General features: G+C 72.3%; 50 protein-coding genes, 1 tRNA gene and 1 riboswitch. Of the genes, 17 read left to right on the top strand and 34 right to left on the bottom strand.

Going from position 1 to position 56,336, the window contains the following annotated elements:
- The first annotated feature begins 83 nt into the window (after nucleotides 1–83).
- On the top strand, nucleotides 84–1,133 hold the full coding sequence (locus ACFOVU_RS05290; RefSeq protein ID WP_378530322.1) for an iron-siderophore ABC transporter substrate-binding protein: 1,050 nt from the start codon (nucleotides 84–86) through the stop codon (nucleotides 1,131–1,133).
- A gap of 19 nt (nucleotides 1,134–1,152) precedes the next feature.
- On the opposite strand, the gene ACFOVU_RS05295 is transcribed toward ACFOVU_RS05290, so the two are convergent.
- The 27 genes from ACFOVU_RS05295 to ACFOVU_RS05425 form a co-directional block, all read right to left on the bottom strand.
- Nucleotides 1,153–1,557 (bottom strand): hypothetical protein, encoded by a 405-nt coding sequence (locus ACFOVU_RS05295; RefSeq protein WP_378530323.1) that lies wholly within the window; start codon nucleotides 1,555–1,557, stop codon nucleotides 1,153–1,155.
- Between the two features lie 84 nt (nucleotides 1,558–1,641).
- A complete protein-coding gene (locus tag ACFOVU_RS05300; protein ID WP_378530325.1) occupies nucleotides 1,642–3,078 on the bottom strand; it encodes a hypothetical protein in 1,437 nt (478 codons plus the stop codon).
- Nucleotides 3,079–3,280: 202 nt separating this feature from the next.
- Nucleotides 3,281–4,075 (bottom strand): hypothetical protein, encoded by a 795-nt coding sequence (locus ACFOVU_RS05305; RefSeq protein ID WP_378530327.1) that lies wholly within the window; start codon nucleotides 4,073–4,075, stop codon nucleotides 3,281–3,283.
- Nucleotides 4,076–4,134: 59 nt separating this feature from the next.
- Nucleotides 4,135–4,620: a hypothetical protein gene (locus ACFOVU_RS05310; RefSeq protein ID WP_378530328.1), complete on the bottom strand. Its 486-nt coding sequence runs from the start codon at nucleotides 4,618–4,620 to the stop codon at nucleotides 4,135–4,137.
- A gap of 17 nt (nucleotides 4,621–4,637) precedes the next feature.
- Nucleotides 4,638–6,005 carry a C2 family cysteine protease gene (locus ACFOVU_RS05315; RefSeq protein WP_378530330.1) on the bottom strand — a complete coding sequence of 456 codons (1,368 nt, stop codon included), beginning with the start codon at nucleotides 6,003–6,005 and terminating at the stop codon, nucleotides 4,638–4,640.
- A gap of 115 nt (nucleotides 6,006–6,120) precedes the next feature.
- Nucleotides 6,121–6,951, bottom strand: a complete 831-nt coding sequence (locus ACFOVU_RS05320) for an HTTM domain-containing protein (RefSeq protein ID WP_378530332.1) — start codon at nucleotides 6,949–6,951, stop codon at nucleotides 6,121–6,123.
- Nucleotides 6,952–7,010: 59 nt separating this feature from the next.
- The gene (locus ACFOVU_RS05325) at nucleotides 7,011–7,397 is read right to left on the bottom strand and encodes a hypothetical protein (RefSeq protein ID WP_378530334.1); all 387 of its coding nucleotides are present in this window, start codon (nucleotides 7,395–7,397) and stop codon (nucleotides 7,011–7,013) included.
- On the bottom strand, nucleotides 7,397–7,996 hold the full coding sequence (locus ACFOVU_RS05330; protein ID WP_378530336.1) for an aggregation-promoting factor C-terminal-like domain-containing protein: 600 nt from the start codon (nucleotides 7,994–7,996) through the stop codon (nucleotides 7,397–7,399). The genes ACFOVU_RS05325 and ACFOVU_RS05330 overlap by 1 nt, the downstream gene beginning before the upstream one ends.
- A 48-nt stretch (nucleotides 7,997–8,044) precedes the next feature.
- Nucleotides 8,045–8,566: a hypothetical protein gene (locus ACFOVU_RS05335; protein ID WP_378530338.1), complete on the bottom strand. Its 522-nt coding sequence runs from the start codon at nucleotides 8,564–8,566 to the stop codon at nucleotides 8,045–8,047.
- A 10-nt stretch (nucleotides 8,567–8,576) separates the two neighbouring features.
- The gene (locus ACFOVU_RS05340) at nucleotides 8,577–9,626 is read right to left on the bottom strand and encodes an OmpA family protein (RefSeq protein ID WP_378530340.1); all 1,050 of its coding nucleotides are present in this window, start codon (nucleotides 9,624–9,626) and stop codon (nucleotides 8,577–8,579) included.
- A gap of 100 nt (nucleotides 9,627–9,726) precedes the next feature.
- Complete coding sequence (locus ACFOVU_RS05345; protein ID WP_378530342.1) at nucleotides 9,727–10,875, bottom strand: pilus assembly protein TadG-related protein; 1,149 nt, start codon at nucleotides 10,873–10,875, stop codon at nucleotides 9,727–9,729.
- Between the two features lie 113 nt (nucleotides 10,876–10,988).
- The gene (locus ACFOVU_RS05350) at nucleotides 10,989–11,225 is read right to left on the bottom strand and encodes a hypothetical protein (protein ID WP_378530344.1); all 237 of its coding nucleotides are present in this window, start codon (nucleotides 11,223–11,225) and stop codon (nucleotides 10,989–10,991) included.
- 148 nt (nucleotides 11,226–11,373) lie between these two features.
- A complete protein-coding gene (locus ACFOVU_RS05355) occupies nucleotides 11,374–12,069 on the bottom strand; it encodes a response regulator (protein ID WP_378530346.1) in 696 nt (231 codons plus the stop codon).
- 109 nt (nucleotides 12,070–12,178) lie between these two features.
- Complete coding sequence (locus tag ACFOVU_RS05360; protein WP_378530348.1) at nucleotides 12,179–13,423, bottom strand: sensor histidine kinase; 1,245 nt, start codon at nucleotides 13,421–13,423, stop codon at nucleotides 12,179–12,181.
- Nucleotides 13,416–14,327, bottom strand: a complete 912-nt coding sequence (locus ACFOVU_RS05365; protein ID WP_378530351.1) for a type II secretion system F family protein — start codon at nucleotides 14,325–14,327, stop codon at nucleotides 13,416–13,418. The genes ACFOVU_RS05360 and ACFOVU_RS05365 overlap by 8 nt, the downstream gene beginning before the upstream one ends.
- A 17-nt stretch (nucleotides 14,328–14,344) precedes the next feature.
- A complete protein-coding gene (locus ACFOVU_RS05370) occupies nucleotides 14,345–15,247 on the bottom strand; it encodes a type II secretion system F family protein (protein ID WP_378530353.1) in 903 nt (300 codons plus the stop codon).
- A 20-nt stretch (nucleotides 15,248–15,267) separates the two neighbouring features.
- Nucleotides 15,268–16,608 carry a CpaF family protein gene (locus tag ACFOVU_RS05375; protein WP_378530355.1) on the bottom strand — a complete coding sequence of 447 codons (1,341 nt, stop codon included), beginning with the start codon at nucleotides 16,606–16,608 and terminating at the stop codon, nucleotides 15,268–15,270.
- Nucleotides 16,609–16,663: 55 nt separating this feature from the next.
- Nucleotides 16,664–17,065: a TadE/TadG family type IV pilus assembly protein gene (locus tag ACFOVU_RS05380; RefSeq protein WP_378530357.1), complete on the bottom strand. Its 402-nt coding sequence runs from the start codon at nucleotides 17,063–17,065 to the stop codon at nucleotides 16,664–16,666.
- A gap of 10 nt (nucleotides 17,066–17,075) precedes the next feature.
- Nucleotides 17,076–18,725 carry an AAA family ATPase gene (locus tag ACFOVU_RS05385; protein WP_378530359.1) on the bottom strand — a complete coding sequence of 550 codons (1,650 nt, stop codon included), beginning with the start codon at nucleotides 18,723–18,725 and terminating at the stop codon, nucleotides 17,076–17,078.
- Nucleotides 18,725–19,495, bottom strand: a complete 771-nt coding sequence (gene cpaB / locus ACFOVU_RS05390; protein WP_378530361.1) for a Flp pilus assembly protein CpaB — start codon at nucleotides 19,493–19,495, stop codon at nucleotides 18,725–18,727. The genes ACFOVU_RS05385 and cpaB overlap by 1 nt, the downstream gene beginning before the upstream one ends.
- Nucleotides 19,496–19,606: 111 nt before the next feature.
- Nucleotides 19,607–20,746: a hypothetical protein gene (locus ACFOVU_RS05395; protein WP_378530363.1), complete on the bottom strand. Its 1,140-nt coding sequence runs from the start codon at nucleotides 20,744–20,746 to the stop codon at nucleotides 19,607–19,609.
- 642 nt (nucleotides 20,747–21,388) lie between these two features.
- A tRNA-His gene (locus ACFOVU_RS05400) sits at nucleotides 21,389–21,464 on the bottom strand.
- A gap of 79 nt (nucleotides 21,465–21,543) precedes the next feature.
- Nucleotides 21,544–22,182: an oligoribonuclease gene (gene orn / locus ACFOVU_RS05405; RefSeq protein WP_378530364.1), complete on the bottom strand. Its 639-nt coding sequence runs from the start codon at nucleotides 22,180–22,182 to the stop codon at nucleotides 21,544–21,546.
- 118 nt (nucleotides 22,183–22,300) lie between these two features.
- Nucleotides 22,301–24,010 carry a DUF2510 domain-containing protein gene (locus ACFOVU_RS05410; protein ID WP_378530365.1) on the bottom strand — a complete coding sequence of 570 codons (1,710 nt, stop codon included), beginning with the start codon at nucleotides 24,008–24,010 and terminating at the stop codon, nucleotides 22,301–22,303.
- A 99-nt stretch (nucleotides 24,011–24,109) separates the two neighbouring features.
- Nucleotides 24,110–24,772: a hypothetical protein gene (locus tag ACFOVU_RS05415; RefSeq protein WP_378530367.1), complete on the bottom strand. Its 663-nt coding sequence runs from the start codon at nucleotides 24,770–24,772 to the stop codon at nucleotides 24,110–24,112.
- A gap of 141 nt (nucleotides 24,773–24,913) precedes the next feature.
- On the bottom strand, nucleotides 24,914–26,683 hold the full coding sequence (locus ACFOVU_RS05420) for a substrate-binding domain-containing protein (RefSeq protein WP_378530368.1): 1,770 nt from the start codon (nucleotides 26,681–26,683) through the stop codon (nucleotides 24,914–24,916).
- A gap of 294 nt (nucleotides 26,684–26,977) precedes the next feature.
- Entirely contained in the window at nucleotides 26,978–28,696 is a 1,719-nt protein-coding gene (locus ACFOVU_RS05425) for a substrate-binding domain-containing protein (protein WP_378531182.1), read from the bottom strand.
- A 335-nt stretch (nucleotides 28,697–29,031) separates the two neighbouring features.
- Between ACFOVU_RS05425 and ACFOVU_RS05430 the strand changes: the two genes are divergently transcribed.
- The 3 genes from ACFOVU_RS05430 (at nucleotide 29,032) to ACFOVU_RS05440 (ending at nucleotide 31,493) form a co-directional block, all read left to right on the top strand.
- A complete protein-coding gene (locus ACFOVU_RS05430; protein WP_378530370.1) occupies nucleotides 29,032–29,553 on the top strand; it encodes a hypothetical protein in 522 nt (173 codons plus the stop codon).
- A 142-nt stretch (nucleotides 29,554–29,695) separates the two neighbouring features.
- Nucleotides 29,696–30,520 carry a TrmH family RNA methyltransferase gene (locus ACFOVU_RS05435; RefSeq protein WP_378530372.1) on the top strand — a complete coding sequence of 275 codons (825 nt, stop codon included), beginning with the start codon at nucleotides 29,696–29,698 and terminating at the stop codon, nucleotides 30,518–30,520.
- A gap of 67 nt (nucleotides 30,521–30,587) precedes the next feature.
- Entirely contained in the window at nucleotides 30,588–31,493 is a 906-nt protein-coding gene (locus tag ACFOVU_RS05440; protein WP_378530374.1) for a 2-hydroxyacid dehydrogenase, read from the top strand.
- On the opposite strand, the gene ACFOVU_RS05445 is transcribed toward ACFOVU_RS05440, so the two are convergent.
- On the bottom strand, nucleotides 31,423–32,730 hold the full coding sequence (locus ACFOVU_RS05445; protein WP_378530376.1) for an FAD-dependent oxidoreductase: 1,308 nt from the start codon (nucleotides 32,728–32,730) through the stop codon (nucleotides 31,423–31,425). The genes ACFOVU_RS05440 and ACFOVU_RS05445 overlap by 71 nt on opposite strands.
- 53 nt (nucleotides 32,731–32,783) lie before the next feature.
- On the opposite strand from ACFOVU_RS05445, the gene ACFOVU_RS05450 reads away from it, so the two are divergent.
- From ACFOVU_RS05450 to ACFOVU_RS05460, 3 genes are all read left to right on the top strand, one after another.
- Nucleotides 32,784–33,290, top strand: a complete 507-nt coding sequence (locus ACFOVU_RS05450) for a MarR family transcriptional regulator (protein WP_378530378.1) — start codon at nucleotides 32,784–32,786, stop codon at nucleotides 33,288–33,290.
- Between the two features lie 58 nt (nucleotides 33,291–33,348).
- Nucleotides 33,349–35,031 (top strand): bifunctional 3'-5' exonuclease/DNA polymerase, encoded by a 1,683-nt coding sequence (locus ACFOVU_RS05455; RefSeq protein WP_378530380.1) that lies wholly within the window; start codon nucleotides 33,349–33,351, stop codon nucleotides 35,029–35,031.
- Between the two features lie 126 nt (nucleotides 35,032–35,157).
- Nucleotides 35,158–36,321 (top strand): C40 family peptidase, encoded by a 1,164-nt coding sequence (locus tag ACFOVU_RS05460; RefSeq protein WP_378530382.1) that lies wholly within the window; start codon nucleotides 35,158–35,160, stop codon nucleotides 36,319–36,321.
- A gap of 380 nt (nucleotides 36,322–36,701) precedes the next feature.
- Here the strand turns inward: ACFOVU_RS05460 and ACFOVU_RS05465 are convergent, their stop codons facing one another.
- Entirely contained in the window at nucleotides 36,702–38,495 is a 1,794-nt protein-coding gene (locus tag ACFOVU_RS05465; protein WP_378530384.1) for a gamma-glutamyltransferase family protein, read from the bottom strand.
- 294 nt (nucleotides 38,496–38,789) lie between these two features.
- Here ACFOVU_RS05465 and ACFOVU_RS05470 point away from each other — a divergent pair, with 294 nt between their 5' ends.
- Both ACFOVU_RS05470 and fahA read left to right on the top strand, forming a co-directional pair.
- Nucleotides 38,790–39,683, top strand: a complete 894-nt coding sequence (locus ACFOVU_RS05470) for a hypothetical protein (RefSeq protein WP_378530386.1) — start codon at nucleotides 38,790–38,792, stop codon at nucleotides 39,681–39,683.
- A 90-nt stretch (nucleotides 39,684–39,773) separates the two neighbouring features.
- A complete protein-coding gene (gene fahA, locus ACFOVU_RS05475) occupies nucleotides 39,774–40,970 on the top strand; it encodes a fumarylacetoacetase (RefSeq protein WP_378530388.1) in 1,197 nt (398 codons plus the stop codon).
- Nucleotides 40,971–41,027: 57 nt separating this feature from the next.
- Here the strand turns inward: fahA and ACFOVU_RS05480 are convergent, their stop codons facing one another.
- Nucleotides 41,028–42,245 carry a hypothetical protein gene (locus ACFOVU_RS05480; protein WP_378530390.1) on the bottom strand — a complete coding sequence of 406 codons (1,218 nt, stop codon included), beginning with the start codon at nucleotides 42,243–42,245 and terminating at the stop codon, nucleotides 41,028–41,030.
- Nucleotides 42,246–42,509: 264 nt separating this feature from the next.
- Here ACFOVU_RS05480 and ACFOVU_RS05485 point away from each other — a divergent pair, with 264 nt between their 5' ends.
- Both ACFOVU_RS05485 and ACFOVU_RS05490 read left to right on the top strand, forming a co-directional pair.
- Complete coding sequence (locus ACFOVU_RS05485; RefSeq protein WP_378530392.1) at nucleotides 42,510–43,541, top strand: glycerophosphodiester phosphodiesterase; 1,032 nt, start codon at nucleotides 42,510–42,512, stop codon at nucleotides 43,539–43,541.
- 112 nt (nucleotides 43,542–43,653) lie between these two features.
- A complete protein-coding gene (locus tag ACFOVU_RS05490) occupies nucleotides 43,654–44,910 on the top strand; it encodes an alanine racemase (RefSeq protein ID WP_378530394.1) in 1,257 nt (418 codons plus the stop codon).
- 78 nt (nucleotides 44,911–44,988) lie between these two features.
- On the opposite strand, the gene ACFOVU_RS05495 is transcribed toward ACFOVU_RS05490, so the two are convergent.
- Both ACFOVU_RS05495 and ACFOVU_RS05500 read right to left on the bottom strand, forming a co-directional pair.
- Nucleotides 44,989–46,527 carry a beta-N-acetylhexosaminidase gene (locus ACFOVU_RS05495; protein WP_378531184.1) on the bottom strand — a complete coding sequence of 513 codons (1,539 nt, stop codon included), beginning with the start codon at nucleotides 46,525–46,527 and terminating at the stop codon, nucleotides 44,989–44,991.
- Nucleotides 46,528–46,760: 233 nt separating this feature from the next.
- On the bottom strand, nucleotides 46,761–47,660 hold the full coding sequence (locus ACFOVU_RS05500; protein WP_378530396.1) for an Lrp/AsnC family transcriptional regulator: 900 nt from the start codon (nucleotides 47,658–47,660) through the stop codon (nucleotides 46,761–46,763).
- Between the two features lie 630 nt (nucleotides 47,661–48,290).
- Between ACFOVU_RS05500 and ACFOVU_RS05505 the strand changes: the two genes are divergently transcribed.
- The 3 genes from ACFOVU_RS05505 (at nucleotide 48,291) to ACFOVU_RS05515 (ending at nucleotide 50,920) form a co-directional block, all read left to right on the top strand.
- Nucleotides 48,291–49,262, top strand: coding sequence for a DMT family transporter (locus ACFOVU_RS05505; protein ID WP_378530397.1), 972 nt, complete (start codon nucleotides 48,291–48,293; stop codon nucleotides 49,260–49,262).
- Nucleotides 49,204–50,520 (top strand): glycosyltransferase, encoded by a 1,317-nt coding sequence (locus ACFOVU_RS05510; RefSeq protein ID WP_378530398.1) that lies wholly within the window; start codon nucleotides 49,204–49,206, stop codon nucleotides 50,518–50,520. The genes ACFOVU_RS05505 and ACFOVU_RS05510 overlap by 59 nt, the downstream gene beginning before the upstream one ends.
- A 136-nt stretch (nucleotides 50,521–50,656) precedes the next feature.
- Nucleotides 50,657–50,920: a hypothetical protein gene (locus ACFOVU_RS05515; protein WP_378530400.1), complete on the top strand. Its 264-nt coding sequence runs from the start codon at nucleotides 50,657–50,659 to the stop codon at nucleotides 50,918–50,920.
- Between the two features lie 16 nt (nucleotides 50,921–50,936).
- Here ACFOVU_RS05515 and ACFOVU_RS05520 read toward each other — a convergent pair whose 3' ends face one another.
- The gene (locus ACFOVU_RS05520) at nucleotides 50,937–51,899 is read right to left on the bottom strand and encodes a LysR family transcriptional regulator (protein ID WP_378530403.1); all 963 of its coding nucleotides are present in this window, start codon (nucleotides 51,897–51,899) and stop codon (nucleotides 50,937–50,939) included.
- A 137-nt stretch (nucleotides 51,900–52,036) separates the two neighbouring features.
- Here ACFOVU_RS05520 and ACFOVU_RS05525 point away from each other — a divergent pair, with 137 nt between their 5' ends.
- Together ACFOVU_RS05525 and ACFOVU_RS05530 are read left to right on the top strand one after the other, a co-directional pair.
- Nucleotides 52,037–53,320: a pyridoxal phosphate-dependent aminotransferase gene (locus ACFOVU_RS05525; protein ID WP_378530404.1), complete on the top strand. Its 1,284-nt coding sequence runs from the start codon at nucleotides 52,037–52,039 to the stop codon at nucleotides 53,318–53,320.
- A gap of 304 nt (nucleotides 53,321–53,624) precedes the next feature.
- Entirely contained in the window at nucleotides 53,625–53,876 is a 252-nt protein-coding gene (locus tag ACFOVU_RS05530; RefSeq protein WP_378530406.1) for a DUF6457 domain-containing protein, read from the top strand.
- A 24-nt stretch (nucleotides 53,877–53,900) separates the two neighbouring features.
- On the opposite strand, the gene thiD is transcribed toward ACFOVU_RS05530, so the two are convergent.
- Nucleotides 53,901–54,722 carry a bifunctional hydroxymethylpyrimidine kinase/phosphomethylpyrimidine kinase gene (gene thiD / locus ACFOVU_RS05535; RefSeq protein ID WP_378530408.1) on the bottom strand — a complete coding sequence of 274 codons (822 nt, stop codon included), beginning with the start codon at nucleotides 54,720–54,722 and terminating at the stop codon, nucleotides 53,901–53,903.
- A riboswitch (TPP riboswitch) is annotated at nucleotides 54,711–54,802 on the bottom strand. (Overlaps the previous gene by 12 nt.)
- A 238-nt stretch (nucleotides 54,803–55,040) precedes the next feature.
- Here thiD and rocD point away from each other — a divergent pair.
- On the top strand, nucleotides 55,041–56,315 hold the full coding sequence (rocD, locus tag ACFOVU_RS05540; RefSeq protein ID WP_378530410.1) for an ornithine--oxo-acid transaminase: 1,275 nt from the start codon (nucleotides 55,041–55,043) through the stop codon (nucleotides 56,313–56,315).
- Nucleotides 56,316–56,336: the final 21 nt, after the last annotated feature.

Consider the following 56,336-nt stretch of genomic DNA (forward strand, 5'->3'; position numbering starts at 1 on the left):
GGGGCCGGGCCCGCCTTTCCCGGGACGACGGCATGAGGTTAGGCTCACCTATCATTCATGCCACCTCGGTGCCGGGAGCCCCCATGACCCCATCGACCCCTGTTCCCCCAGCGGGCCGCCTGCCCGCCGGGCCCCGATCCGGCCGCCCCGCCGCCCTCTGCGCCGTGCTCGCCGCGCTGTGTGCGGCCGCGGCCTGCGGCCCCGGCGGCGCCGCGCCGGCCGCCGAGGGCGGGACGCGCACGGTCGAGGCCGCCAACGGCACCGTCGAGGTCCCCGCCGACCCCCGGCGGGTGGCCGTCCTGTGGCGGCCCACCCTGGCCGCCGCCACCCTGCTGGGCGCCGATGTCGTGGCCGCGCCCGGCGACCCGGGCGCCCCCGGCGGCGGACTCGCGCCCTTCCTGCCCGCAGACCCTCCGGAGCCCGGCCCGGAGGTGGTGTCCGACTCCCCGGCCGAGAACGACATCGACATCGAACGCCTCGCCACCACCGAGCCCGATCTCATCATCGGGGTCCGCACCGGCAACGGACTCCAGGCCGAACTCCTGCCCCGGCTGGAGGCCATAGCCCCCACCGTCCTGCTGGACTGGGACGGGACCGCCTCCTGGCGCGACCACCTCACCGAGGTCGGCGCGGTCCTCGACCGCGGCGCCAGGGCCGAGGAGGCCGAAGCCGGCTACCGGGCCGCCGTCGACCAGGCCCGCGAGGAGATCGAAGCGGCGGCGGGCGACCCCGCCGGCATCGAGGTGTCCCTGGTCCGGCTCCAGGACGAGCGCGAGATCCGGCTGGAGACCCCGGCGTCCTTCCCCGGCCAGGTCATCGCCGACCTCGGGTTCGCCCGGCCCGCCACCCAGCGCACCGCACCCGACGGCACCGGCACCGACTACATCGCCGAGAGCTACGAGAACCTCGACCGCGCCGACGGCGACATCGTCTTCGTCCTCGCCGGCAGCGGGTACGCCGACGCCCCCGGCACGTTCACCGGGGGCGTCTGGGACGAGCTCGGCGCAGTGCGGCGCGAGCGCGTTTTCGCCGCCGACTACGACCAGTGGGGGGCGTCCAACCACTACGCCGCCCACCGCATCATCGACGACGTCACGGGGGCGGTCACCGGAGAGACCGCCCCCGCGGTGTAGCCGCGGGCCGGCCGGGCGCTCAGCGGCGCCCGGCCGCCGTCCGTGCCCCGCGGCCCAGCCGCACCAGCAAGAGCCAGGCGGCGGCTATTGCGACCAGCCCCGCCACGCACCGCGCGGCGACCACCTGACACGACGCATCGCCGAGCACTCCGGCGACCGTCACGCCGACGACCTGCACGGCGGGCAGCGCCAGCACCACGGCGGCCCCGGCCGGCGCCGCCACGCGGTGGGTGCCGTAGACGAGCCCGGCCAGGAGCACCATCGCGAAGGACACCAGCAGCTGGGGCCCCGAAGTCCAGGCCACCTGGCCGCCGGTGGACTCCAGCTGCTCAACGGTGGCCAGGCCGATCGACGCCAGCGGGGTGGCGACCACCCCGACCAGCCACACAGCGGCCGCCACGACCGGGGCGAGAACGGTCCTCATCGTGCGGTCACCTTCCCTCCCTCTGCGGCACGGCGGCCCCGGGCGGGGCCGCCCGGGACGATCCCGGGGGCCGTGTCATGTGCGCTACTCATCGTCCTGCTCCTGGGACAGGCAGTCCGGGAAGTCGATGAATTCGCGGCTGCCGTCGCGCGGCCGGTCCAGGATCTGCGCTTCGCGGGTGTGTCGCTCCTCCACACCCCAGTTGACGCTGGCGCCCAGTTGCAGCCCGAGCTTGATCTGAGCGTTGAAGGCCGTCTGGTCGCTGGTCACGTCCGCCTCGTACTGCCAGACGCGGCCGCGCTCGTAGAACAGGTGCTCCCAGTCGGGGGCGTCGGGGCCGGGCTCCTCGTTGATCTCACCGCCGGACCGGTCGTCCATCAGGGGGCCGCGCATGGAGTCGATCACATTGGCAGGGGGGAGCATCCCGCGCTCGGCCAGCAGCCGTTCACCGATCTCCCGCTCCTCTGGGGTGTCGAAGTCGATCTGCACCATCTGGACCACCCTGGTCCCCTCGCCGTCGGTGTCGCCGCCCCGGCCGCCGTTGATCTCGCGGTTCTCCAGCCGGCCGTCGGTACCCTCTGCGAACTGGCCCTGAACCGTGGTCATGTAGCGGATGTTGGCGAGCGACCCGTCCTCGTTGCGCGTGACGCGCTGCCCGCCGCTCCAACTGCCCGAGAGCTGTTCCCGCTGGGTGAAGGCGTAGCCCCCCAGACTGCCCGTCGCGGTGTAGGTGGTGGTCCACGAAGTCTGGGTGTTGTCCGGGTCGCCGAACCAGTGCGACACGTCCACCTTCCCGCCGTACGACAGGGAGCCGTCGACGCCCAGGTTGAGGTTGTTGCCCTCCAGGTTCTCGTCGTTCCGGCGCGGGCCGCGGTTCTCATTGGTCCACAGCCCGACCTCGGAGAGGAGGTTGGCCGTGACGTCGATCGTGCCGGTGCGGACCGTGGGGTCGCGGACCTCGGGCGGGTCGTAGACGCCCAGCCATTCGGCGAAGCCCAGGCCGATCTGCGACTCGGGGTTCATCTGCCGGTTGGTCTCCTCGGCGATGGAGGCCTCGACCTCCTCCTCGAACTCCTCGAACTCCGCCTGGTCCTCGAAGATGTAGGTCATGCCCGGGGCGAGCTTCGCCGAGACGCCGCCCTCGACGTCGGCGGCGAGCGCCGCCGCGTTCTCCTGGCCGAAGTCGAAGCCGACACCGCCGCGCACCCCGACCTCGGTCGACGGGACGAACGTGACGACCACTGAACCGTCGGACAGAGTCTCCTTCGAGTAGGTGTACTGCTGCCCGAACCGGAAGATCCCCAGGTCGAGCTGGTAGCCGGCGGTCTCCGAGCGGCCGTCGCGCACGCAGTAGGCGGGGGTGAGGTCGTAGGGGTACTCCTCTTCCTCATCGGCCTCCTGCTCGCCTTCGTCGCACTCCCCGCCGGTCAGCCGCTCGAGCCGGCACAAAGCCAGCTCGTACAGGTCGTTGGTCCGCCCGGGTAGGGCGATGGCCACCGCGGCCAGGATGACCGCCAGCATCAGGATCACCGCTGCGTACTCGGTGAACGAAGCTCCCCCGTCGCGCCCACCGTGTGGCCGGGGTCTCCGGACACGGTGCCGCCTGTTGGACGGGGGATGAATAACAGGGGACATGAACAGATCGTAGGGAAAACTCGGACATGGACGACAGAGGCCCCGGGCCCAACCCTGGGCCCAAACCCGGCCCCTGGGCCCAATCCGGTCAGCCGCAGGGGACGTCGGTGTACTCGAAGAGCGGGACGTCGTGCCAACTGGGGCCCTCGACGTAGCAGAGCCGGCCGGGGATGTAGTCCTGCGGCGGCCGCACCGTGTAGCCCCAGACCTCCTGCGGGGTCTCGTACTGGACGTAGCGGCCGTACGTGCCGTCGTCGTAGCTCTCCCCGCCGTCCTCCGGCGGGACCCCGGCGATGGTGACCGCGAACTCCGCTGTGGGCTCGCCGGCGCTCAGCTCGGCGACGACCTCGGAGTCCTCGGCGGTGAACGCGTCGAACGAGTCGGCGAACCCCTCGGCCTCCTCAGGGGGCAGCCCATTGGGGACGAGAACGGTGAAGTCCTGGGAGTGCACGGCGTAGCCGCCCTCGTCGTGCAGATAGGACGCCTCACCGCGGAAGGTGACGTCGTCGCCCTCGCGCTCCGCCGACGTGAACGTCACGGTCAGCCGGGGAGTCCATTCGACGCTGCCGGAGGAGCCGCCGCCGGGGCCCGGCTCGGCGGCGCCCGGGTCCATCGTGGCGAGCTCCACCGTGTCGTTGCCGATGGCGTGCGTGCGGACGCCGCCGACGACGAGGATCGGGTCGCCGTCGCGCTCGGCGTCGACCGGTCCACCGCGGTCGCCCCGGTCGGGCGGGCCCTCCGTGGCGCCGCCGGGGCTCGCCGTGGCCGACGGGGCGGGGGCCGCCCCGGCCCCGTCGGCGGGCGCCTCGTCGGCCGGCGCGGCGCATCCGCCCAGCAGCAGGACGAGCGGGAGCGCCACGGCGGCGGGCGTCTTCGGTGTCATCGTGCGACTCGCCTGTCTTCGGACGGGAGGACGGCTCCAGGGGCCGCCCCCTGCCGGGGTCAGTTTCCGGGCGGCGTGACGGTCAAGGTGACCGACCCGTTGCCTGTCCCCGGCGGGCCATCGCCGGTGGGTTCCCCCACCTCGTCGATGGCGATCGTGTAGCCGCCGTCGAGATCGACCGTGTCGCCCGCCGAACCGCGGCCCGTGATCTCTTCCTCGATGCCCGGTCCGTCGTTCACGCTGAAGACGGCCTCGCCGTCCCTCGCGCGCACGACGCCGATGGTCAGACCGGCGATGGTCCCCTGGGTGCCTTGGGCGATGGTCGTGGTCTCCGGCTCATCGCCCACGGGCGGCGACGGGTCGTAGGTCCGCAGCTCGGGAGTGGTGTTCGGGTCCAAGGCGGGCGGCTCCTGGGAGTCGGCGCCGCCGCCGCAAGCGGCCGCGGGCAGCAGGAGGGCGAGGAGGACCGCCGCGTACAGCGGACGGCGCCGGTGCCCGCCGCGCGGCCGGAACCGGCGCGGCGCCTTGTGTTCACGGGGTGGCATGCGCCGAGGTCCTTCCCTCACCCGAACGAGTTGGTCTCGACGGTTTCCAGGTGCTCCCGGAATTCTTCCATGGACAGCGTGGTGTGCCGATAGCCCCACGGGTTGTAGAGCCGCACGCGGCCGTTCTCGAACCCGGTCACCACATAGGAATGGTCGCCGATCAGAGTCTCCTTTTCGTACGGACCATCGTCCTCGTCGTCCTTCGTCTGAATGGTGATCGCCGTGCCGTTGGCGAGCCAGTCCTCGATCCGCCGCTGGTCGACATCGCCCGGGGAGTGGTGCTCGCTCTCGCTGCCGGTCAGGATCTGCATGGCGTCGCCGGGCCGGCCGTTCTCGATGTCCCCGAAGCCGCCCTCGCGCTGGGCATAGGCCTTCTCGAGGATCGCCGGCCACAGGACGTCGTCCTGCGGCTTGGCGAACAGGACCCCGCCGTCCTCCTTCAGGACGAGATCGGGGGTGACGGTGACGGATTGGCCGTTTCCGAAGATGACGGTGTAGGTGCCGTTGGGGTTCTCGCGGATCATGTCCCGGATGACCTCGGGGTTCTGCTCGGCGGTCGCGGCCAGCCCGGCCACCCACCAGCAGTCGCCCAGCGCGCCCTGGTGGACGTCCTCGGCGCTGATCTCGCCGTCCTCGGGCCAGAGCCGGCCGTCGGGCACCGTGCCCCAGGCGAGGTTGTCGATGTCGTATTCGATGTCGTCGTAGTCGGGCTCGATGTTGTCGGGGTCGATCGCCCGCACATGGCGCAGGGTGGCGAGGTCGACGCGGTCGAGGATGATGCCGCGGGCGCCGTCGGAGTCGAGCAGCTCGCGGATCTCACCGTCGGATAGCGTCCACAGCAGGGCGTTGAGTTCGCCGGCCGTCATGTCGGCCATGACGTCCTGCGGCTCGCCGTCACGGCACCACCACAGGCAGATGCCCTCGTTCAGGTACCCCCGGATCCGCTCGATGTCGGCTTCGGCGTCGGCGAAGTCCTGCGGGGACGGGTAGCCGGGGGGCGGGTCCGGGGGAGGGGACCCGGGGGCGCCGCCCGGGCCCTGTCCGGTGCCGTCGGCCGCGGGCTGGGAGCGGGTCGTGGTGTCGGATCGGGTATCGGAAGCGGCGTCGGTCCCGTCGGACCCGTCGGCCCCGCAGCCGTCCGCCGATTCGATGGCGGACTGCGAAACGTCACAGAGGGCCGCGTTGATGAAACCGGCGACCCGGTCGCCGATACCGGTGGTGAAGACGACGGCGGCGACCCCGGCGACCAGCAGGATGACGGCGCCGTACTCGGCGAACCCGGCCCCCCGATCACCGAGGGAGAGGCAGGGGCGCCGGCGGCGTCGCCCCGCCGCAACGGCGCGTCGGGGACCCGGGTCGGCCGATCGCGTAAAGGGAGTTCGCATGAGGGGAGCCGCACAGTCTCTGGCAGGGGCAAGGGGAGAAAGGGACGTCGGCGGGTGGCCGACCCGAGTGAGGCTAGACCGCCGGGGCCCGGGCGTCGTGAGCCCTAGGGCCCAATCAGTGCAGGTCGGATGCCATCGGACTGGGCCCGGAGGACGCGGGAGCCGCGGAACCCCGGACGTCGCTCCCGCCGGGCCGCCACGAGGCGAACAGGGGGTAGACGGCGACGGCGGCGACACCGAAGCACAGGAGTTCCAGCGGCGAACGCATCGTCAGGATGAAGACGGTGTGCAGGGCGGCGCCCCCGGCGAACGCATAAGGGCGGGTCGGAGCGAACCACAGGGCAACGGCGAGCGCCGTCTCGAAGACGACCGCTCCGAGGGCGATGGCGACCAGGACCGGTAGGGGGAGAAGGTCCAGCGGGAGCGGGAGGATCGCGCTGTCGACGCCGATCTGGAGCAGCAGGACCTCCCCGATCAGGAACGAGCCGTTGGCCTTCGCCAGCCCCGCGAAGAGGTACATGGCCGACAGCTGCGTGAGCATGAGCAGGACCGCGGCCCCGGGGACCCGCCCGGCCCTGCCGAGCACCCGGCCGCCGCCGGAGGCGGCCAGGAACGTCACCAGCAGCGTGATGAGCAGCAGGTGATTGCTGTAGGTGCGCTCATCGAGGAGCAGGCAGTACCAGCCGCACAGGGCGAGCAGACCGCCCGAGAAGTGGACCGCGATCCCGAAGACCACCAGCAGAGCGGCGACGGCCCACACCGAGGCGACGAGTAGCCAGGGCACCGCGGGCAGCGGCACGACGGGGAGGGGGACGGGCTCGCCCGCCAGGCGGATCAGATCGGGCAGGAACAGGCAGAGCTTGAGCAGCGCCACCGCGCCGAGGAGCATCCGCGCGATCCCCAACGCACGCGCGCTCACGGTCGAGTCGACGAGGGAGGCGACCAATGCGGATACGGCACCCACGGAGTCCCGGGATCGTTTTCCGGGGATCCGGTGCGGTGACGTCATCGTCCCGCGCATCGATGCACGTCGGTGGTGTCAGGGGCGCGGCGGACGTGGAACTCGACGATGCTCCGGTCCCCGCGGCACGCCGCGTCGAGGAGTGCGTCGTCCAGGGCCACGTCACCCCGGCCGGCGCGGATCGACCGCCGGGTGAACTCCGAAGCGGTGCCGTCGGCGTGTACTGCCGTGACATCCGGCCACGTGGGGACCGTGGAGTACATGTGCCACCCGAAGCGCGCGGGCCGGTCGGCCCCGGAGAGAAGCAGAAACGACGGCACGAGGACCTGCACGGCGACGACACAGGGCACGACCCACGCGGCCAGGCGCCCCTTACGGCCGGCGACCCGCGCAGGGCCGCCCGAGCGGTCCGGCCCGTCCGGGTCGCCCATCAGTACCAGTTGTCGCTGTAACCCGGGTTCTTCGGGTATGGATCCTGCCAGAACGCCCAGGCCGCACACGGCGACCCGTACCGGCCTTCGATGTAGTCGAGCCCCCACTCGATCTGCACTTCGGCACTCTCCAGATACCCGGGCGGAAAGCTGTGCGCAGAGGGATGCAACTGCGGAATCCCGGCGGCCCCACCACTCGGGTTCACCGCCCGGTGATTCCAGTTGCTCTCATGCGACCACAGCGTCTCCAGGCACTCCCACTCCCGCCCCGTGAACCCTCGGGCAGCCGCCAACTCCTGCCCGAGGGCCTTGTTCTCCTCGTTGTCCCCGTGACTACCGCCCATTCCGAAGCCGAAGTCGTACTCCTGCGGCTTCTCCGGCCGATCAGCCTCGGTCCAGGTCTCGCCATCACATTCGGGGCCCTCGACCAGGCACACCATCTCGCGGACGCCATCGTTGATGCGATCGCCGTAGTTGGCCTGAACGATGGCGAGGATGATCGTCGCCGCAAGTGACGTGATCGCGCCGACCTCGACGAACGACGACCCACGGTCGTCGTCCCGGTCAGGTCTGAACCGGAGGGGGCGGGACACGTTCACCTCGGATACCAACCTTCGGATCTCGTGATGATGGCGGGGGATGGGGGGTTATTCGATGGGGATGTCGGCGACAGGCTCGAAACCGGGGACCTCGACGTTGACCGATGTCGTGTCCTCGGAGATCAGGTAGGAGGCCCAGTAGGTGGCGCTGTCTCCGGAATCGAGATCGCGCGCCATTTCGGGCGAAGCGGTGTTGATGGCGCACATGCACTGGCCGGTGGAGTCGAACGCGGGGTTGTATCGAAAACCGTTCTCTTCGTCCACCAAGACGACGCCAGAATGCCCATATGCGGTGTACAGGTAGGTCGTGTTCTGGAAGTCCAGCAGGCCTACCCGGCCCTCGCCCTCATAGTGCACGGTGTAGGTGAGCGTGGCGTACCCGCCGGCCTCCGACACCTCCAGCTTGTTGACGTCGATGGTGGACTCGCCCCACCCTGATTCGGAGGCGTCGGCCGAAGCCACCACAGGGATCTCCTCAGCGGCGTAGGAGGAGGGGACCGCGAGGATCGAGATGAGGGCGATGGCGGACACCGCACTCGCGCCACCCGCTGAGAGAAATTTCTTCATCACGGTCGGATCCTTACTTCCCGAAAGTCACGGTCACGCGGCGGTTCTTCTCCCGGCCCTCGTCGGTTCCGTTGTCGGCGACCGGGTCGGAGGATCCATGGCCGGCCACTTCGAAGCTGACACCTTCCCGCGTCACCAGTTCTGCCAATCGGTCGCGAACCGATTCGGCCCTCTCCTCGGATAGCGGGTTGTTGATGGCGTCGCTCCCGCTGTTATCGGTATAGCCGTCGATCTTGATCTCTTCGCCGCTACTCGCGTCGATCTCGGCAGCTACCTGTTCCAATGCTTCGTCGGCATCCGGGGTCAGGTCGGATTCGTTGAGTTCGAAAAGGACATCGGACGACAGCAGAATGCTGGTCTCGTCTCCGCTTTCCTCGCGAGAGGTGGTGCCATCGATGTCATCTTGGAATCCGGAGAGGGGGAGGATACGAGGATCCTCCACTGTGGCGTTCGCGATGTTGTCGTCCGGATTCGAGGCGTCCGAAAGAGGAATATTCATGAAATCCGGGGTTGCCGGTGTGGCCACCGCGACACTGGTCACGTCATCGGGGGGTGCGGGGAAAGCGACCCAGATGTCAAGCGATTCGCCCGCGGGAATAATGGAATTATTCTCGTATCCGGAGCACAGGCATGTCGATCCATCGGTGTTCATAAGCGGGAAATAGCGTTCCCTGTTGGCGGTGTCGACGAGCGTGACGCCATCGGGCGTGCGGTATGTTCCGTCGGCCGCCACCAGCGCGTAATCGAATGTCACGCTGTCGTTCTCGCTGACGTTGGTGGCCGTCATCTCCAGCACGACGACGTCGTCGCTCTCACGCTCGAGAGTGTTGATATCGAGCTGGAGGTTCGAGCCGTAGGACGTGCTCGTTGAGAGGGAGGTGGCCAGGGGGCCGTCGTTTCCGGACGCGCCTGAGGGGCCGTCCTGATCCTGCTGCTGGTCAGAGTCCCCTGCATCGTCTCCACCGCCCGACACGCACGACGTCAGCAGGAAAGAGGCCGCGATCAGGGGGATGGCGATGCGAAGCGGCCTCCATGCAGTGGGGCTACCGCTGAGGATGAGCATGGGGTTGTTCGCCTTTCCGTCGCGAATCCTCGGGCCGTCCCACAGGGTAGCGGAGCGGCATCAGCCCGGCCAATGAGTGATCTGACTGCTGTGGACGTCGTCAGGAGTTAACGGATACGTGGATGTGGTCCATGTGGTTCACGGTGTTACCGCCGCGGTTCGGAACAAAGCGTCGGACATCCTGCCAGCGGCCGACCGGATCGCGTGAGGGGTTCCAGATGTGGTGGTCCCACATGATGTAGTAGATGTCGAGCTCTTCGTGATTGTCGATCATCCATTGTGCCGCCGCATCGGCGCCCGCTTTGAGATCGGCGCTGGGCAGGTTGCCGTTGGCCGAGACCATGTAGTCGCACGCGCGTCCGCGGGGATGCTCACCACCGTCTTCCATTTTGCGGTAGCAGCCGACGCCATAACGCTCGAAGACCGCCCCCCACTCGCCCATGATCGCTTCGTGAGTTTCGCACATCTGCCGGGTGATGTTCTGCCCCCCTACGGCGTCGCACGGGTATCGGCCACTGCCGGGGCCGCCGGCGATCTCGGTGAAAATCCACTGACCTTCGCGGTCGGTCAAGTGGACGTCGATCATCCCCTTGGCCTGGCCGTAACTCCAGATACGGCTGAAAGGCTCGCCGCTGTCCTTGGGGCTGCATTCGATCCAGCTGTCCACGACGACGGTCACCCCGCCGATCTCCACCGCTCTCTGGCCTCGACGACAGTCCGGGATCTCGACCTCGGCGATCGCCGCGGCATTGCCGGTCATGACCGGGATGGTCTCGTCGTTCTCCTCGGCCTCTTCCAGCTCCTCCTCATCCGGGCACTCACGGAAATTCCAATGGACGCTTTCATCGTCCTGCAATTCCCGCTGACAGTGGTTGCCCCTCACCTCGACGCGAACGATGTTTCCGAGGAGGCCCTGGTTGTCGTCGCTGGCCCGGATATCGGTGAGCTCCGCGTTGTTCTCCTGCGCGTAGGTCTCAGCCACCCCTCGCCCAGTCCTGGCTTGCCAGCCGACCCCCCAGGGGAGATTGCCGCCGGAGATGGCCTGTGCCGCACGGTGCTGGATGTCGCCGACGGCCGCGAGGGCGGCGGCATCGGCCGCGGACTGCGCGGAACTGCGCATGTCGTTGGCCTCGCCCAAGCGGATGAACAGGAGGCCCAAGGCGAGGAGGGAAAGCGTCAAGCCGACGAGCAGGAACAGGCTCGCCTGTCCCTGCTCGTCGGCTGTGTGCGACGTCGGTCTCGTTTTCATGGTGAAACGCTCATGGGGTCCCAGGGGGTCAGAAGGGGCGCTGCGGGGAAATCCTCCGCGCGCCCCTCCGTGGCGTCACTTTGACATTCGACGTTTCGCCGACCGAAGGATCATTACGGGGTCTCGGTGGGCTCCGGCTCCGGCTGGCCCGCGGTCTGAACGCTGGTGATGGCCTGGTCGATGAAGCCGTTGATCCGCGTGGGGATGCCCGTCTGGGTGAGGACGACGGCGGCGATCGCGGCGACCAGCAGGATCACAGCACCGTACTCGACGAAGTTACCGTTGTCGGACTTCGTGAACGCCTTGCGGTTGTTCACGGCGGCGCGAATCTTCTCGAACAGGCTCTGCATTTCTGCTCCTAAGGGGAGGTCGTTCAGCGGTGTCTTATGTGGGCTGATCGCCCCTTGCGACATTGATAAATCTATTGAAGGGAGTCGTCGGGCGCCTAGGGCCCGGGGACCCAACTTGTGTGAGTTCGGGCCCAGGTAGCCCGTGGGCTCATGCGTGGGCCCGCGGTGGGCCCGGCCGTGCGATATCGTCCGGACCGACGCCGTTCCACCGGGCGATCGCCGCCGCACGGCTCGTCACGCCGAGTTTCCGGAAGATGCGGTTGATGTGGTTCTTCACCGTCTTTTCGGTCAAATACAGCTCCGCGGCGATCCCTTTGTTGTCGAGCCCGCGGGCGACGGCCGCGAGGATCTCGCCCTCGCGTTCGGTCAGGCCGAGGGAGGGGACGGTCGCCGCGGTCTCCTGCTGGTCGGGAGCGGCCCGCAGGTCCATCAGGGCGACCGTGGCGGCCACGGGGGACAGAGGGGTTCCGGTGCCCCGGACGACGTCGTGGAGGGCACGGCTGAGTTCGTCGAGGGTGAAGTGGCCGTGCACCAGGTAGCCCGAGGCGCCGCGCCGAAGAGCGGTGCGGATGACGTCCGCGTCCTCGGTGTGGGTCAGCATGATGACCTTGGCCAGGCCCGACAGCTCCTCGACCGTGCTCACGCCGTCTCGGACCGGCATGCGCACATCGAGCAGCACGACGTCCGGGGCTAGCCGTCGGCTCTGTTCGAGGGCCTGCGCGCCATTGCCGGCCTCGCCCACGACCACGAGGTCGTCGGACGCCTCGAGGAGCGCCACGAGTCCGGCCCGGACGACCACATTGTCGTCCACGGCCAGGACACGGATGGGGGATGTCGTCGACACGGCGGTACCTCCTAGTGAGACGTCTGCGGCCGGGGCCGGCGGTGCTTCGGGGACGCGGGCATGGCTTCCGGGGCGGGCTGCGGGTTTCCGGCGGTGCGCGCAGGTGCCATCATCGCACCACCTCAGCGGGGTGGTCGTCGGCTTCCTCGACAGTGGGCACATGCAGGTGCAGGCGGGTTCCGCCGCCCGGCGTGGACTCGATGTCCAGGCTTCCGCCCGCGCGCTCCGCGCGCTCGGCCATCCCCAGGAGGCCGTAGTGGCCGTTGCCCTCGGCTTCGGCGGCGCGGACCTGGTCGGGGGGCGAATCGAACCCCTTGCCGTCATCCGCGATCGTCAGCGTGCAGTGCCCGGGCTCCGCCTGCACGGTCACGACCACGGACGTCGCGTCCGCGTGGCGCTCCACATTGGTCAGCGCCTCCTTGAGGATCGCGATGCTCTCCTGCCGTGCGGTCACGAGGAGCCGGACCTCGCCGTCCGGAACGCGGGCCTCGCCTGCGATCCCGCTTTCGGCGCTCCAGTGCCCGACGATGTCGACGACCGCCCGTCCGAAGGGGACGACCGCCGAGCCGTCGCGGAGATCGGAGATGAGCGCCCGTGCCTCGGCGGAGGCGATGTCGGCGGCATCGGCGATCTGCGCAGCGGTCGCCGCGGCCCGTTCCGGGTCCTTCGCCAGCCAGAGGGGGAGGGCCTGCGCGGCCATCGCGGCACCGCGCAGCGTCTTGGCGACGGAGTCGTGCATGTCCCGGGCCAGCCGGTCGCGCTCCTCGGCGGCGGCCGCGGCGCGTTCGGCCTGCCTCCGGGCCTCCTGCTCGCCGGCGAGTTCGGTGAAGATGTCGCGGACGCGGAGCCCGACGTAGCCGGCGATCGGGTACAGGAGCGGGTGGACGACGACCACCTGGAAGGTGAGGAGGTTGTCGGTGGCGCCATCGTGCACCTCGACATAGGACAGCACGGCCAGCGCGTAGCACAGGATCTGGAAGGCGGCCACGGCGATGACCCCGCGCAGCCCGAACAGGACGCCGCAGATGGTCGCGGTCAGCACGGTCGTCAGGAAGATCGCCCCGGAGGGGCCGTCGATCGCGAGGATCCCGGCGGCGACCGTGACATCAAGGGTTATCAGCAGCGGGTGGTTCACCAGGTACGGGACGAACCGCTCCCAGTAGCGGGCCGCCATCCCCGACAGCAGGGCGAAGGCGACGACGCCGACGGCCGTGGTCAGGAGCAGCTCGTCACCGGTGAGGAGCAGCAGCGCGATGGCGGTCAGCATCAGCCGCAGCTGGAGGAGCAGGCGCACCAGCGCCGCAAGCCGCGGCAGGGTCGCCGCGGCCGCACTTCCGAGCGCCGGTTCACCCACCGAAGACGCTGCCGAAGTCCATCGAACCGCCCAGGAGCAGCCCGCCGCCGATCAACAGCAGGAGACCGGGCAGCATCGTGGCCGCAGTGACGCCGGTGACCCTCGGGTTGAGCTTCTGCGCCTTGCGGCGGAGGTATTGGGCGTCGTCACGGCGCATGTCCTGGCTGATGGAAACCAGCGCGTCGGCAAGAGGGGCGCCGAGCTCCTCCGCCTGCTGGAGGGCGGTGACGAAGCGCCCGAGGGAGTCGTTGTTGTTGCGCGCCCGCAGCGCCTGGAAGGCCTCGCGACGGCTGGTGCCGAGGTCCATCTGCTGCAAGGTCAGCCGGAACTCGTCGGCGAGGACGCCGGGCATCGAGTCGCAGACCCGCGACAGCGCCTGCCGGAAGGACAGCCCGGCCCCCACGGTGACCGCCATGACGTCGAGGAAGTCCGGCAGCTGCCGCTGGATCTGGTCCTGGCGCTCATTCGCGTCGGTGCGCAGCGAAAGGTCGGTCATCGCCACGAACGCCAGGGAGACGAAGGCGAGCAGGGTCTGATCGCTGAACAGCAGGTACAGGGCGAGGCCGCCGTAGAGGATGATCTCGCCGGCCTTGCGGTACAGGTACCGCTCGACGGTGAGCCCCTCAGGACGCCCCGCTGCGTCGATGCGCTTCTGGATGCCCTGCTGCCGCTCCTGGCTCACCATCCCCTGGGCCAAGGGGAGGAGCGGACGCCCGAGCAGCTCGGTGATGCGGTGCAGGATGAAGGTGTCGTCGTCGGTCCGCCGCTCCTTCTTGACGACCGTGACGATGTCGGCGGCGACCTGGGTCTTCGACCGCATGAGCAGGAATCCCCACGCGAACATCATGACGCACGCGGCGCCGGCCAGTCCGATGAGGAGGATGAGGGGGAGGTTGAGAGACATGCGCAGCGCTCCGGGGATCAGAAGTCGATCTTGGTCATGCGGCGCACCGCGACGAACCCGATGACGAAGAGGGAGAGGCCGATACCGAGCACCGCCAGCCCCGCCGTGCTTTCGGTCATGGTGCGGACGGTTCCCGGCTGGAGCATGTTGAGCATGAACAGGGAGCCGATGCCCATGGCGAGCAGCGCCCACGAGGTGGCGGTGGTCTCGCCCAGGATGGTGATCATCTCGCGACGGGTCTCCTTGCGGCTCTCCAGGGTCGAGGAGATGCTGCGCAGCGCGGTGACGAGGGCACCGCCGGAGCGGGACGCGACCAACAGGGTGCTGATCAGTACCCCGATCTCCCGTGACGGCATCCGGTCGCGGAGGTCGGCGATGGCCTCTTCGAAGGGCTGGCCGACCTGCATCGACCGCGCCGCGATGCGGAGTTCGGCCCCCGCCGGGTCGTCGAGTTCATCGGCCGCCATGTCGATGGCGGTGGGCAGCGCCAGCCCCGCCTGGGTGGCGTTGGACAGCACCCGGGCCAGCTCCGGCAGCTGCGCGGTGAACGCGTCGCGGCGGCGCTCCTCCTGCCGCTTGAGGTAGGCGAAGAACCCCACTACCACGCCGGCGGCGGCGAGCACGCCGAGGATGGGCGCGAGCGACTGCCAGACGAACACGACGGCCACGATCGCACTGCCGGTCATCGCCAGGACGAACACCGAGGGACGGACGTTCACCCCGGCGGTGGCCAGCCGGCGTTCGATGGTGCGGCCCAGCTCGGTGCGGCGCAGCCGTGCATCGAGCCGCGCCGTGGGCGTACTGGCCCGGCGCTCGACCTCGGCGAGCGCGCTACGCGATGCCAGCATGCGCCGCTGCGCGGCGCCGTCGGCGAAGGCGTAGATGCCCATGACCGCGATGACGAGGGTCACCGCAGTCATCAGGAGGATGATCGGGACGTTCACGGCGTTGCTCCCAGGGCGGTGGGGGACGTTCGTGCGGTCGATGGGGCGAGGAAGGCGTGCGGGACGGCCTCGCCGGCGTTGGTGATGCGCTGCGCGACGTGGGGCGGCAGCGGGAAGCGGTGGAACTCGCCGTGGACGATCCCCTGGGCGTCGAGCGGCCGGGCATCGAAGCGCAGGACCGGGTCCAGGCGGAACTCCTCGCGGCGGTTGGAGGCCACGAGCCCGACCTCGCCGACGCGGCGGCTGCCGTCGGCGTAGCGCGACAGGTGCACGATGACGTCCACGGCGGCGTTGATCTGGTCCTGGATCGCCTCGAAGGGGATCTTCACCTCGCTCATGGAGGCCAGGGTGAGCAGCCGGTGGACGGCGTCGTCGGCGGAGTTGGCGTGCACGGTGGCCAGCGAGCCGTCGTGGCCGGTGTTCATCGCCTGGAGCATGTCGAGGGTCTCGGCGCCGCGGACCTCACCGACGATGATGCGGTCGGGGCGCATCCGCAGCGAGTTGCGGACGAGGTCGCGGATCGTCACCTGGCCGGCGCCCTCCATGTTGGGCGGGCGCGACTCCAGGCGGATCACGTGCTCCTGCTGGAGCTGGAGTTCGGCGGAGTCCTCGATGGTGACGATGCGCTCGTGGCTGGGAGCGAAGGCGGAGAGCGCGTTGAGGAAGGTGGTCTTCCCGCTGCCGGTGCCCCCGGCGATGATGACGTTGAAGCGGGCGCGCACGAGCGCGGCGAGCAGGGAGCCGGTGGCTTCGTCGAGGCTCCCCTTGGCCACCAGCTGGGAGATCGTGAACGGCTTGGGGAACCGCCGGATGGTGACGATGGGCCCCGACAGGGACAGGGGCGGGATGATCACGTTGACGCGCTCGCCCGAGGGGAGCCGCGCGTCGACCATGGGGCTGGATTCGTCGACGCGGCGGTTCACCTGGGCGACGATCCGGTCGATGGTCTGGAGCAGCTGTGTCTCGCTGGCGAAGGTGGTGTCGATGCGCTCGACCCGGCCCCGCCGCTCGACGTAGACGTTGTCGGGACCGTTGACCATGATCTCGGTGACGGATTCGTCGGCGAGCAGGGGTTCGAGCACGCCCAGCCCCAGGGCTTCGTCGACCACGCGGCGGATCATCGCGCTGCGTTCGCGGTCGGAGAGCACCGGCCCCTCGCGGGACAGGATGTGGCCGACGACCTTCTCCAGCCGGATGCGGCGCTGCTGCATGCTCAGGATCGCGAGGTCGTCGAGGTTGATCTCGGTCAGCAGCCGCTGCCGCCAATGGGAGACGCTGCCGCGATCCGAGCCCTGCTCGGTCAGGTGGTCGTCGTCGAGACGGTCTCTCAAACCCATTGTGGTGCGACTCCAGGATGAGAACGAGGGGCGCTGCGCGCCCGGCGGTGCGGTTTCAGACGTTGGGCATGTCCACGCGCCGGGACACGGTGAGGTCCAGGCCGGTGGCGTCGAAGACGATCGGGAGGTGGATGGAGACCACGGCGTAGTACCCGCGGTTCTCGTTGGCGGCGATGGTCACCTCGGCGTCGTCCATCCACGCGGGCAGGGACTCCTGGGCGGTCCGGGTGGCCCCCTCGACCCCCTGGGTGCTGACCACCCGGGCGCCGGCCCGTGCGGCGGAGTGCATGCGCTCGACCGCGATGAAGTAGGCGAAGGTCTCGAAGGCCAGCGCCACGACGAGGAGGAACAGCGGAAAATACGCGGCGAACTCGACGAACTGCGATCCGCGGTCGCCCCGGCGCCGGCGAGCGGTCCGCACTCTCCGCCGCGGGGGCGGATCCGGTTCGGTGCTCATGTCCCTCCGTTCAGGGCGAATCCTCGGGGATGATCTTCGACGCGGCCGAGATCTCCCATGGCGTCGACGTGTTCGGCAGCACCGCGGGCATCGCCATGGTCGCGACGACGTAGGAACCGTCGGCCCGCTCGTCGATGGCGACCGCGAACGTGCCGTTGGCGTCCCAGGGGGACCGGATGCGCTTGATCGCCTCTTCCTGGATCCTGCCGATGTCATAGGGGGTGACCGCGGCCTGCCGGGCGCCTTCGTTGGCGGCGTGGCCGACGTACATGCTGGTGATCCCGAAGAGGATCACCTGCCAGGCGACGAGGAAGGCCAGGCCCAGCAACGGCACCACCGCGCCGAATTCCACGAACTGGCTGCCGCGGTCGGAGGCCGCCGGCTTGCCGCGGAAGAGCTTCTTCCCCTTCGGCGTGCGGTCGGGTGCGGCCGGGGGCGTGGTGCCCGTCGGCGGGGTGGGGGCCGCGGCGGTGGGGCCGGGGGTGGTGGCGGGGTCGGGGGCGAGTTCCAGGATGCCCAGTTCGCCGGCGACCCGTGCGTAGGACCTGAGGAGGGATTCGTCGGTGACCCGCTTGGGGTCGCCGGTGTTGGACGCCTCCTCCAGGCTGCGGTACATCGCGGGGATGGCGGTGGGCAGCATCTCGGTGCCCAGCAGCTTGCGTGCGAAGTCGGGCTGGATCTCGTTCTGCCGGCTGTGCCGGATGAGCAGGCTCGTGACGTTCTTCTTGTCGCGGACCTGGAGCCGCCCCCACATGGCGATGAGCCGCTGGGCGCCGCGCAGCGCCGGGAGGTCGGGGGTCACGGTGACGACCGAGGTGGTGGCCAGCTCGACCGCCATGGCGCTGGCCTCGGTCATGTGCGATCCGCAGTCGACGATCACCAGCTCGTAGCGTGAGCTGAGGGCGGCGAGGATCTGCCGCGCCGAGCTCTCGTTGACCTCCTCGCCGCGCTCGCCGTCGTTCGGGGCGAGCAGGACGTGCGGCCCCTCGGGGTGCACGTAGAGGGCTTCCGACAGCATCGCCGCGCTGATGTTGTCGGACGCCTCGACCAGGTCGACGATGCTGCGCCGGTGCTTGAGGTCGAGGTAGCCGGGGATGTCGCCCATTTGCAGGTCGAGGTCGACCAGGCAGACCACGCGGCCCGCCCGGGCGGCGGCCAGGGCGAGGTGGATGGCGACCGTGGTGGTGCCGATCCCGCCTTTGCCGCCGCTGAGCGTGATGATCGACCCGCGCCGCCCCGGGACCGGGACGTCCAGGGACGCGGCCTCGAAGTGGCGGCGCAGGGTCTGCGACCACTCCGCCGCCGTGGACACGCGGGCGTCGAGCTCTTCGATGGTGGCGTCGGCGCCGAGCACACCGCGGGCGCCGGCCTCCATCGCCCGGGTGAAGGTGTCGGGGTCGACGACGTCGACCAGCAGGATGACGGCCAGCTGCGGGTAGCTCCGGGAGATGTCGCGGATGAGCTCCACGACGGGGAGCGGCCCAAGGCGTTCGTGGACCAGGAGCACGTCCAGCGAGGGGAGGTCGCGGAGCGTGTTGCCCACCTCGGTGGAGGAGTGGTGCACGCTCACGACCTCGCACGAGCCGAGTTCGTCGAACCTCGCCGTGAGGGAGAGCTCCAGGTCGGTCGTCGGAACGCCGATCATGACCTTGTGCGTCATCAGTTGTCCTGCTGTTGCTGCTGGCCGTTGCCCTGGTCCTGCTGGCCGCCGTCTTCGAGCGCGGCCTGGTCGCTGGAGCAGAACTGGATGTCGCCGGGGTCGCCGGAGCCCTCGCCGCTGATCAGGCCCAGGCGCAGGGCGCTGGAGAAGGATTCGGCGTAGGTGAGCGCCAGCGTGTCCTGGGCGCTGAGCCGGAAGGTCACCGGGACGACGGCGGACTGGGTGCCGTTCTCGTTGACGTCCGAACCGACCTGGCCGACCTCGAGCACCTCGACGTCGGTGAGCACGCGGGTGGCGCAGCTCTCGGAGCCTTCGTCGCTCGCGGGGAAGGTGGCGTAGATGTCCACGCGGGACCCCTGCCGGACCTTGCCGGCCACGCCGGTCTCGGCGTCGACCATGATCGCGATCTCGCGCTCGCCGGCCTCCAGCTCAGGGGCGGGGATCACCATGCTCGACTGGAGGATGGAGTTCTCGGCGATGTAGGTCGATGACACCGCCTGGCTGCCGGGCTGCTGTTCGAGGACCTGGTCGAGATCGCTGATGAAGGTCTCTTCGTCGAAGAACCGGGCCGGGACCTCGTATGTCTCGACCATCTCCTCCGTGATCGGCTGGTAAGGCGCGACGTCCTGGGTGAGCCGGAGGGCGGTCCGGTAGGTGCCCAGCTCATTGTTGAGCGTGTTCACGTAGGAGACCACGGTGAAGAAGACCGCGAGGGCGCCGATCCCGGCGACGATCATCAGCAGCACGCCGCGTCGCTGTCGGGGGTTCATACGCTTCCGTTTCTAGGAGGGGGCGGGAGAAGAAGATGAAGGCCGGGGCGGGCCGGGGGCCGTGTCCTTCGGACGCGCCGGTCCGGTGCTCCGGTTCCGGTGAGGCGGCTCTCAGCCGGGTGACCCACCGTGTGGCGGAGGCTGCGGAGAGACGTGTGAAGGTTGTCGTGGGCCGGTGCCGTAGGGCCCCGCGCCTCCGCCGCCCGGGCCGGGCCGGCCGGGCGGCTGGTGGGAAGGGGCCGATGGGGGCGGGGCGGCCGCGGGTGCGGGGCGGCCGGCGGGTGGGCGCCGGGGATCGGCGCCGGAGCCCGACACCCACGCCGGGCGGATGTGCTCGCCGGTGGTGCGGGCCGGCGGCGGCGGGACATCGGCCCGGCGCGTGGGCGGCCGGCCGACGGGGGGCTGGTTGAGCGCCCCGCAGAAGGGGCAGTGCAGGCCCGACACGAGTTCACGGCACCAGGAGCAGGCGGTGGGGCGGACGGTCCGGACCGTGTTGCCCAGGGCCTGCGGGTGCGCGCTGAACGCGACGAACTCCACGTATTTGCGGGAGCCCCAGTAGGTGGCTCCCAGGGGCTGCTCGGGCAGGGCGTTCAACGACACCGGGCGGAGGGCCGGGGTGAACTGCTCGTTGAACTCGTCGATGGACTGGTCGTTGGGCCGGGCCACAAGGATCTGGATCGGCTCCATGGGCCGCCCCGGGATGTTGGGCGCGGGGTCCGATCTGCGCACCAGGCCCACGCGCTTCACGGGGGCGCAGAACGCCAGGAACGTGGCGCGCGGCACGTAGGACCCGAGGTGCTGCTTGAACGTGATCGGCACGGTGGACAGGCCGCGCACGCTCTTCATCCACGCGCCCGCGAGGAAGTGCTGCGGAAGCTCATCGGCCAGGCTCGCGGTGACGCCGGCGGGAACGTAGGGCGCCAGGTAGGCGAGCTGGTCGGCGAGGAGCGACAGCGCCAGCGGCGAGATGTCGAGCGCCACCTGCCCGATCCGGTCGGTCTGGAGCGCACCGCGGGCGAAGGCGATGGCGCGCTGGGGCCGCTGGGCGTGCCACTTCGGGTACAGGGCGACGACCCTGCGCCCCTGCTCGATGTGGTGCCGGGCGAAGTCCAGGAACCCCTCCGACTGGGTCGCGAGGTCGTCGCCCGTCAGGGTGAAGCGCTGCGCCGTGGTCCCTCCGAGGAGTCCCGTACTCGGGATGTCGGCGAGCAGGGCGACAGCGCTCACCGGCCGGGGAGGGGCGTTGGTCACGGTGCGGACTCCCTGGGGTCATAGGTGCCGGAGGGGGTGCGCCGACCGTCGGTGACGGCGGGCCCGGCTGTGGCGGTTCTGTGATTGTGAGCCGTTCCACGCGTGAACCGCGGAATCGGGCCGGGTTCCCCGAGCATCGTAACGAGTTCGGGAGAACGGATGGGATCCGATGCCTGCTCCGCGTGGGTGGGCTGGCTCTATGTTCAGCTTTGGGACGGCCGCCAAGAAGAGTCTCGTCGCAATCGATGCCCGAATGTCACTCGGCGTTTCAATTCGGCCGAATGTGGCCAGCACGAGCATCAATGGCGTTCGGCGGCGGATATCTCTCTGCCACCGGTTCGGGGCCCGTATCCCTTTGGCGGCCGGGTTCGCAGGTGGTTCGCGACGCTTTGTCACCTGTCATGGTAACGAAGGCGCAGGAAGCGGGTGGGGGGAGATGTGGTTGCCTGTGGATGAACCAGAGAACTCGGAACGGCGAGCCGACGAGCGTGCGGAGGCGGCGCCGCCCCTGGCCGGAGGCCTTTTCCGCGGGGCCGTTGGAGCGGAGCGAGGAGGCGAGCGTGACCGGAAAGCACAGAACCGCGTGGAAACGACGAAGGCCCCGGACCGCCGGTGTGACCGGGGTTCGGGGCCTTGTCCGCGTGGGGTGAGTGAGGGGACTTGAACCCCCGACTTCTTGGACCACAACCAAGTGCTCTGCCAACTGAGCTACACCCACCATGACCACCGGGCGGGAGGGACTCCAGCGCCTGTGTTCATGGAAGAGTCTAGCGGATCCGCGGGGGTGGTCGGCTCAATTAACCGGCGGGACGCTGCTCGGGGGAGCCGAGGACCCCGTTGCCGCCCGCCACGACGTCGGCTGCGACCGCGCGGGCCGTCGCGCTGTCGGGGCCGGGTGCGGCGACGAACGCGGCGGCCCGGTAGTAGCGCAGCTCCTGGATGCTCTCGGTGATGTCGGCGAGGGCGCGATGCCCGCCGTGCTTCTCCGGGCTGGCGAAGTAGACCCGCGGGTACCAGCGGCGCAGCAGCTCCTTGATGCTCGACACGTCGACCATCCGGTAGTGCAGGTGCGCGTCGATCCGGGGCATGTCGCGGGAGAGGAACAGGCGGTCGGTCGCGATGGAGTTGCCGCACAGCGGCACCTTGTTCGCCTCGGGGACGTAGCGCTTGATGTGCGCCAGGACGAGGTCCTCGGCCTCGGCGAGGCTCACCCCGCCGTCGAGCGCGTCGAGCAGGCCGGAGCCGGTGTGCATCTGGGTGACGAATTCGCCCATCTGGTCCAGCGCCGCCCGGGGTGGCTTGATGACGACGTCGATGCCGTCGTCGAGCTGGTTGAGCTCGCCGTCTGTGATCAGACAGGCCACCTCGATCAGCGCATCGCGTTCGAGGTCCAGCCCCGTCATCTCACAGTCGATCCACACCAGGCAGTCGTTCATGGGGGCTAGCTTAAGCCGTTTCGCCACGTCGGATTCGCGTCGGAACCCGTCCGGGGCCGCCGGCCGCGCCCCGGAGTCCCTGCTGCGGGTGCCCGGCGGCACCCGCACGCCACGGCGGCTAGAAGGACAGCATCCCGGTCGCCCGCAGGGCGACCACGGCCACGATGAGCACGATGACCAGGACGACGACGGTCGTCGCGCAGCCGAAGCAGCCGCCGCACCCGCTGCGCTTCTTCTTCTGCGGCGGGCGCTGCTGTTCCCACGGCGGGCGTCCCGCACCCGGAGCCCCGGGGGCCCCTGGCGTTCCGGGTGCGCCCCAGCCGGGGCCGTTCGCCGGCGGCCGGCCGGGGTACTGCCCGGCGGGGCCGCCCATGTGCGGTGGCGGTCCCCCCTGCGGGATCGCCGGGCCCTGGGCGCCGGGGAAGGCCGGGGCAAGCGGGGGCTCGGAACGGCGGCGGCGTCCGCGGCCCTTGGGCGGAGCGGGCGGCGGCTGTGGGGGTGCGGGCGGAAGGGGCTGGCCGCCGAAGGGCGGGAACCCGGGCGGCGGCGGACCCTGCTGCGGCCCCTGCGGCGGAAACCCCGCACCGGGCACCTGCTGCTGCCCGGGCCCGGACGGCGGGGGGAACGGGGGCTGCGGTCCCCCCGGCGGCAGCTGCCCGCCGAAGCCCTGCTGCCCGGGGGGCGGCACCGGCGGGTACCCGCCCTGGCCGAAGCCGCCCGCGGCCGGACCGCCGAACGGGGGCTGCTGGGGACCTGAGGAGGGGAGCTGCGGTGCGCCCGGTGCCTGGCCGGCGGCGCCCGCCGCCGCCCCGGCACCGGGGCCCGCTGCGGGATCGGGGGAGCCGGGGGCGCCGGGGGCGCCCGCCTCGGGCTGCGGCCGCTCGGCCGCCGCCTTGGCCTCCTCGGCGCGCTTGCGCGCCTGTTCCTCGGCCTCCTTGCGCTGCTCCTCCTGGCGCTGCTTGCGCTCGTCGGCGATCTCGGAGAGGCCCTCCTTCAGGTCGCCGAAGAACTTGTTGAACCGGAACCCCTTCTTCTTGTCCGTGCCGCTGTCGGCATCGGAGTCGGAGGGGCCGGCCCCGCTGCCGGCCGCCCCGGCGGCGAACATGGGGTCGTCGGGGCTGAACACGGCCGTGCGCGGCGGCTCGGCGCCCCCGCCGCCGGCGGCGTCGCCCACATCGGGGGCGGTGGGCTCGTCCCGGCCCGGTGCGGCCGCACTCGGGTCGAAGCGCATGGTGGATCCCCCGACGACGCCCGTGATGTCGGCGGTGGCCTCGTCGTCGGCCTGGCCGGGAGCGGGCTGCGACCCGGGCACGAAGCGCATGGTGGATCCGCCCACGACGCCGGTGATGTCGGCCGTCGCTTCGTCGTCGGCCTGGCCGGGGGAGGGCTGCGACCCGGGTACGAAGCGCATGGTCGCCCCGGCACCGGCGGGCGGGGCGGCGCTCGCGGGTCCGCTGTCGGCGGGTGCCGCCTGGGCCCCCGAGCCGGACGCCGCCCACTGGGCGGGGTCGATGCGCATGGTGCTGGGATCGTCGGCGGGGGCGGGGGGAGCGGCGTGCGCCGCACCGGACAGCTGCGCGGGGTCGATGCGCATGGTGCTCGGTTCGTCCGCGGGGGCCGGCGCGGTGCTTTCGGGGTCGCCGCCCCGGCCCGCTGCGCCGGCGAGGTCGGCCGTCGCGTCGTCATCGGCCGGGGGCGCGGCGGCCTGACCTTGCAGCTCCGCGAGCGATTGGACGTGCTGCGTCCACTCGTCGCCGTTCCACCAGCGCAGCCGGTTCTCTCCCCCGTGAGGATCCGCGTACCAGCCCGGTTCGATCGATCCACCCATGGCCGACAGACTAAACGCTCTGTGGGGCCGGCATGACCCGGGCATCACCGCAGCCCCCCGCGGGAAGACGCGCCGGAGCGCCCCGCGGGGAGCCCTGTGTCAGGAACCCGACAGCTGTGCGTAAGGACGCTCGCCGTTGGTGGCGGGACCGCGGCGGGGCGGCGGGGGCGCCGCGACGGGAACCGTGTGCTGCTGCCGCGGGGCGAGCACGGCCACCCCCAGCAGCCGTTCCGGGGAGATCGCCCCCGGCCCGGCGCTGTGGGATCCGGGAACCTGGGAGTGGCCGAAGTGCCCGCCGCGGGCCCACGCGCGCTCGCCTCCGGCGGGATGCGGCGGGGTGACGGCGAGGGGCGCCCCGCCCGGCCAGCGCCGGGGCACCTGCCAGCCGTCGAGCCAGTCCAGCAGCGGAGCCAGACCGGTGAGGGGGCCGTCGGTGAAGGGGGAGAGCGCGTGCCCGATGACACGGATGACGATGCACACCCGTCCCTCGCGGGCACGGTCGGTGCCATGGGTCCCCAGCTGGCCCAGTGCGGGGACGGTCGCGGGCAGCAGCTGCGCGGTCTCACCTGTGACGGGGTTCCAGACCAGGTGTGCGCTGTGCCCGTCGCTGTCGAGGCGCTGGGCGACCGAGCGGGCCGACAGCGCGAATGGATCGGATTCGGTGGTCAGCCATACGGCGCGTGGTGCGCCGCCTTGGTAGACCCCTCCTCCCTGTGCTCTGGAGCGGACTCGCCCGGCGCCGGGCATCCACGCATTGGCCACGTCAGCCGCCTTTCACCGATCGCAGACCTACCGCACCCCTCTGAGTACGCGAATCCGACCGCTAAGTCCATAGGCGTAGAAGACGGGCAAGTGGGGTCTATCCGTCACGGGTCGGCCGCTACCGGAAGGTCACTTGGTGAGTCACTCCTCCTCGGCGGGCGTGTCCAGCCGCTGGGCGAACGCGCGCAGGAAGATGTCGCCGATCTCGGTGGGGTCCTCGGTGGTGTAGGCCTCGCCGCCGGTGGCCGCGGCGATCCGCTCAAGCGGCTCGGGGTCGATGTCGGGCCCGAAGGCGATGGTGAACACGGGGATGGGCCGCTCGGGGGAGGACTCCGACTCGATGGTGGAGAGCAGCTCGTCGATGTCGATGCTGTCGGCGTCGTCGTTGTTGCCATCGGTGAGCATGAGGATGGCGTTGATCCGGTCGGCCCGGTAGGTGCGCGACATCTCGCGGTAGGCGGCGAGGTAGGTGTCGTAGAGGCCGGTGTCGCCGTCGGGCAGCGGCTCCATTTCGGCGAAGGCGGCGGCCAGGGCCTCCTTGTGGGTGACGCCGTTGGTCTCGGCGGACAGCTCCCGCACCGGCAGCAGTTCGCTGTAGTCCAGGTCGTTGTTGATCTTCACGGAGAACTGCCACAGGCCCAGCTCGGATCCCTCGGGGAACAGGTTCAGGCCCTCTGCCGCGGAGGCCGCGGTCACCTCCATGCGGTTCACGTCGGTGCCGGGCACGGGTTCGAGCATGGACCCGGAGATGTCGACCAGGGTGAGCAGCCGGGTGTCGAGCTTGAGCCGGTTCCACGCCTGGGCGAGCTGCTGGACCGACTGCGTGGAGGGCGTGGGCAGGCTGTCGGGGGCCTCGGCGGTGAACCCGGCGTCCTCGGTCAGGACCTCGGTGTCGGCCGCGCCGTCGGCGGACCGGAAGCCGTCGGCCGCCAGGGTGCGCCGGGCGGCGTCGCCGGTCAGCGCGGCCCGGAAGACCTCGGCGGCCCGCGACATCACCGGGTCGCCGGTCCGCACGATGTAGGGGTAGTCGAGCGTGTAGGTGCCGCCCTGGGGATAGGTGATGCGGGCCGGGGCGTCCTCGTGTGCGCTGTTGAAGCGCCAGGCGGCCTGCTCGGGCAGGACGAGGAACCGCGGTTCGCCGCCGGTGTCCTCGCTGAGCAGGCCGAACGCCGCCTCCTCGTCGGGTGTCACGCCCCGCTGGAGCGTCTGGAGCGCGGCGACGAGTTCGGGCCGTCCCTCGGTCTCGTCGCCGATGGCGCCGGAGATCAGCGCGAGTGTCGCCATGCCCGAGGAGCTGCGGATGGGGTCGACCAGGCGCACGTCGTTCCCGGCGGCCCCGGCCGAGGGGGCGGTGGTGGGGACCAGCGCGTCCCATGAGGGCTGCTCGTCGTCCTCCTGGTCTCCGCTCTCGGCCGGCTGGGCGAGGACGAGGGGGGAGGAGGCCACCGAGGTGCCGGTGTCGGTGAAGCCGGCGTCGCCCGACTCGTCCTTGACGATGTCGGGCCAGAGGGAGGAGTCGGGGATCCACACATCGGAGTCGGTGTCACCGATGGTCGGGCCGCCGCCGGTGATGCCGTAGGTGACGTTCGCGGAGTCGATCGCCTGAACATCGGCGACCACGCACCGTCCGTCGAGGTCGTGACGCTGGGCGTTGAACTCCTCGGCGATGGCGGTCAGCGCGGTGTCGAGCTCGGGGCTGACGGCCGCGGTGACGACGATGTCCTCCCCGCTGCACCCGTCCTGGGTGTTGAACACGTACCAGCCGGTCACCCCGAGGCCGAGCATGATGCTGAAGGCGGCGGCCAGGGCCGCGAACGCGCCGCCGCGCCCGCGGCGGCGCCGATTTTCGCCGGGGTGTTCGTGCAGGTCAGAGGCGTCATCGTCTTCATGCTTTCCGCGGTGGCGTCCCAAGGTAGTCCTCACGGGGGTGTGCTGCCTGGCGGGGCTGTTGCCGGAACGGTACTGAACGCCTCTTTCGGGGCCTAGAGCCGAAAGGTGGGTTGTGTGCGGCCCTCTGTGCCGCGTTGATCTTGGCCGTCATCCGGAATGCCCGGTCAGTCGCCGAATCGCGCTCGGCATCACGCTCCGTGTTCGATGGTCCGATGCGACGAGGGCCCCGGCACCGTTATTCGATCGTGATGATCGGTCGCCGTGAGCGACGGTGCCACGGCATCACCGACCCGGCGCCCCGCCGCGCTGCCCGCCTCACTCGTCGCAGTCGGGAACGCACAGCCGCCGGGAGACCGAGCCGAGGAAGATGTCGCCGATCTCCCCGGGGTCGTCGGTCACCGAAAGGGTGCCGCTGGTCGCGCCGGCGATCGCCGACAGTTCGGCCCGCTCGGGCTGGGCGCCGAAGGCGATGATGAACAGGGTCACCGGGCGCTCGGGGTCGAAGCGGTCCTGGAGCTCGGCGACCAGCTCGCCGTGGGAGATGTCGCTCGAACCGCCGTCGCGGCCGGCGGTCAGCACGATGACACTGTTGATCTTGTCCTGGTCGTAGGCGTCCTGGACCTCCTCGTAGGCGGCGAGGATGTTGTCGTAGAGGCGGGGGTCGCCGCCCTCCACGCCGATGCTCTCGGTCATCCGGTGCAGCTCTTCACGGCGGGTCGTGCCGTCGCCGCGGTCGGCGGCGCCGAGCCGGGCCAGGCCCTCGGCCTCCTCCCGGCCCGATGCGCCGAATCCGCTGGAGAGCAGCCACAGCCCGAGGTCGGTCTCATCGGGGAACAGCGACAGCCCCAGCTGCGCGGCGTCCTTGGCGACCTCCATCCGGCTCGGCCCGCCGTCGAGGTCGGCCGACATCCCCTCGGACACGTCGGCCAGCACCAGCGCCCGCGACGGCATCGACAGCCGGTTCCAGTCCTCGACCGCTGTCACCAGTGCGTCGCCGGTGAGGCCACCGTGGGTCTCGGGTGGGTCGGCGGTGATCCCCTCAAGGCCGCGCAGCCCGGCGCCGGCCGAGCCGTCGGGCTCGCGGAACCCCAGCTCGCGCAGCTGCTCGCGGTAGGGCTCGCCCTGGAGGACCGCGTAGAGGTCGTCGGCCGCGGCGGCCTTGCGGGGGTCGTCGCCGGTGGACACGAACGGGTAGTCCAGGCTCACCGTCCCCTCCTGCGGGTAGAGCGCCGTCAGCGGCTCCTCGGGGCCGCCGGCGTTGTAGCGCGCGACCGCCTGCTCGGGTACCACCGCGAGCGGGGCGGGGCCGGCCGGCGCCGGGTGGACCGACGAGAGGTCCAGCTCGCCGAATGCGGTGTGGGGCTGCACGTCGCGCACGAAGTCGGTCATGGCGGTGTCGGCGTCGTCGCCGGTGCCCAGGGACCGCCGCACCGCGTACATCGCGGCCATGCCGTCGACCCCTCGGTTGGGGTCGACCATGACCAGCGGGCGCTCCGGGTCGCGCTCGCCGGGCAGCACCAGGTCCCAGCTGGCGTCACCGGGTTCAGGGATGCCCTCGGCTCCCCGGGGCGCTGCGAGCACCACCGGCGAGCTGGCCAGTGACCGGGGCGATGTCTCGATGGTGCGCGCACCCGACTCCGATACCCGGGCCAGCTCCACCCAGGCCGAGGACTCCGGGACCCACACGTCGGGGACGACCGAGGCGGCGTCGTCGCCGACGGGCCCGCTCGACAGCTCCGTCATGATGCGGTGCGGCGCCATCTCCCCGGCCTGGGCGAACATGCAGGTCCCCGAGTAGCTGTGGCCGGCCGCATTGAATTCGTCGGCGGCCCGTTGCAGCACGGGCGTCATGCCCAGCGTGGCCGACACCCGGAGGTAGCCGGTCTCGGCGCAGCCGGCGTAGCGGATGCCCAAGGGCACGCCGACGCTCGCCGCGGTGATCAATGCCACGGAGAGGGCGGTCACCCCGAGGGGGGAGGCCAGCGCGGTCCGGGCGCGCGAGGGGAGGGGGAGGCGGTGCCGTCCGGTGGACATCTTCTCCGGTTCTCCGGTGGGGGGGCGCATGCTTGGGCGCGACCTTACGCTTAGGTAACGCTCGTGAGAAGAGCCCGACACAACACGTGACCGAACCGAACAGCGGGATGGCCACTCTTACCGTGCATGGCTAATATGCGAGTCCGGCCCATGCCGGAATCCGACGTTGTGCACGCCCGTGCCCCGGTCCTCCCCAGACCGGAGCAGCGGGGATCCCCCACCGGATCCCGTGTGCCCGGCCGGGCGTGCGTGGGGATCGCGGGAATTCCAGGGCACGACCGGGTAGGGTCGCGTCGCACCCATGCGTCATCATCCGACTTCGTAGAGTGGCGGCCATGTTCAAGCTGAACCCACGCCGGGGCCTTCCCGGCGCGATCGGTACCGCGGTGCTCGGCTCCCTGTGCCTGGGCGGCGCCCTGGCCTACGCCTTCGCCGTGGGCGGCGCGCTGATGGCGCAGCAGACCGAGCCGCCCGCCGAGACCTCGGTCGGCTCGGTCAGCGAACTCAACGCCATTCCGGACGCCCCCGTCGGACAGCTTCAGATCAGCGTCGTCGACGGCGGGCGCGCTTATGTGCAGAACCTCACATGCACCGGCGCCCCCGAAACCGATCCCGCCGCGTGCGCGCAGATGGCCCAGGTCCAGCGCCAGCTCGCCGAAGACGGCGGCGACGCCGATGCCCCCTTCGCCGAGGTCGCCGACGGCGCGGTGTGCACCGATGAGGAGTACGGCCCCCAGGAGGCCGTGGTCACCGGAGTCTGGATGGGCGAGGAGATCGACACCGAGCTCAACCGGATCGGCTCGTGTGAGGAGGCCCGCTGGCAGCGCCTGCTGCCGGTGACCGATCCGCTGGCGTGATCGGAACGGCGAGCCGACGAGCGAGCGGAGGCGGCGCTGCCCCCGGCCGAAGGCCCGATTTGCGGGGCCGTTGGAGCGGAGCGAGGAGGGGAGCGTGACCAGAAGAACCGGCTGGTCCTCCGCAGGCGGATAATCGACCTTCATGAACGTCATCGAGGTCGACGACCCCCGCGATGAGCGGCTGGCCGACTATGTCCGGCTCCGCGACGTCAACTTGCGGCGGAGCCTCGAAGCCGAGCACGGCCTGTTCATGGCCGAGGGGGAGAAGGTCATCCGGCGGGCGCTGCGCGCCGGGTTCGAACCGCGGTCCCTGCTGCTGACCCGTCGCAGGCTGGCCGCCCTCGCCAATGTCGCCGAGTCGGCGGCCGCGCCCGTCTACGTCGTCGACGACGACGTCGCCGAATCGGTCGTCGGCTTCGACCTGCACCGCGGTGCCCTGGCCTCCGTCCGCCGCCGCCCCCTTCCCGCGGCCGACGCGGTCCTGTCGGGCGCGCGCCGGGTCGTGGTGCTGGAGGACATCGTCGACCACACCAACGTCGGGGCGATCTTCCGCAGCGCCGCCGGCCTGGGTATCGACGCGCTCCTGCTCGCTCCCCGCTGCGCCGACCCCCTCTACCGCCGCTCCGTCAAGGTCTCCATGGGTGCGGTGTTCACCCAGCCCTACGCCCGCCTCGACGACTGGTACGGCGGCCTGGACGACCTGCGCGGACGCGGCTTCCGGCTGCTCGCCCTGACACCGGGCCCCGGATCCGTCCCACTGGCCGGCGCCTTGGCGGCGACCGGCCCCGCCGACCGGGTCGCGCTGCTGCTCGGTACCGAGGGCGACGGCCTGTCCTCGCGTTGGCTGGACCAGGCCGACGCCGCCGTGCGCATCCCCATGGCACCAGGGCGGGATGTGGACTCCTTCAACGTCACCGCCGCGGCGGCGATCGCCTGCTATGAGCTGGTACGCGACGCGCCCGCCTGAAGCCGCCCGCGGCGAGCCCGGTACGGTACCCCTCAAGCGTCGCAACGATCACGGAGGTCGGGAACACATGGCGGATCCGGTCCTGGTGCCCTGGCAGGACAATGCCGACAACGCGCCCGGCGGGGTACGGGCGGTCGTGTACAACGGCGAGGGCGATCCGCCCGCCGGCGCCTCCGATGCCGTTCTCTACGTGGTCCCCTACGGCCCCGGCCAGCGGCTCGACGTGATCGCCGGCATGCCGCGGCTGCGCGCGGTCCAGGTGCTGACCGCCGGCTACGAGCACGTGCTCGGTGTGCTGCCCGACGGGGTCGCGCTGTACAACGGCCGCGGGCTGCACGACGCGAGCACCGCCGAGCACGCCGTCGCGCTCATCCTCGCCGCCCAGCGCGACCTGCCCACGTGGGCGCGCGACCAGTCCGCCCACCGGTGGCGCCCGTTCTACACGCGTTCGCTGGCCGATGCCCGCGTGCTGATCGTCGGCTACGGCAGCATCGGCGCGGCCATCGAGGCGCGGCTGCTGCCGTTCGAGACCGAAGTGGTGCGGGTCGCCCGCCGCCCGCGCCCCGGCGAAGGCGTGCACGGCATCGCCGACCTGCACCGGCTGCTGCCCGATGCCGACGTCGTCGTGCTCGTCGCCCCGCACACCCCCGACACCGAGGGGCTGATCGGCGGCGCCGAGCTGGCGCTGCTGCCCGACGACGCCCTGGTGGTCAACGTCGGCCGCGGCCCGGTGCTCGACACCGGTGCGCTCCTGGCGGAGAAGGGCCGGGTCCGTGCGGCGCTGGACGTCACCGACCCCGAGCCGCTGCCCGCCGGCCACCCCCTGTGGGAGGCCCCGGGCGTGTACGTCACCCCGCACGTCGCCGGGGGATCGGCCACCTTCTACCCCCGTGCCCGCCGCTTCATCGACGACCAGCTCCGCCGCTGGGCCACCGGGGAGCCCCTGGCCAACGAGGTCCGCGCGGGCCGCTGACACCACCGCTGACACCACCAGCCGCCGCATCGACGCGCGCCTCGAAGTCGATCCGGTGGTCGAAGATCCAGGAGTGCCCCTTGCGGGCGGCGATGGCCCGGAAGACCACGGGGAGCACCAGGTCGCGCAGGGCGGTCTGAAGGGGGCCCGCGGCGAGCTTCGTCCGCCCCCTGCGGCGCCCCTCGGCCACGATGCGCCCGACCCGGTCGCGGCGGAGCGCCTCATAGACCTGGAGCGCCGATGCCGGGTCGGCGACGTCGCGCAGGCAGGCGGCGACCGTCACGGCGTCCTCCACGGCCAGCGATGCCCCCTGGCCGCTGGAGGAGGAGACGGCGTGCGCCGCGTCGCCCAGCAGCCCTACCCGCCCGCGGCTCCAGTAGGGCAGCCCGGCGATGTCGTGGATCCCGTCCGGGGTGAAGCCCGGGACCGGCGAGGCCCGCAGGATGGCGGTGATGTCGGGGTGGTCGCCGGTGAACAGGCCGATCACATGGTCGCGCCACTGTTCCGGTGTCCGGGAGGTGAGCGTGTCCCGGTCCGCCCGCGGGTGCGGGAAGTTGGTGAACCAGAAGATCCGGCCGTCGGGGGCGGTCTGGTGGCCGAAGAACGCGCGGCGGCCGTAGGTCATCCGGATGGTGCCTTCGGGTGTGGGCTCCAGCGGCAGCGGCGGTGTCACCCCGCCGATGTTGAGCAGGCCGGTGTATTCGGGACGGGGGGCACGCTCTCCGGCCGCCCCGTACATCGCGGCGCGCACGGGGGAGTGGATGCCGTCGGCGCCGATCAGCACGTCTCCTTCGCTGGTGCCGCCGTCGGTGAAGTGCGCCACGACGCCGGAGCCGGTGTCGGTCACGCCTGTCAGCCGCCGGCCGTACTCGATGCCGACGCCGTTGTCGGCTGCGGCGTGGGAGAGGGCCTCCTGGAGCCGCCCGCGCATGATGGTCACGGTGCGCAGGCCGGGCCCCAGGTCCGCGGAACCGTCGCTGAGGGTGCCGAGATGGCGGCCCTTGCCGTTGCGCATCTCGATGCTGGAGGTGGGGAAGTCGGCGGCCGAGAGCACCGGGCCGAGGATGCCGAGTGCGTCCAGTGCGGCCAGCCCGTTGGGTGCGATATTGAGGAAGCTGCCCAGCGACGCGGCCGGGCCTGCGTGCGCCTCGTGGACGACGGCGTCGATTCCTGCGCGGCGCAGGGCCACGGCGGCCACCGGGCCGCCGATCCCCGCGCCGATGACGAGTGCTCTCATGGCCGCTCCAATTATTTCGTTCGGACGAACGAAATATATACGAGGAGGACAGGGTGTCAACGGAAGAGCCGGTATCCCCGGAGCGCGCCGAACTGCTCCGCGCGGTCGCGGACGGCGGGCGGCGGATGAGCAACGCGGCCGTCATGTTCCACACCGCGCTGGCCGGCCTCCTGGGGATCGGCGCCAGCGACTGGAAGACGATGGACCTGCTGGAGCGCCACGGCCCGCAGACCGCGGGCGAGCTGGTCCGGCTGTCGGGGCTCGCCCCCGCCTCGATCACCGGGGTGATCGACCGGCTGGAGCGTCGCGGCTACGTCCGGCGCCGCCGCGACGATCACGACCGACGCCGGGTGGTCGTCGAGCTCGGAGCCGGCCTGCTGGAGCGCCGGGGCGACGCGTTCTCCGGGCTCACCGACCGCCTCGACCGGCTCTATGCCGCCTACAGCGACGACGAGCTCGCCCTCATCGCCGGATTCCTCGCCGAGGCGGCCCGGCTCCAGGCCGAGGCCACCGCGGAGCTGACCGACGCCACACCCGCCGGCCCCGTGCCCGGACCGTAGCCGCGTGCTGACCCGGCCATGGTGGGAAACGGTCCCTGGTGCGGAGCAGAATCGGATCATGCGTATTGGGGTGGTCGCGGACAGGGAGGGCGGCGGTCGGCTGCGCGAAATCGGCGCCGACCGCTCCTCCGACGGCGGGCTGTGGCGGGTCGGCGACCTCGCCGGGGCGGTCGCCGACTACGAGAACCACGGCGAAACCGCCCCCCGCTGGGTGTGGGCCGCCACCGACGAGGTCTACCCCCGGCTGGTCGAACGCTCGCCCCGGGTGGCGCGCTGCCACGACATCGCCCTGGTGGAGTCCCTCCTGCTCGGCCACGACGGCCGCTTCGGCGAGGCCCGCTCCCTCGGCGCGGCCTGGGCGCGCCTGCACGGCCGCGAGGTCCCGCCCGATCTGGTCACCCGCGCCGCGGACGGCGCCGACCCGCAGCCCGCGCTGTTCGAGCCCGACCGCTCCACCCTCCCCTCCGGAGTCGACCGCCTCACCGCGCTCCTCGAGGTCCACGACGACCAGCAGCGCCGCATCGCCCGCCTGCCCGACCCCGGCCGTTTCTCGCTGCTGGCCGCCGTCGAATCCGCGGGCGCGCTCGCGGCGGTGGAGATGAGCCACGACGGCGTGCCCTGGCGGGCCGACGTGCACGACGCCGTCCTCACCGAGCACCTGGGGCCGCGCCCCTCCCACGGGATGCGCCCCCCGGTGCTGGCCGGCCTGGCCGACCGCATCTCCGACGCCTTCGGCCGCCCCGTCAACCCCGACTCCCAGGCCCAGCTGCTCAAGGCGTTCGCCGCGCTCGGCCACCGGCTGTCCTCCACCCGCTCCTGGGTCCTCAAGGAGGTCGACCACCCCGTCGTCCCCCTGCTGCTGCGCTACAAGGAGCTGTCCCGGCTGCACTCCGCGCACGGCTGGAGCTGGCTGGACAGCTGGGTGCGCGGCGGCCGGTTCCGCCCCGACTACGTCGTCGGCGGCGTGGTGTCGGGCCGCTGGGCCACCCGCGGCGGCGGCGCCCTCCAGATCCCCAAGGCCATCCGCCGCGCGGTGGTGGCCGACCCCGACTGGACGCTGATCGCGGCCGACGCCGGCCAGGTGGAGCCGCGCATCCTCGCCGCCGTCTCCGGTGACGACGCCCTGGCCGCCGCGGCCGGCAGCGACGACCTCTACGCCCGCCTCGCCGGGTCCTTCGACGGCGACCGGCAGCGGGCCAAGATCGGCCTCCTCGCCGCCATGTACGGCCAGACCGGCGGCGACGCCGCCCCGCTCCTGCGCACCCTGCGCCGCCTCTACCCGCGGGCCCTCGACCACGTCGACGCCGCGGCGCGTGAAGGCGAGGAGGGCCGGCTCGTGCGGTCCTGGCTGGGCCGCACGTGCCCGCCGCCGTCGGAGATGTGGCGGCGCATCGCGATGGGCGGCGACGCAGCGGAGGACGACACCGCGGCGCGCCGGGCCCGCGAGCGCGGCCGGTTCACCCGCAACTTCGTCATCCAGGCCACCGCGGCCGAATGGGCCCTGGTCTTCATGGCCGCCGTGCGCCGCGGCCTGGCCGGCCTGGACACCGCCCACGGCGTGCCGCGCCTGGTGTTCTTCCAGCACGACGAGCTGGTCCTGCACGTCCCCCGGCGGATCGCCGACAGCGCGGTGGAGATGCTGGGCGCCGCCGCCGAGGAGGCCCGCGCCCTGATGTTCGGGCCGACCCCCGTCAGGTTCCCGCTCGATATCGCCGTTGTGGAGTGCTACGCCGATGCATGAGACCACCTCAGGAGGCGTCTCCGGCCCCGCGCCACCCGCCGTTCACGGGCCATACGCTTGAAAAGCGGGCGGCATTGCGCCCATGCTTGTACCGATATCGTGAACGGTCGGAATGTGGGGGTTCGGGTGCGGCATCGGCTGAGATCGTGCGCAGGGACGACAGCGGCCTTCGCCGTGGCCTTCACCGCCTTCGGCGCCCCCGCCTGGGCGGCCCCGGAACCCCACGTCGAGGCGCGCCCGCCGATCGACGCGCAGCGCGGCACCGGCCCCGCCGACCGTCCCGCCCCCTCCCCGCCGGTCGCCGATCCCGGCGCGCTCGACCGCGACGTCCGGGTCGCCCCGTTCGAGTCCGCCATCTCGAGCGAGTACTTCGCCGTGCTGCCCGAATCGGTCTCCCGCGCGGCCCTCGAACGGGTCCGGGAGCTCGACGGCGTCGAGTCCGTCGAGGTGGTCGACGCCGCGCGCGTCGGCATCGACGGCGAGAGCACGTCGGTCCTGGGAATCGACCCCTCCCGGTTCCGCAACTACGCGCCGGAGCCCTCCGCCGCGTCCGACGACATCTGGCAGGGGATCGCCGAAGGCCGCGTCGCGCTCTCCGACGACGCGGGCAAGCAGCGCGACCTCGACGTCGGCAGCGACATCACCCTCGCCGGCGCCAACGGCGAGGTCCAGCGCCAGGTCTGGACGCACGCCACCTCCGGAGTGGCCGGGATCGACGCCCTGGTCTCCCGGGAGCTCGCCGCCGACCTGGGCTTCCCCGAGGGCAACGGGCTGATCGTCTCGGCACCCGACGCCGACCTGTGGGAGCTGGAGGAGGAGCTGGCCGACGCCCTCGGCGAGGACGCCTCGCTCCAGCTGCTGGCCGAGGACCCCGGGGACCGCCCCTCCGATGCGACGGGCGACCCGGTCGGCGACGACGCCATCGAGGCCATGATCGAGGCCGCGCGGTCCCAGATCGGCGTCCCCTATGTGTGGGGCGGCGAGTCCCTGGCCGAGGGCGGCTACGACTGCTCCGGGCTGGTGCAGTGGGCGTTCGCCGAGGTCGGCGTGGCCGTCCCGCGGGTCACCCACGACCAGTGGTACGCGGGCGAGCAGGTCGACTTCGCCGACGCGCGGCGCGGCGACCTCATCTTCTGGCGCAGCGACCCCACGGCCCCCGACTACATCTCCCACGTGGCGATCTACCTTGGCGACGGCCGGATGCTGGAAGCGCCGCGCACCGGCCTGGACGTCCGCGAGACCGACGTGCGCACGGCGAACATGGCCGGAGTGGTGCGGGTCCGGGCCTGACTCCCACGCTCTCGCAACCCCTGCCCGTGAAAGGGCGAAGGGGCGGCGCCGCGCCGGCACCGCCCCTTCTCTCCTGTCATTGAGACCAGCCGGGAGGGGAAGGCTGGCTCGGCAGGAGGGGGCGCAGGGCACGTCACTGAGGGAGGGGGAGCCAGCGAAACCAGCCCTGCGTGTGGCTATTCGATTATCGGACGAGCCCTCGGAATTAGGCGCATCGCCGACTTCGGGATCAAGGAAAGCAGCGCCCGGCCAATTTGGCAAGAGCAACGAGCTTTGCCGTGATCGCTCGTAAAACAGCGGAAAGCGCACACGGTCGCGGGCGGGCCGGCCCGCCCCTCTTCCGGTGCAGCGCAGACTCGTTCCCGCCCCCTCCGCGCGCCTCAGCGCCCGGCCGCGTACCCCTGTGCGCCGCGCGGGTTGGCGCCGGCGCGCAGCACGCCCGTGGCGGGATCGCGGGCCACCGCCGACAGCCGGCCCAGCGACCACGCATCGGAGACGACCACCCGGTGGCCGCGGCGGCGCAGGTCGGCGAGGACGTCGTCGCCGAACCGCGACTCCACCACCAGCTCGCCCGGGGCCGTCTCCCGCGGGTGGAAGGAGCTGGGGAAGGAGTTGCCATGGAACATCGGGGCGTCGATCGCCTCCTGGAGGTTGAGCCCGCCGTGCACCAGGCGCAGGAAATAGGTCAGCGACCACTGGTCCTGCTGGTCGCCGCCGGGCGTGCCGAGCGCCATCACGGCCGCGCCGTCCCGGGTGACCAGCGTCGGGGTGAGCGTGGTGCGGGGGCGCTTGCGCGGGGCGACGACGGAGGGCGAGCGCGGGTCCAGCCAGAACATCTGGCCCCGGGTGCCCAGCGGGAAGCCGAGGCCGGCGATCACCGGTGAGCTGGCCAGCCAGCCGCCGCTGGGCGTGGCCGCGACCATGTTGCCGTGCCGGTCGACGACGTCGAGGTGGCAGGTGTCGCCGCGCTGTTCGGCCGGCCCGGCGCGCTCGCCGGTGCGGTTGACGGTGGGCTCGCCGCCCAGCCCGGGGTCGCCGGTCGTGCCCGCCAGGCGGGGTTCGGGCAGGTAGGGCGTGCGTCCGCCGGGCGATCCGGGGCGCAGTTCCAGGGACGCCTCCGGGCCGACGAGCCCGGCCCGCTGCGCGGCGTAGCCGGTGCCGAGCAGGTCGGCGAGCGGGACGTCGGTGAAGTCGGGGTCGGCGTACCAGGCCTCGCGGTCGGCGAAGGCGAGCTTGGCGGCCTCGGTGACGGTGTGCACGAAATCGGCGGAGAGGACGTCCAGGTCACCGGTCCCCAGCGCCTCGGCGAGGCGCAGCTGTTGCAGGAACACCGGGCCCTGCCCCCACGGGCCCGTCTTGTGGACGGTGTGGCCCGCGTACTCGATGCTGACGGTGTCCTCGTAGGAGGCCGACCAGCCGGCGAGGTCGTCGCCGTCGAGCAGCGCGCGGTGGTGGCCGCCGGCGCCGTCGGGGACGGGGCCGGCCAGGGATTTGAGGATCTCCTCGGCCACGAACCCCTCACGCCAGATCCGGCGGGCGGCGTCGATCTGCGCCTCACGGGTCGCCGCCGACGCCTCGGACTCCTCGATGATCCGCCGGTAGGTGGCGGCGAGCGCCGGGTTGGTGGTGAACGATCCGGCCTGGAGGGCCCGGCCGTCGCGCAGGTAGAGCGCGGCCGACCCCGGCCACCACCGCGTGAAGACCTCGCGCATGTCGGCGATCTTGTCGGCGATCTGGGGCAGGACCGGGTAGCCGCGCTCGGCGTAGCCGATGGCGTGGTCGAGCGCGTCGCGCAGGGAGATCGTGCCGCGGTCGCGCAGCAGCAGCATCCAGGCGTCGAACGCGCCGGGCACGCACGCCGGGAGCACGCCGCTGCCGGGGATGCGGTCGAGCCCGGCGAACGCCTCGGGGGTGGCGGCGGCGGGCGCGGGCCCCTGCCCGCAGACCACGGTGGGGGCCCCGCCGGCCGCGTGCAGGATGATCGGCACCTCGCCGGCCGGCCCGTTCAGGTGCGGCTCCACGACCTGGAGGGTGAACCCGGCGGCCACGGCGGCGTCGAAGGCGTTCCCACCCCGTTCCAGGACCGACATCCCCGCGGCGCTGGCCAGCCAGTGGGTGGAGGAGACCATGCCGAAGTGCCCGCGCAGTTCGGGGCGGGTGGTGGGATCGGGCATTCGGGGGAGCCTTTCTCGTGGTCGCGGCGGGTCGGCGGGACACCCTCGGGGCGCGTCCGGTCGTTGGATCGTAGGCCCATTCACTCATGAATGGGGAGGATCGGGGCGAAATCCCTCTCGAAGGAAAGGGTGAATGGTCTCATATACCGCAAATCGCCCGAATTCGTGGCGAAGCCGTCCACATCGGCGTGCGCGGGCCGGCTCCCGCGGGGTACACCGTGATCAGAACGCGCCCGCGCCGCGCCGGGACCCGACCCGCGGCCGGCGCACACGACCGAGAGGTGGGATCGGCCCGTGGCACCCGAGGAGACGGCGACGCAGATCCTGCTGCGCGGGCTGGTCGACGACGCGGGCCTGTTCCCGCCGGCCTCGCTGAGCATCCTCCAGGCGGTGGAGCGCCACCGCTCGGACCGGATCGTCGCGCACCCGATGCTCACCCACCGGCTCCTGTGTCCCGAACAGCGATGGTCCGAGTTGCTGGCCCGGGTGAACGGCGGCGGGCCCATCGACGCCGCCGTCGTCCTCGACGCCGAGCGCGGCTTCGCCGCCACCCCGCCGGAGTCGAGCCCCGGTGTCCGGGTCACCCACTACGAGGCCCGCGCCCGCGCGGAGGACCTGCGGATGGCCGCCGACCTCTTCCGCAGCGGGGACCTGGAGGGCAGCGGCCGGACAGTGTTCTTCGAGTTCGACCCCCTCCCCGAGTTCCCCGACCTCGCGGGCGCCCCCGCGTTCGGGCGGACCTCGGGGTGGCCGGCCGCGGTGGCGATGCTGGGCGGGGCACGGCCGCTGGGCGTGAAGATCCGCTGCGGCGGCCCGAAGGCCGCCATGTTCCCCGGTGTCTCCGACCTCGCCGACGCGCTCCTGGCCTGCGTCGAGCACGACGTCCCGTTCACCGCCGCCGGGCTCCAGCACGCCGTCCGCCACACCGACCCGCGCACCGGTTTCGCCCATCACGGCTACCTCAACCTGCTGCTCGCCACCGTGGCCGCGCTCTCGGCCGACCGCGGCGCCGTCAAGGCGGCGCTGGCCTGCACCGACGGCGCCCGGCTGGCGGCCGGCGCCGCTGAGGTCGCCCCCGGCGACGCCCGCCGCGCCCGCGACCTGTTCACCCGGTTCGGCGCCCGCAGCACCGGCGACCCCGTGCGCGACGCCGAAGGGTTGGGCCTGCTGGGATCGTGGGAGATTTGACCAGGGGGCCGGAATCCGGCCCCCCGGCCCCGCGCTGAACGCCATCGCCGACGGCCCGGGCCCGTGGACTGCGACCACGCGAGGAGAGACGTGTCCACAACCTGGGTGCCCGGTGCCGACGCGGCCGGATACGGTGCCGACAACCTCCCCTACGGGGTGTTCTCCCGGGCGGGCTCCCCGCCCCGGATCGGGGTGCGCGTGGGCGACCGCGTCCTCGACCTCGCCGCGGCCCTCGGCGACCCGGAGTTCTCGGCGTCCTCCCTCAACCCCTTCATGGCCCGGGGCTCCACGGCCTGGCGCGCCACCCGCGCCAAGGTCAGCGGGATGCTGACCGCGCCGGGGGGACGCGCCTCCGCCGAGCCCCACCTCGTGCCGCTGGAGGAGGTGGAGCTGAAGGCGCCCTTCGAGGTGGCCGACTACGCCGACTTCTACTGCTCCCTCGACCACGCCGAGAACGTCGGGCGCATCTTCCGGCCCGGGGGCGCACCGCTTTCGCCCAACTGGCGCCACCAGCCCGTCGGCTACCACGGGCGCGCGGGCACGGTGGTGCCCTCGGGGACCGGCATCGTCCGGCCCGTCGGCCACCACCCGCCCGCCGAGGGCGGGGAGCCCGCCGTCGGCCCCAGCCGGCGCCTGGACATCGAGGCGGAGCTGGGCTTCGTCGTGGGCACCCCCACGTCGCTGGGGCGCACCGTGCCGACGGGGGACTTCGCCGAGCACGTGTTCGGCGTGGTGCTCGTTAACGACTGGAGCGCGCGCGACATCCAGAGATGGGAGTCCGCCCCGCTGGGCCCCTTCCTCGGCAAGTCGTTCGCGACATCGGTGTCGCCGTGGGTGGTGCCGCTCGACGCCCTCGGCGCGGCCCGGGTCGCCGGCCGCGAGCAGGACCCGCCGCCGGCCCCGCACCTGCGGCGGGTCGCCGACTGGGGGCTGGACATCGCGATGACCGTGCGCGTCAACGGCGAGGTCGTCTCCCGGCCGCCCTACGCCTCGATGTACTGGACCCCCGACCAGATGCTCGCCCACCTCACCAGCAATGGGGCGTCGCTGCGCACCGGCGACCTCTACGCATCGGGGACCGTCTCCGGACCCGGGCGCGACGAGCGGGGCTCACTGCTGGAGCTGACCTGGGACGCCACCGAGCCGCTGCGCCTGGCCGGCGGCGGCGAGCGGGGCTACCTGGAGGACGGCGACACCGTGGCCATCAGCGCCACCGCGCGCGGCATGGGCGGCGGGACGGTGGCCCTGGGCGAGGTCACCGGGACCGTCCGGCCCGCTTTGTCCTGACCGGCACGGGGACGGGGCCGCCGGCGTGCGGCCCCTCCCCGTGGCCGGATCGGCGTATCAGCGCCCCAGCGTGAGCGTCAGCGGCCCCTTGCCGAGCCCGAGGAAGTCCAGCAGGTCCGGGTTGGAATCCTCGGCCTCCTCGGGAGCGTCGGCCGCAGGGGCCTCCGTGGTCTCCCCGGAGCCCTCGGCGGGCTGTGCGCCGCCGGCCGGGGCGGTGGGTGCGGGGCTCGCGGCCCCGGGCTGGTCCGGGTCGGGCGATGCAGAGGCGGCCAACGGGGTGGTGGGCGCGCCGCCGCGCTCGTCCGCGGAGGCGGCGCGCACGTCGTTGCCGATGTCGGCGATCAGCTCGTTCACCTCCCCGTCGGTGAGCCCGAAGCGGTCGCCGCAGGCCGTGACGGCGGCGGAGCGCGCGGAGTCGTCGGACCGGTCCAGCAGGCGGATGAGCCGCGCATCGGCCTCCGCGCCCTCGACCGAGTCCGCCGCCCGCGCCGAGTCCCCGGCGGGTGCCTCGGCCGCGCCCTCCGCCTCCTGCACGGCGTCGTCCCCGCCGGACTCCAGCTGCTCGATGAGGCACGACTGCACCTCTGCGGCCGGGACCCCGGGCGCGAGGTCCGGGCGCGCGTTGGGCGCGGTGGCCCCCGGCACCGCCGGGGGGAACTGGGACTCCTCGGCCGGACCGCCGCCGGGCTCCTCCTGCCCGCCGAGCACGCTCTCGGGCCCTTCGGGGGCGGCCTCAGCGGGCTGCTCCGGCCGGATGCCCCCGGCGAATTTGCTCAGCTCCTCGGCGCCCCACGTGTCGGGCGCCAGGTGGGCCGCGACGGCGACGCCCGGCTCCTGGAGCCAGAAGATGGTGCCGGTCGCATCGGAGCGGTAGGCGGCGCGCCCCTCGGTGTCGGCCTTGCGGAGGGACTGCCCGTTGAGGTGGCCGAAGTGGCGGCTGCGCACGTCCTCGAGGCTGGAGATCGCGTCCGAGCGGAAGATGTCGACGCGGCCGTAGACGCCCTCGCGGCCCCGCAGCCAGGAGAGGGTGGAGCGGCGCTCCCCGTCCGACCCCGCCTTGGACGTCGCGTGGACCCCGTACCGGGCCAGCCCGGAGGGCAGGTAGCCGACCTCGAAGCCGTCGATCTCGGTGGGCGACGCCTTCTGCTCGGCGACGGGCCGATCCGCTGGGGGTCTCTGCTCTTCGGCGAACCCGACACCGAGGGCGCCGAACCCGGCCAGGGACACGGTGGTGGCACCGGCGAGTGCGATCCATCGCCTGTGGTGCTTGCGCATGGGTGAACCTCTCGTTTGACTACGAAGTGTGGACGTAACGACACGCTCTGTATTGGTACGTGTCACCACCTATCAAAAATCGCACATGCGGTGAACAAACGCTCACAATGCGTAGTTCGTGTCGCGGTCCGATATGTCCGCGCACCACCACGAGTGGGGAGTTCCAGGGCGCTGCACCATCGGCTCGCCTGGTCGACACCCGGAGGTAACCGCGCGAGCAGACGCTCATACGGACAGTGCGCCTGCTCCGACCAAGGGAGTGCCATGTTCCAACGGCTAGGCATCGCCGCCGTCGCCATGACGTTCGTGCTGCTGGGAACCTCTGAGGTGGCCGCGGTCACCCGACCCGCGGACACCACCGGCGCCGCCGGTGCCGCGGACGCCGTATCCACCGCCGCCGCCCCGGCCGCACCCGGAGAACGGGCAGCCTCGCGGGTGCTCGACGTCGCCCACCGGGGCGGGTCCGCCTACGCCCCTGAGAACACGCTCGCCGCCATCGACGCCGCGCACGAGCACGACGCCACGGCCGTCGAGATCGACGTCCAGCGCAGCAAGGACGGCGAGCTCGTCGTCGTGCACGACACCACCCTGGCCCGGACCACCGACGTCGAGGAGGTCTTCCCGGACCGCTCGCCCTACAACGTCGCCGACTTCACGCTGGCCGAGATCCAGCGGCTCGACGCCGGCTCCTGGTTCGGTGCGGAGTTCGACGGCGAACCCCTCCCGACGCTCGAGCAGGCGCTGGACCGGCTCGGCGAGCACCGGACCGGCCTGTTCCTGGAGATCAAGTCCCCCGAGCTCTACCCGGGGATCGAGGACGACATCGCCGAGACCCTCAAGGCCAAGCCCGGCTGGGCCTCCGAGAACGCCTCCGGCGGGCAGCGCCTGGTGATCCAGAGCTTCGACCGGGCCTCCGCCGAGCGCTCCCAGGAGCTGCTGCCGTCGGTCCCGCACGGCATCCTGGGCCGCGTCGACGAGGCGCAGATCGAGACCTACGCCGCGTGGGCCGACATGATCAACCCCAACCACACCGGCATCGACGCCGCCTACGTCGACCGCGTGCACGAGGCCGGGATGGACGTGGTCGCCTACACCGTCAACGAGCCCGACGACATGCGGGCGGCCATCGGCAAGGGGGTCGACGGCATCATCTCCGACTACCCCGATGTCGCCCGGGAGGTCATCCAGGAGGAGACCGGCCTGCCGCCCGGCCAGAGCGGGGCCCGGCCGTTCACCTCGGGAGCCTTCGCCGACCTCGCCGGCATCGCCGACGCGGTGGCACTGCCGCGGAACTGACCCCGCGAATCGATGCGCCAGGGAGCCGTGCGGGCGGAAATCGACCGCCGCCCGCACCGCTCCGGCTAGCCTGTCCGGGCCGCCGCGTCGACGGCGGGGGAACGGCGCGACGATGGAGGGGCCCGTGGAGCATGTCCGGCTGGACATCCCTGACGAGCGGATCGACTGGCGGACCAAGGGGTTCTGGCGGCCCGGCCCGCCGATCGGCGTCGCCGAATTCGCCGCTGCCCGGCCGAGCCTGTTCGGCGGGGACTTCACCTGGCCGGTGATGGTGGCCCGGCGCACCGCGCTGGAGCGCAACATCGCCACCCTGGCCGACTTCACCCGCATGTACGGTCTCGCCTTCGCCCCGCACGGCAAGACGTCGATGGCCCCCAAGCTCTTCCAGGCCCAGTTCGACGCCGGGGCGTGGGCCATCACCGCGGCCACCGCCAACCAGGTGCTCGCCTACCGCCGCTTCGGCGTCCCGCGGGTCCTGCTGGCCAACGAGCTGCTCGACCCGGTGGCGCTGGGCTGGGTCGCCGACGAGCTCGACCGCGACCCGGGCTTCGAGTTCCTCTGCTACGCCGACTCCCCGGCCACGGTCCACCGCGCCGCCGAGACCATGGCGGCCCGCCCGCGGTCACGCCCGCTGCGCATCCTGGTCGAACTCGGCTTCCCCGGCGGCCGGACGGGGTGCCGCACCCCCGATGCGGTGCTGGACGTGGCGCGCGCGGTCGCCGCGGCACCCGGCCTGGAGCCAGCGGGGGTCTCGGGATACGAGGGCGGGCTGACGACCGAAGCGCAGGTCCGCGGCCTGATACGGCGCCTGTCGGAGGCAGCCGGGAGGCTGCGCGACGAGGGGCTGGTCCACGGCCCGCCCATCGTGTCGGCGGGCGGCAGCTCCTGGTTCGACATCGTGGCCGACGAACTGGGCGGGCGCACCGACATCCACGCGGTGCTGCGCAGCGGGTCCTACGTGGCCCACGACGACGGCCTCTACCGCGACTCCTCCCCGTTCGCCCGCGCCGGCGCCCCCGACCCGCTGACCCCCGCGCTGGAGATCTGGGCGCAGGTGACCTCGGTCCCCGAGAAGCGGCTGGCGATCCTCACCATGGGCCGGCGCGAGGTCAACACCGACGCGGGGCTGCCCGTTGCGCGGACGCTGCGCAGGCGGGGCGGTGAGACGCAGGACGCCTCGGGGGCCGAGGTCGTCCGCGTCGACGACCACCACGCCTACCTGCGGACCCCCGGCGGGCTGCGCCCCGAGCCCGGCGACCTGGTCTCCTTCGGGATCTCCCACCCGTGCACCGCGTTCGACCACTGGCAGTACATCCCGGTGGTGGAGGACGACCACACGGTCACCGACGTCCTGCGCACGTACTTCTGACGGTCCGGCCTGCGGCGGTCCGGGCCTCCGGCGCCCCACCGCGCCCGCGGTCGGCCGCGGGCGCGAAGCCGCGCGGGGTCAGTCCCGGCCGGCCACCCCGGGGCGCCGCTGCCAGGGCAGCGGGCCCTCGAGCGGCCGGTACTCCACGCCGATCGCGTCGAGCCGCTCCAGGTGGGTCCGCAGCCGGGGCAGGAACTCGTCGAAGTCGCGCCCGCCGGCCGACCACGCCACCTCGGCGAACGCCGACAGCCGCGGGAAGACCATGAAGTCCACCGTGCGCGGGGAGTCCATGTGCTCGGTCCACACGTTCACCTGGGCGCCCAGCACGCGGTCGGCGCCCTCCTCGGCCAGCTCCGGCGGCACCGGCTCGGCGCGGTAGACGTCGGCGAGGGTGAGCAGCGAGCCCACGGGGATGGGCTCGCCGTCATCGGCGGACTGCCGGTAGTCGAGGTAGGACGTCGCGGTCGGGCACATCACGACGTCGTGGCCGGCGCGCGCGGCGGCGATGCCGCCCGCGGTCCCGCGCCAGGACGCGACGGTGGCCCCCGGCGCCAAGCCGCCTTCGAGGATCTCGTCCCAGCCCAGCAGCCGCCGGCCGCGCTCGGTCAGGTAGTCGTCGAACTGCCGGATGAACCAGCTCTGCAACGCGTCCTCGTCGGCCAGCCCTTCGTCGCGCATGCGCTGCTGGGCGGTCGCGCTGGCCCGCCACTGCTTCTTGGGGCACTCGTCGCCGCCCACGCAGATGTAGCGGCCCGGGAAGAGCTCCAGGATCTCGTCGAAGACCCCGCGGTAGAAGTCCAGGGTGGCGTCGGTGACGTTGAGGACGGTCTCGATGATGCCCCATTCGCGGCCCACCTCGACGGGCTCGCCCTCGCCCAGCTCCGGGTAGGCGGCGATCGCCGCCTGGGAGTGGCCCGGGATGTCGATCTCGGGCACGACGCTGATGTGGCGGGCCGCGGCGTAGGCGACGATCTCGCGGATGTCGTCCTGGGTGTAGAAGCCGCCGTGCGGGCGCCCGTCGAAGACCGGCGGCCGGCCGGCGCCCACCTGGCTCTCGCGGCGCCACGCGCCGACCTCGGTCAGCCGCGGGTAGCGCTTGATCTCGACCCGCCACCCCTGGTCCTCGGTCAGGTGCAGGTGCAGCACGTTGAGCTTGTGCAGGGCCATGAGGTCGATGAAGCGCAGCACCCCGTGCTTGGGCAGGAAATGCCGGGCGACGTCGAGCATGCACCCCCGCCAGCCGAACCGCGGGCGGTCGGTGATGTGCACGCTGGGCAGTACCCACTCGGCCGCGCCCAGCGGCGCGCGCCGGTAGGCGGCCGGGGGCAGCAGCTGGCGCAGCGTCTGGGCGCCGTAGAACACGCCCGCGGGGTCGGCGCCGACGACGAGGGCGCCCTCGCCGTCGATGATCAGCCGGTACCCTTCGGCGCCGAGCCCGGCGGAGGGATCCACGCTCAGCCGGATCTGCGCGCTCTGGCCGTCGCCCGGGGGGAGGGGCAGCCCGGTGGCCGCCCCCAGTTCGGACCGCAGCCAGGCCTCCGTGCCACGCGCCGCGGCGTCGGCGTCGATCCGGGTCGATGCGGTCAGCACCAGCCCGGAGTAGGGGCCGGTCGACATTTCCGCTGGCCGCGGCACGAGGGCGTGATCGGGCACGGACGTGCTCCCATCCGGTCTAGACCAATGTCGGGCCCATGGTGTCATGTCCCGCCCGAAAACGACACAGAGCCACCCGCAGTGCGGCGGGTGGCCCGCCCCTGGCCGGAACAGGCCGTTCCCGCCTCAGCAGCGCGCAGCGCTGGTCACAGAGGGTGGCGGCCGCCGCGGCCAGGATCGGCCACCCTCACGCACCCTCACGCCCAAAGGTCATAGCGCTCCTTGACCTGGGCGAGGTGGATCCAGGTCTCGGTGACGGTGACGCCCGGCAGGATCCGCAGGCGTTCGTAGGCGGCGTGCAGCCCGGGGATCGAGGCGGCCGCGAGGGTGCCCACGAGGTCGGCCCGGCCCAGGCAGCCGGTCAGGAACTGGGTGCTCTCCCACGAGGCGATCTCCTTGGCCGCGGCGTCGCCGCCCTCGCCGAGCCGGAGTGCGAACCCGCCGTGCCGGTCCAGGCCCACCGCGCCCGGGTCGAGCAGGGCCGTGACGTGGACGGCGCGCCCCCGCATCAGCCGCATGACCCGGGTGCGGACCGCGCCGGCCGACAACCCCACCCGGCCGGCGAGGTCGGCGAAGGACAGCCGGCCGTCGCCCTCCAGGAGCCTCAGCAGCCGCAGGTCGATGTCGTCGGGGGTGATGTCGGGCGGCCCGGACGACGCCAGGTAGGGGTCCTTGACGACGTTGGTGTAGACGGCGGTGTCGACTTCGGCGACGCCGGGCAGCTCGCGGACGCGGTCGACGACGGCCGTGAGACGGGGCAGGTCGTAGCCCCGGACCTGGGCGATCAGCGGGAAGCGCCCTGCTGTCAGGTGGACGAGGGTCGCCTCCGGGAGGTCGGCGACGGCCGCGGCCACCGGCCCGGCGTCCCTGCGCACGCCGATCGACAGGTGCGCGAGGGCTCCGATGCCGCGCACAGCGGGGTGCAGGACGCCCACCACGCGGATCGCCTTGGTGTCGAGAAGGCGCCGCACGCGCAGGCGGGCGGCGGCGCGGGACAGTCCGACGCGTCCGGCCAGCGTCTCGAACGGGAGCCGGCCGTCCGCCTGTAGTTCGCGCACGATCGCCGCATCGGTGCGATCGATCTCCAGGGCGCTCACGGCTTCACCTACCTCGTCGGGGGAAATTCATCCTGATTCTGCCCAATATCTCGATGCCGTGAATGGTGAACGGGAATAGCCGGACTTGACACATTGCGGATCTCCGGCTTGCACTACTGCGGGGCGCACACGGAGGAGGGATGCGCGGACACCCGGACGTCTTGCGGTCCCGCCGGCCGCGCCGGCCCGGTCGGGCGCCGCCCGGCGGGGGTGGCGGCCGGAGCGCCGCACTGACCGGCCACGATGCCGAAGGGAAAGGTCGATACGTCCTGTACGGATGACTTTTGGCGAAATGTTTCCCCGTACTCTCCGCCTTTTGAGGGACGCACGGCAGGGTTGTGTTATCTACCGTTTGAACACGGGGGCGGCGCGCCGCCCCAGAAGGGCGGAGGAGACGAGACCGCGGGCATTGCGGCACGGGCTCGGGGTAGTAGCGCAACCGGGGAGGTCGCAGCGGAGTGGGGCTGGCACCACCCGGTTCGGGGTGGTGACGGTATCGCCACTCCTCCGCGATCTCCGTAGCGTTCAGCGTGGAGGCGGTTCGGCGATGGCGCCGGCGCGAACATCGAAGGGGGGAGCCGTGCCCGAGGGACGGGACAGGGCCGGCCGGCCCGGGGGAGAGGCGTCGCGATGCTGCTGATTTCGGTCTTCCTGGCCGTCGCGGGCGCGTTCTTCCTCGCGCTGGGGTCGGCCATGCAGGAGCGCGATGCCGTACGCGCCCCCGGCCGCAGCATCGCGCGCGTGGGCTTCCTCCTGCACCTGATGCGGCGCCCGCGCTGGGTGCTGGGGACGCTGGCGGCCGGAGCCGGGGTGACCCTGCACCTGGTGGCGCTCAGCGGGGCGCCGCTGACCATCGTCCAGCCCATCGGCGTCACCGGCCTGCTGTTCGCGATCACCCTGTCGGCGCTCTTCAACCGCAGACGGGTGCGGCCGAGCCAGATCGCGGCCGGGCTGTGCGTCATGGTCGGGCTGCTCGGCGTGCTGCTGCTCTTCCCGCACACCACGGCCGTCCCGCAGATGCCGGTGCCCGTCGCCCTCGTGCTCGTCGGCAGCGTCGCCGCCGCGGGCGGCATCGTCTACGCCGTCGCGCACTGGATCCCCGCCGGGCCCCGCGCGCTGCTGCTGGCCATGGTGGGCGGGGCGGCGCTCGGTACCACCTCGGCGCTGGCGCGCGTGGTGGCCTCCCACGTGGTGAGCACACCCTCCGCGATCGTGAGCTGGCTGACCCTGCTCGCACTGGGCATCGCCGTCTTCGGCGGCCTGCTCCAGCAGAACGCCTACCGGACCGGCCACTTCGCCGCCGCCTACGCGACGCTGCTCATCGTCGACCCCGTCACCGGAGCGTCGATCGGGGCCCTGATGCTCGGCGAGGGACTGCCCGCCACCCCCGTCGACCAGCTCCTCGCGACCGCGTCCGCGGCGCTCGCCATCGCCGGGACCGCGGTGCTGGCCCGCGCGAAGGACCGCAACCCCGAAGCCGCGCGGCGGCCCGGCGCCGCCCCGACTCCGCCGTCCCCGTCGAGACCAGTTCAGGAGAACCGAGATGACTCCACGAAATCAGCGCGCCCTCCACAGCACCACCCGAGCCAACCCCGGCGATGACGCGCGGCTCCGTGTCCTGATCGGCGCCGACACCTACCCGCCCGACGTCAACGGCGCCGCCTACTTCACCCACCGGCTCGCCGGCGGGCTGGCGGCGCGCGGCCACGACGTCCACGTCGTGTGCGCCTCGTCGACCGGGGCGCCCCGGATCGAGTACGCCGACGGGGTCACCCTGCACCGGCTGCGCTCGGCCCCGGTGCTGGTGCACCCGTCGATGCGCACGGCGCTCCCGCTGGGCATCCACGGGCACCTGGAGCGGCTGATCACGCGCCTGCGACCGCACGTCGTGCACGCCCAGAGCCACTTCACCATCAACCGGGCGCTCGTCAGGCGCGCCCGGCTCGCCGGCGTCCCCGTGGTCCTCACCAACCACTTCATGCCCGACAACCTCTTCGCCCACGCCCACATCCCGGCGCCGCTGCACGACCTGGCCGGCACCATCGCCTGGCGCGACATGGTGCGGGTGGCCCACGAGGCCGACTATGTCACCACGCCCACCCAGAGAGCGGCGGACCTGCTGGCCGAGAAGGGGTTCGGCCGCCCGGTCGAAGCCGTCTCCTGCGGCATCGACCTCGACCGGTTCCACCCGCGCGGCGCCGAGCGCGCCGAGACCCGCGCCCGGTTCGGCCTGCCCGACCGCGAGACCATCGTGTTCGTGGGGCGGCTGGACGAGGAGAAGCGCATCGACGAGCTCATCCGCGCCCTCCCGCGCGCGCTCAACCACCGCGACCTGCAACTGGCGCTGGTGGGCACCGGGCAGCGCGAGACGGAGCTGCGCGCGCTCGCCGCGAGCCTCGGCGTCGCCGACCGCGTGCACTTCCTCGGGTTCGTGCCCGACGAGGACCTGCCGCTCGCCTACGTCGCCGCCGACCTGTTCGCCATCGCCGGGGTGGCCGAGCTCCAGAGCATCGCCACGCTGGAGGCGATGTCGACCGGGCTGCCGGTCGTGGCGGCCGACGCGATGGCGCTGCCGCACCTGATCGAGCAGGGGGTCAACGGGTACCTGTTCCGGCCGGGCGACATCGGGGAGCTGACCGACCGCCTGCTGGCCGTGCTGGACGCCGGCGAGCAGCGCCGCGCGGCGATGGGCGAGGCCAGCCGGCGCATCGCCCTGACCCACGACCACCGCCGTTCCCTCGACCGGTTCGAGGAGATCTACGCCGAGGTGCGGCCCGCGCGCATCACGGGCGCCCCGCGCCCCGGCCCCGCCCGGCACACCCCGGCGGCGCGCCGCCGGCACCCGGTCGCGGCCGCCTGACCTGCGCCGGATACGCCCCACTTTCCGGATCCTTTGCGCCGTGAGCGGGTGATAGCGGAGGCACACGGGATAGACGCCCGGTGTGTGGTTCGTGGGAACAGTACGGACGAGGGCCGCGGCATACGCCGACAGTGTCGTGGCGCGGCTCAGGCATGCCGAGGCGGAGGCCGAACGGCATGCCGCTTCGGCGGCCGCGCATCGGGAAGCGCACATCGAGCTCGACCAGCGCGTCCAGCGCCTGGAGGCCGAGCTGGCGGTCCTGCGCCATGAACGGCTCGAGACCTGCATGCTGTGGTTCAACGCGCGTGACGACCGGGACCGCAACCAGCACATCGCCCGGCGCATGCGCCGCAAGCTCGACCGCCTCCGGCGGCGCGCCCCGCTCGCCGACCCGGGCTGACCGAACGGCGTTGGGGCTAACCGGGGTCGACGGCGCCGCCGGCCGCGCGCCGCAGCGTGTCGCCCAGGGTGCGCCGCACCTCGGCGGCAGCGGCGTCGAGCGCCCGCAGGGTCACCGTGATCGCCGGGCGCCGGATGCTCGTGGCGCGGACCAGGGCATAGACCTCGCGCACCGGGGCCCCGTGCGGCAGCCGCCGGAACGCGAGGCCGGGCGCGCCCGCGGTCAGTGCCAGAGCGGGCACCGCCGCGATCCCGATCCCACGCGCCACCAGGCTCAGGATGGTGCCGGGCCCTTCGAACTCCCAGGCAGCGGCTGGGGCGCCGCCGACGTCGTCGAGCAGCCGGTCGGTGGCGGCCCGCGACGGCTCGCCGTGCGGCGCGGCGATCCACGCCTCGTCCCGCAGCCCGTGCAGGTCGACCGGGCGCTGCGGGTCGGCCAGCCGGTGGTCCGCGGGGACCGCGAGGACCATGGGGTCGTGCAGCAGGTGGAAGTGGCGCAGCTTGCCTGCCCCGCTGTCGGGGCGCCGCCCCGACCAGTCGTCGACGAGGGCGATGTCGGCCTCACCGGTGCCGACCTGGCGGCTGCCGGTGCCCTCCATGGTCTGGCGCAGGACGAGCTGCATCCCCTCGTGCGCGCGCAGGCTCTGGGCCAGCAGCGGCGCGAACGCCACCGCGGCGGTGGGGAAGGCCGCGACGGTGACCCGGCCCAGGGCGACACCGGATTGGGCGGCCAGGACGGATTCGGCGGCCTCGACCATCGCCAGGATCTGGTCGGCGTGCACGGCGAGCAGCCGCCCGCCGTCGGTCAGCTCCGCGCTGCGGGCGGTGCGGTCCAGCAGTGCGATCCCCGCCTCACGCTCCAGTGCCGACAGTTGCTGCGAGACCGCCGAAGGCGTGTAGCCGAGGGCCTTGGCGGTGCCCGCGATCGTTCCCTGGTCGGCGAACTCCTTCAGGATCTGCAATCGGCGGAGATCAAGCATAAGAATAGCTTACGCCTTCCATCGCAAAGACTCGCTTGTACTTATGGGGCGAACTGGGCAGGGTGAAGGTGAGAGGCCCGCGACAAGCCCGCTGGCCTGCACGTTCCTTCCTGGTTGCTTCCGGAGTTGATCAACCCATGCCTGTCACCGTGTCCGCCACCCTCGCCGTCAACGAGGCATTGGCCGAGCAGCGCCGCCGCGGCGTGCGCGTGCTGCCGCTGGGGTTCGGCGAGGCCGGTCTGCCCGTGCACCCCGCCATGCTCGACGCCCTGACCGCGGGGGGTGACAAGAACGCCTACGGGCCCGTGGCGGGCAGCCGGGAGCTGCGCGAGGCCGCCGCCGGGTACTGGACGCGTCGGGGCCTGCCCACCGACCCCGATCTCGTGGTCGCCGGACCGGGCAGCAAGCCGCTGCTGTACAGCCTGCTCCTGAGCATCGGCGGCGACGTCGCCATCGCCGCCCCCAGCTGGGTCAGCTACGCCGCACAGGCCCAGCTCGCAGGCCACCGCGCGATCAAGGTCGCCACGCCGCCCGGCGAGGGCGGGGTGCCGCGCCCCGACCTGCTCGCGGCGGCGGTCACCCGGGCACGGTCCCGCGGGCGCGATGTCCGCTCCGTCATCGTCACCACGCCCGACAACCCCACCGGGACGGTGCCCGCCGAAGCGACGGTCCGCCGCCTGGCCGAGGTCGCCCGCGACCTGGACCTGTTCATCATCTCCGACGAGATCTACCGCGACCTGGTGCACGACCTCACGACGACCGTGCACAGCGCGGCGGAGTTCGCTCCGGAGCGGACCGTCATCACCACCGGGCTCAGCAAGAACCTGGCGCTGGGCGGCTGGCGGCTCGGCGTCACCCGGCTCCCCGAGGGCGAGACCGGCCGGCGGCTCCGCGCCGACCTGCTCGGGGTGGCCAGCGAGATCTGGTCCAGCCCGGCGGGTCCCGTGCAGCAAGCGGGGGCTCTCGCCTTCGCCGAACCCGCCGAGCTCACCGCGCACATCGCCCGCAGCCGCCGGCTGCACGGTCTGGTCGCCCGGGCCGTCGCCGGCCGGTTCACGGCGGCGGGGGCGACGCTGGCCGCGCCGAAGGCGGCGTTCTACCTCTACCCGGACTTCGAGCCGCACCGCGAGCACCTGGCCGCCGCCCACGGCATCACCACGGGCCGCGCGCTCACCGGCCTGCTCCTGGACCGCTATGGCATGGGCGTGCTTCCGGCGGCGGAGTTCGGCGAGCCCGCCAGGGCCCTGCGGATGCGCGTGGCCACGAGCCTGCTCTACGGCGAGACCGCCGACCAGCGCCACCAGGCCCTGGCCGCCGACGACCCGGTCGCGCTGCCGTGGATCCGCGCACACCTCGACCGCCTCGACGAGATCCTCGCCGGCCTCGCCGCCGGGGTCCACGCCGGGTCCCCGGCCGCCTAGCGCCGCGACGAGGACGGTGTCGGCCGGATCGACATCGCCCGGAAGCGCCCTCGCAGGCTGAGCGGGCAACACAGAAGAAGGCGAGAAGCGGGCACCGGTCATCGCGGAAGGGCCGGTCCCGCTCCCCTGTCGCGCAACAGTATCGGGAGATGCCCCGTGGCTGCGACGCGGGGGCGAAAGCGAGGGGCGGGGGACGCACCGCGACCGGGCGCGCGCCGGGCGGTACCCCGCCCGTAGGATCGCTGATCACCGGGCCCCGCCGCGCATTCGGGGACTCCGGCCACCGACGACCCACGGAGCATCCATGACCCTCGTCGAATGGGCGAACCTCGCCGCCGCCGAACTCGACCTCCCCGAGCGGCTCGACACCTCCGATGTGAACCGGATCCTCGACCTCGCCAAGGACGCCGCCCACTCGGTGGCGCGCCCGGCGGCGCCGCTCACGGCCTACCTGCTGGGCATCGCGGTCGGCCGCGGAGCCGACCCCGGCCAGGCCGCCGCGGCGCTCAGCTCCCTCGCTCTGGCCCAGGCGAAGGAGGAGCCCTCCGGCCAGTGAGTGCGCGGGCGCCCCGGCCCCCGCTCACCGCGTCGCCGCCGTGGGCCACCAGGCATGGAAGTGGTGGACCGGCCCGCTCCCGTGCCCGGCGTCCAGGGTGTCGGCGTGCCGTAGCGCCGCCGTCAGGTAGGCCTTGGCGTCGCGCACGGCGGCGCCGAAGCCCGGACGCTGCGGGCGCAGTGCGGCGATCGCCGACGACAACGTGCAGCCGGTGCCGTGGGTGTTGCGGGTGGCGACCCGCTCGGCCGTGAACACCTGCGGGTCCGCACCGGCCTCCACGAGCACGTCGCTGCTGGTGTCGCCGGCGAGGTGGCCGCCCTTGAGCAGGACCCGCCGCGCCCCCAGGCCCAGCAGCCGATCGGCCTGCGCGCGCATGGCGTCGAGGTCGCCGGCCGCGTCTTCTCCCAGGAGAGCGGCGGCCTCGGGCAGGTTGGGGGTGACCAGGTCGGCCCGCGGCAGCAGCTCGGCGCGGACCACCTCGATCGCCTCGGCGGCCAGCAGCCGGTCGCCGCTCGTGGCCACCATCACCGGGTCGAGGACCACGTGGGGGAGTCGGTGGGCGTCGATGGCCTTGGCGACGGCCCCGATCACCCCCGGGGTGGCGAGCATGCCGATCTTGACGGCGTCGACCCGGGCGTCGGCGAGCAGCGTGTCGAGCTGGCGGGTGACGAACTCGGCGGGGACCTCCAGCACACCGGTCACCCCGGCCGTCGACTGGGCGGTCAGCGCCGTGATGACGGTCATGCCGTAGCCGCCGAGGGCGGAGAACGTCTTCAGATCGGCCTGGACCCCCGCCCCGCCGCTGGGGTCGCTGCCGGCGATGGACAGGATGTTGACACTGCTCACGGGCGTTCCTTCGCTAGTACGAGCTAGATCAGGTTCGACGGGTGTGTTCTCAGCCGTTTCCGGCACCCCGCGCCTTGGCGTGCCCCCAATCTCTCACGCCCGCCCGGCCGCCTTCGACCCCCCTAAGCCCATCGCCGGGGCGCCGACAAGGGCGGAAACCGCCAAGCCCGACGGCCGACGGGTCATGGCGGGCCACCCTTGCCACCCCTGGTCGCCGTCTGTTCTCCTGCTGGAGGCCGCCCGAGCGGGCGCTTTGTGCGTGATCCGAGCGGGTATCCACTGATCGACGACGATCAAGGGCGATCGAAGGGAACCTGGATGAGCGACACCCGCGGTCTGGGCCGGCGCGACGGCGGAGACCCCGCCGGACCCGCCATCTCCACCTCCGAGCACATCGGACTCGCCGACACCCACTCGGCACACAACTACGACCCGCTGCCCGTCGTGATCGCCGAAGGCGACGGGGCCTGGGTCACCGACGTCGAGGGGCGCCGCCTCCTCGACTGCCTGGCCGGATACTCGGCGATGAACTTCGGCCACCGCAACCCCGACCTGCTCGCGGCCGCCCACCACCAGCTGGACCGCATCACGCTGACGAGCCGCGCCTTCTACAACGACCAGTTCGCGCCGTTCGTCACCGCCCTCGCCGACCTGGTCGGCAAGGAGCAGGTGCTGCCGATGAACACCGGCGCCGAGGCGGTCGAGACCGGGATCAAGCTCGCCCGGCGCTGGGCCTACGACGTCAAGGGGGTCCCCGCCAACGAGGCCACGATCGTGGTCGCGGGAGGCAACTTCCACGGCCGCACCACCACCATCATCTCCTTCTCCGAGGACCCCGACGCCTACGGCGGATTCGGGCCCTACACCCCGGGGTTCCGCGTCGTGCCCTATGGCGACGCCGCGGCCATCGCCGACGCGGTCGACGCCACCACCGCCGCGGTCCTGGTCGAGCCCGTCCAGGGGGAGGCGGGGGTCATCGTGCCGCCGCCCGACTACCTGCCGCGGGTGCGCGAGATCTGCGACCGCGAACGGGTCCTGCTCATCGCCGACGAGGTGCAGTCGGGTCTGGGCCGCACCGGTACGGTGCGGGCCTGCGAACACACCGGGATCGTCCCCGACGTGTACCTGTTCGGCAAGGCGCTGGGAGGCGGCATCCTGCCGGTCTCGGCCGTGGTCGCCGACGCCGACGTGCTCGACGTCATCCGGCCCGGCCAGCACGGCAGCACCTTCGGCGGCAACCCCCTCGCCGGCGCCATGGGCCGGACCGTGGTGCGGATGCTGAAGGAGGGCCCCTACCTGGAGAACGCGCGCCGTCTCGGCGAGGTGCTGCGGACCCGCCTCAAGGAGTACGTCGGCAACGGCGTGGTGGCCGCCCGCAGCGTGGGGCTGTGGGCGGGCATCGACGTCGACGAGTCCCTGGCCGGCGGGCGGGAGCTGTGCGAGCGGCTCCTCGCGCGGGGCGTGCTGGTCAAGGACACCCACGGGTCGACGATCCGGCTCTCGCCGCCGCTGGTGATCTCCGAGGACGACCTCAACTGGGGCCTCGACCAGCTCGGCGCGGTCCTGGCCGAGCTCAGGGCGGAACGCGCCTGACCGGTCCCCGCAACGGGGCGC

It is taken from the genome of Nocardiopsis sediminis (assembly GCF_042650565.1).
Classification (GTDB): Bacteria; Actinomycetota; Actinomycetes; order Streptosporangiales; family Streptosporangiaceae; genus Nocardiopsis_B; species Nocardiopsis_B sediminis.

Coding starts and splice junctions, on each gene's coding strand:
- ACFOVU_RS05465 (WP_378530384.1), bottom strand. CDS start 38,495: ATGCCCGATCCCACCACCCGCCCCGAACTGCGCGGGCACTTCGGCATG.
- ACFOVU_RS05350 (WP_378530344.1), bottom strand. CDS start 11,225: ATGCAGAGCCTGTTCGAGAAGATTCGCGCCGCCGTGAACAACCGCAAG.
- ACFOVU_RS05495 (WP_378531184.1), bottom strand. CDS start 46,527: ATGTCGACCGGCCCCTACTCCGGGCTGGTGCTGACCGCATCGACCCGG.
- ACFOVU_RS05385 (WP_378530359.1), bottom strand. CDS start 18,725: ATGACGCACAAGGTCATGATCGGCGTTCCGACGACCGACCTGGAGCTC.
- cpaB (WP_378530361.1), bottom strand. CDS start 19,495: ATGAACCCCCGACAGCGACGCGGCGTGCTGCTGATGATCGTCGCCGGG.
- ACFOVU_RS05505 (WP_378530397.1), top strand. CDS start 48,291: ATGCTGCTGATTTCGGTCTTCCTGGCCGTCGCGGGCGCGTTCTTCCTC.
- ACFOVU_RS05300 (WP_378530325.1), bottom strand. CDS start 3,078: ATGCTGGCGGTCATCCTGGCCGCGGTGGCCATCGCCCTACCCGGGCGG.
- ACFOVU_RS05410 (WP_378530365.1), bottom strand. CDS start 24,010: ATGGGTGGATCGATCGAACCGGGCTGGTACGCGGATCCTCACGGGGGA.
- ACFOVU_RS05485 (WP_378530392.1), top strand. CDS start 42,510: ATGTTCCAACGGCTAGGCATCGCCGCCGTCGCCATGACGTTCGTGCTG.
- ACFOVU_RS05435 (WP_378530372.1), top strand. CDS start 29,696: ATGAACGTCATCGAGGTCGACGACCCCCGCGATGAGCGGCTGGCCGAC.
- rocD (WP_378530410.1), top strand. CDS start 55,041: ATGAGCGACACCCGCGGTCTGGGCCGGCGCGACGGCGGAGACCCCGCC.
- ACFOVU_RS05455 (WP_378530380.1), top strand. CDS start 33,349: ATGCGTATTGGGGTGGTCGCGGACAGGGAGGGCGGCGGTCGGCTGCGC.
- ACFOVU_RS05305 (WP_378530327.1), bottom strand. CDS start 4,075: ATGACACCGAAGACGCCCGCCGCCGTGGCGCTCCCGCTCGTCCTGCTG.
- ACFOVU_RS05425 (WP_378531182.1), bottom strand. CDS start 28,696: ATGTCCACCGGACGGCACCGCCTCCCCCTCCCCTCGCGCGCCCGGACC.
- ACFOVU_RS05340 (WP_378530340.1), bottom strand. CDS start 9,626: ATGCTCATCCTCAGCGGTAGCCCCACTGCATGGAGGCCGCTTCGCATC.
- ACFOVU_RS05510 (WP_378530398.1), top strand. CDS start 49,204: ATGACTCCACGAAATCAGCGCGCCCTCCACAGCACCACCCGAGCCAAC.
- ACFOVU_RS05520 (WP_378530403.1), bottom strand. CDS start 51,899: ATGCTTGATCTCCGCCGATTGCAGATCCTGAAGGAGTTCGCCGACCAG.
- orn (WP_378530364.1), bottom strand. CDS start 22,182: ATGAACGACTGCCTGGTGTGGATCGACTGTGAGATGACGGGGCTGGAC.
- ACFOVU_RS05295 (WP_378530323.1), bottom strand. CDS start 1,557: ATGAGGACCGTTCTCGCCCCGGTCGTGGCGGCCGCTGTGTGGCTGGTC.
- ACFOVU_RS05290 (WP_378530322.1), top strand. CDS start 84: ATGACCCCATCGACCCCTGTTCCCCCAGCGGGCCGCCTGCCCGCCGGG.
- ACFOVU_RS05430 (WP_378530370.1), top strand. CDS start 29,032: ATGTTCAAGCTGAACCCACGCCGGGGCCTTCCCGGCGCGATCGGTACC.
- ACFOVU_RS05525 (WP_378530404.1), top strand. CDS start 52,037: ATGCCTGTCACCGTGTCCGCCACCCTCGCCGTCAACGAGGCATTGGCC.
- ACFOVU_RS05310 (WP_378530328.1), bottom strand. CDS start 4,620: ATGCCACCCCGTGAACACAAGGCGCCGCGCCGGTTCCGGCCGCGCGGC.
- ACFOVU_RS05315 (WP_378530330.1), bottom strand. CDS start 6,005: ATGCGAACTCCCTTTACGCGATCGGCCGACCCGGGTCCCCGACGCGCC.
- ACFOVU_RS05445 (WP_378530376.1), bottom strand. CDS start 32,730: ATGAGAGCACTCGTCATCGGCGCGGGGATCGGCGGCCCGGTGGCCGCC.
- ACFOVU_RS05375 (WP_378530355.1), bottom strand. CDS start 16,608: ATGGGTTTGAGAGACCGTCTCGACGACGACCACCTGACCGAGCAGGGC.
- ACFOVU_RS05530 (WP_378530406.1), top strand. CDS start 53,625: ATGACCCTCGTCGAATGGGCGAACCTCGCCGCCGCCGAACTCGACCTC.
- ACFOVU_RS05490 (WP_378530394.1), top strand. CDS start 43,654: ATGGAGGGGCCCGTGGAGCATGTCCGGCTGGACATCCCTGACGAGCGG.
- ACFOVU_RS05380 (WP_378530357.1), bottom strand. CDS start 17,065: ATGAGCACCGAACCGGATCCGCCCCCGCGGCGGAGAGTGCGGACCGCT.
- ACFOVU_RS05345 (WP_378530342.1), bottom strand. CDS start 10,875: ATGAAAACGAGACCGACGTCGCACACAGCCGACGAGCAGGGACAGGCG.
- ACFOVU_RS05365 (WP_378530351.1), bottom strand. CDS start 14,327: ATGTCTCTCAACCTCCCCCTCATCCTCCTCATCGGACTGGCCGGCGCC.
- ACFOVU_RS05480 (WP_378530390.1), bottom strand. CDS start 42,245: ATGCGCAAGCACCACAGGCGATGGATCGCACTCGCCGGTGCCACCACC.
- ACFOVU_RS05325 (WP_378530334.1), bottom strand. CDS start 7,397: ATGGGCGACCCGGACGGGCCGGACCGCTCGGGCGGCCCTGCGCGGGTC.
- ACFOVU_RS05370 (WP_378530353.1), bottom strand. CDS start 15,247: ATGACTGCGGTGACCCTCGTCATCGCGGTCATGGGCATCTACGCCTTC.
- ACFOVU_RS05440 (WP_378530374.1), top strand. CDS start 30,588: ATGGCGGATCCGGTCCTGGTGCCCTGGCAGGACAATGCCGACAACGCG.